Source organism: Mucilaginibacter sabulilitoris, assembly GCF_034262375.1.
Lineage (GTDB): Bacteria > Bacteroidota > Bacteroidia > Sphingobacteriales > Sphingobacteriaceae > Mucilaginibacter > Mucilaginibacter sabulilitoris.
On sequence record NZ_CP139558.1, the window covers coordinates 1,211,102 to 1,268,772 of the forward strand.

Annotated in this window: 49 protein-coding genes (2 of these 49 running past the window's edge); 23 read left to right on the top strand and 26 right to left on the bottom strand. The window is 42.0% G+C overall.

The genetic code is table 11. The annotated features are described in order from the left end of the window. The 4 genes from SNE25_RS05280 to SNE25_RS05295 form a co-directional block, all read left to right on the top strand. Positions 1 to 598: the 3' portion of a metallophosphoesterase family protein gene (locus SNE25_RS05280; protein WP_321564045.1), read on the top strand. It extends 296 nt beyond the left edge of the window; 598 of the gene's 894 nt are visible here — the last part of the coding sequence; its start codon lies beyond the left edge, outside the window; its stop codon occupies positions 596 to 598. A 127-nt stretch (positions 599 to 725) separates the two neighbouring features. After that, positions 726 to 2,348, top strand: coding sequence for an NADP-dependent glyceraldehyde-3-phosphate dehydrogenase (locus SNE25_RS05285; protein WP_321564046.1), 1,623 nt, complete (start codon positions 726 to 728; stop codon positions 2,346 to 2,348). Positions 2,349 to 2,550: 202 nt separating this feature from the next. Next, the gene (locus SNE25_RS05290; RefSeq protein ID WP_321564047.1) at positions 2,551 to 3,096 is read left to right on the top strand and encodes a peroxiredoxin; all 546 of its coding nucleotides are present in this window, start codon (positions 2,551 to 2,553) and stop codon (positions 3,094 to 3,096) included. A 156-nt stretch (positions 3,097 to 3,252) separates the two neighbouring features. Then, positions 3,253 to 3,837, top strand: a complete 585-nt coding sequence (locus SNE25_RS05295) for a carboxymuconolactone decarboxylase family protein (RefSeq protein ID WP_321564048.1) — start codon at positions 3,253 to 3,255, stop codon at positions 3,835 to 3,837. A gap of 262 nt (positions 3,838 to 4,099) precedes the next feature. On the opposite strand, the gene SNE25_RS05300 is transcribed toward SNE25_RS05295, so the two are convergent. From SNE25_RS05300 to SNE25_RS05315, 4 genes are all read right to left on the bottom strand, one after another. Next, entirely contained in the window at positions 4,100 to 5,647 is a 1,548-nt protein-coding gene (locus SNE25_RS05300) for a DHA2 family efflux MFS transporter permease subunit (RefSeq protein ID WP_321564049.1), read from the bottom strand. A gap of 75 nt (positions 5,648 to 5,722) precedes the next feature. Then, on the bottom strand, positions 5,723 to 6,775 hold the full coding sequence (locus SNE25_RS05305; RefSeq protein WP_321564050.1) for an HlyD family secretion protein: 1,053 nt from the start codon (positions 6,773 to 6,775) through the stop codon (positions 5,723 to 5,725). A gap of 22 nt (positions 6,776 to 6,797) precedes the next feature. Beyond that, a complete protein-coding gene (locus tag SNE25_RS05310) occupies positions 6,798 to 8,165 on the bottom strand; it encodes a TolC family protein (RefSeq protein WP_321564051.1) in 1,368 nt (455 codons plus the stop codon). After that, positions 8,149 to 8,796, bottom strand: a complete 648-nt coding sequence (locus tag SNE25_RS05315) for a TetR/AcrR family transcriptional regulator (RefSeq protein WP_321564052.1) — start codon at positions 8,794 to 8,796, stop codon at positions 8,149 to 8,151. The genes SNE25_RS05310 and SNE25_RS05315 overlap by 17 nt, the downstream gene beginning before the upstream one ends. Positions 8,797 to 9,036: 240 nt before the next feature. Between SNE25_RS05315 and SNE25_RS05320 the strand changes: the two genes are divergently transcribed. From SNE25_RS05320 to SNE25_RS05335, 4 genes are all read left to right on the top strand, one after another. Beyond that, positions 9,037 to 11,502: a PIG-L family deacetylase gene (locus SNE25_RS05320; protein ID WP_321564053.1), complete on the top strand. Its 2,466-nt coding sequence runs from the start codon at positions 9,037 to 9,039 to the stop codon at positions 11,500 to 11,502. Beyond that, positions 11,499 to 11,879: a DUF1398 family protein gene (locus SNE25_RS05325; RefSeq protein WP_321564054.1), complete on the top strand. Its 381-nt coding sequence runs from the start codon at positions 11,499 to 11,501 to the stop codon at positions 11,877 to 11,879. The genes SNE25_RS05320 and SNE25_RS05325 overlap by 4 nt, the downstream gene beginning before the upstream one ends. An 80-nt stretch (positions 11,880 to 11,959) precedes the next feature. Beyond that, on the top strand, positions 11,960 to 12,151 hold the full coding sequence (locus SNE25_RS05330) for a hypothetical protein (protein WP_321564055.1): 192 nt from the start codon (positions 11,960 to 11,962) through the stop codon (positions 12,149 to 12,151). 108 nt (positions 12,152 to 12,259) lie between these two features. Then, complete coding sequence (locus SNE25_RS05335) at positions 12,260 to 13,975, top strand: sodium:solute symporter (protein ID WP_321564056.1); 1,716 nt, start codon at positions 12,260 to 12,262, stop codon at positions 13,973 to 13,975. Between the two features lie 15 nt (positions 13,976 to 13,990). Here SNE25_RS05335 and SNE25_RS05340 read toward each other — a convergent pair whose 3' ends face one another. After that, entirely contained in the window at positions 13,991 to 14,839 is an 849-nt protein-coding gene (locus tag SNE25_RS05340; RefSeq protein ID WP_321564057.1) for a DUF2911 domain-containing protein, read from the bottom strand. A 248-nt stretch (positions 14,840 to 15,087) separates the two neighbouring features. On the opposite strand from SNE25_RS05340, the gene SNE25_RS05345 reads away from it, so the two are divergent. Further along, positions 15,088 to 16,275: a class I SAM-dependent rRNA methyltransferase gene (locus tag SNE25_RS05345; RefSeq protein WP_321564058.1), complete on the top strand. Its 1,188-nt coding sequence runs from the start codon at positions 15,088 to 15,090 to the stop codon at positions 16,273 to 16,275. 127 nt (positions 16,276 to 16,402) lie between these two features. On the opposite strand, the gene SNE25_RS05350 is transcribed toward SNE25_RS05345, so the two are convergent. The 7 genes from SNE25_RS05350 to SNE25_RS05380 all read right to left on the bottom strand — a co-directional run bounded on the left by SNE25_RS05350 (position 16,403) and on the right by SNE25_RS05380 (position 23,702). After that, positions 16,403 to 17,161, bottom strand: a complete 759-nt coding sequence (locus tag SNE25_RS05350; RefSeq protein WP_321564059.1) for a TerC family protein — start codon at positions 17,159 to 17,161, stop codon at positions 16,403 to 16,405. A 90-nt stretch (positions 17,162 to 17,251) separates the two neighbouring features. Continuing rightward, on the bottom strand, positions 17,252 to 18,661 hold the full coding sequence (locus SNE25_RS05355; protein WP_321564060.1) for a DUF4097 family beta strand repeat-containing protein: 1,410 nt from the start codon (positions 18,659 to 18,661) through the stop codon (positions 17,252 to 17,254). Then, on the bottom strand, positions 18,642 to 19,208 hold the full coding sequence (locus tag SNE25_RS05360; RefSeq protein ID WP_321564061.1) for a hypothetical protein: 567 nt from the start codon (positions 19,206 to 19,208) through the stop codon (positions 18,642 to 18,644). The genes SNE25_RS05355 and SNE25_RS05360 overlap by 20 nt, the downstream gene beginning before the upstream one ends. Then, positions 19,205 to 19,765: an RNA polymerase sigma factor gene (locus SNE25_RS05365; RefSeq protein WP_321564062.1), complete on the bottom strand. Its 561-nt coding sequence runs from the start codon at positions 19,763 to 19,765 to the stop codon at positions 19,205 to 19,207. Before SNE25_RS05365 ends, SNE25_RS05360 begins: the two co-directional genes overlap by 4 nt. A 161-nt stretch (positions 19,766 to 19,926) precedes the next feature. Then, positions 19,927 to 20,454 carry an ATP-binding protein gene (locus SNE25_RS05370; RefSeq protein ID WP_321564063.1) on the bottom strand — a complete coding sequence of 176 codons (528 nt, stop codon included), beginning with the start codon at positions 20,452 to 20,454 and terminating at the stop codon, positions 19,927 to 19,929. A gap of 69 nt (positions 20,455 to 20,523) precedes the next feature. Next, on the bottom strand, positions 20,524 to 21,822 hold the full coding sequence (locus SNE25_RS05375) for a M20/M25/M40 family metallo-hydrolase (RefSeq protein WP_321564064.1): 1,299 nt from the start codon (positions 21,820 to 21,822) through the stop codon (positions 20,524 to 20,526). 5 nt (positions 21,823 to 21,827) lie between these two features. Next, entirely contained in the window at positions 21,828 to 23,702 is a 1,875-nt protein-coding gene (locus tag SNE25_RS05380) for a M61 family metallopeptidase (protein WP_321564065.1), read from the bottom strand. A 139-nt stretch (positions 23,703 to 23,841) separates the two neighbouring features. Between SNE25_RS05380 and SNE25_RS05385 the strand changes: the two genes are divergently transcribed. Next, complete coding sequence (locus SNE25_RS05385) at positions 23,842 to 24,123, top strand: hypothetical protein (protein ID WP_321564066.1); 282 nt, start codon at positions 23,842 to 23,844, stop codon at positions 24,121 to 24,123. 87 nt (positions 24,124 to 24,210) lie between these two features. Here the strand turns inward: SNE25_RS05385 and SNE25_RS05390 are convergent, their stop codons facing one another. Beyond that, a complete protein-coding gene (locus SNE25_RS05390) occupies positions 24,211 to 25,743 on the bottom strand; it encodes a serine hydrolase (RefSeq protein ID WP_321564067.1) in 1,533 nt (510 codons plus the stop codon). 103 nt (positions 25,744 to 25,846) lie between these two features. Here SNE25_RS05390 and SNE25_RS05395 point away from each other — a divergent pair, with 103 nt between their 5' ends. Beyond that, a complete protein-coding gene (locus tag SNE25_RS05395; protein WP_321564068.1) occupies positions 25,847 to 28,033 on the top strand; it encodes a S9 family peptidase in 2,187 nt (728 codons plus the stop codon). Positions 28,034 to 28,188: 155 nt separating this feature from the next. Here the strand turns inward: SNE25_RS05395 and SNE25_RS05400 are convergent, their stop codons facing one another. Together SNE25_RS05400 and mutY are read right to left on the bottom strand one after the other, a co-directional pair. Next, positions 28,189 to 28,608, bottom strand: a complete 420-nt coding sequence (locus tag SNE25_RS05400; RefSeq protein ID WP_321564069.1) for a single-stranded DNA-binding protein — start codon at positions 28,606 to 28,608, stop codon at positions 28,189 to 28,191. Positions 28,609 to 28,632: 24 nt separating this feature from the next. Further along, the gene (mutY, locus tag SNE25_RS05405) at positions 28,633 to 29,682 is read right to left on the bottom strand and encodes an A/G-specific adenine glycosylase (protein ID WP_321564070.1); all 1,050 of its coding nucleotides are present in this window, start codon (positions 29,680 to 29,682) and stop codon (positions 28,633 to 28,635) included. Between the two features lie 262 nt (positions 29,683 to 29,944). Between mutY and SNE25_RS05410 the strand changes: the two genes are divergently transcribed. From SNE25_RS05410 to radA, 4 genes are all read left to right on the top strand, one after another. Beyond that, positions 29,945 to 30,268: an HU family DNA-binding protein gene (locus tag SNE25_RS05410; RefSeq protein WP_456085500.1), complete on the top strand. Its 324-nt coding sequence runs from the start codon at positions 29,945 to 29,947 to the stop codon at positions 30,266 to 30,268. Between the two features lie 9 nt (positions 30,269 to 30,277). Continuing rightward, a complete protein-coding gene (locus SNE25_RS05415) occupies positions 30,278 to 31,126 on the top strand; it encodes a tetratricopeptide repeat protein (protein ID WP_321564071.1) in 849 nt (282 codons plus the stop codon). A 235-nt stretch (positions 31,127 to 31,361) separates the two neighbouring features. After that, complete coding sequence (locus tag SNE25_RS05420; RefSeq protein WP_321564072.1) at positions 31,362 to 32,912, top strand: Rne/Rng family ribonuclease; 1,551 nt, start codon at positions 31,362 to 31,364, stop codon at positions 32,910 to 32,912. A 183-nt stretch (positions 32,913 to 33,095) separates the two neighbouring features. Next, positions 33,096 to 34,541, top strand: a complete 1,446-nt coding sequence (gene radA / locus SNE25_RS05425; RefSeq protein ID WP_321564073.1) for a DNA repair protein RadA — start codon at positions 33,096 to 33,098, stop codon at positions 34,539 to 34,541. Between the two features lie 78 nt (positions 34,542 to 34,619). On the opposite strand, the gene SNE25_RS05430 is transcribed toward radA, so the two are convergent. Beyond that, complete coding sequence (locus SNE25_RS05430) at positions 34,620 to 36,002, bottom strand: NHL domain-containing protein (RefSeq protein ID WP_321564074.1); 1,383 nt, start codon at positions 36,000 to 36,002, stop codon at positions 34,620 to 34,622. Positions 36,003 to 36,259: 257 nt separating this feature from the next. On the opposite strand from SNE25_RS05430, the gene SNE25_RS05435 reads away from it, so the two are divergent. After that, positions 36,260 to 36,724, top strand: coding sequence for a DUF4920 domain-containing protein (locus SNE25_RS05435; protein ID WP_321564075.1), 465 nt, complete (start codon positions 36,260 to 36,262; stop codon positions 36,722 to 36,724). A gap of 29 nt (positions 36,725 to 36,753) precedes the next feature. Here SNE25_RS05435 and SNE25_RS05440 read toward each other — a convergent pair whose 3' ends face one another. From SNE25_RS05440 to carB, 3 genes are all read right to left on the bottom strand, one after another. Beyond that, positions 36,754 to 37,236, bottom strand: coding sequence for a hypothetical protein (locus SNE25_RS05440; protein ID WP_321564076.1), 483 nt, complete (start codon positions 37,234 to 37,236; stop codon positions 36,754 to 36,756). A 127-nt stretch (positions 37,237 to 37,363) separates the two neighbouring features. Next, positions 37,364 to 38,053, bottom strand: coding sequence for a hypothetical protein (locus SNE25_RS05445; RefSeq protein ID WP_321564077.1), 690 nt, complete (start codon positions 38,051 to 38,053; stop codon positions 37,364 to 37,366). A gap of 103 nt (positions 38,054 to 38,156) precedes the next feature. Then, complete coding sequence (gene carB / locus SNE25_RS05450; protein ID WP_321564078.1) at positions 38,157 to 40,973, bottom strand: carbamoyl-phosphate synthase large subunit; 2,817 nt, start codon at positions 40,971 to 40,973, stop codon at positions 38,157 to 38,159. 413 nt (positions 40,974 to 41,386) lie between these two features. On the opposite strand from carB, the gene SNE25_RS05455 reads away from it, so the two are divergent. Beyond that, on the top strand, positions 41,387 to 41,914 hold the full coding sequence (locus SNE25_RS05455; protein ID WP_321564079.1) for a hypothetical protein: 528 nt from the start codon (positions 41,387 to 41,389) through the stop codon (positions 41,912 to 41,914). Positions 41,915 to 41,924: 10 nt separating this feature from the next. Here SNE25_RS05455 and panD read toward each other — a convergent pair whose 3' ends face one another. Together panD and panC are read right to left on the bottom strand one after the other, a co-directional pair. Further along, the gene (panD, locus tag SNE25_RS05460; RefSeq protein WP_321564080.1) at positions 41,925 to 42,275 is read right to left on the bottom strand and encodes an aspartate 1-decarboxylase; all 351 of its coding nucleotides are present in this window, start codon (positions 42,273 to 42,275) and stop codon (positions 41,925 to 41,927) included. Positions 42,276 to 42,387: 112 nt separating this feature from the next. Beyond that, positions 42,388 to 43,224, bottom strand: a complete 837-nt coding sequence (panC, locus tag SNE25_RS05465) for a pantoate--beta-alanine ligase (protein WP_321564081.1) — start codon at positions 43,222 to 43,224, stop codon at positions 42,388 to 42,390. A gap of 244 nt (positions 43,225 to 43,468) precedes the next feature. Between panC and SNE25_RS05470 the strand changes: the two genes are divergently transcribed. The 3 genes from SNE25_RS05470 (at position 43,469) to glmS (ending at position 47,732) form a co-directional block, all read left to right on the top strand. Beyond that, entirely contained in the window at positions 43,469 to 44,293 is an 825-nt protein-coding gene (locus SNE25_RS05470; RefSeq protein ID WP_321564082.1) for a glycogen/starch synthase, read from the top strand. Between the two features lie 15 nt (positions 44,294 to 44,308). Continuing rightward, positions 44,309 to 45,706, top strand: coding sequence for a DUF4270 family protein (locus SNE25_RS05475; protein WP_321564083.1), 1,398 nt, complete (start codon positions 44,309 to 44,311; stop codon positions 45,704 to 45,706). Between the two features lie 190 nt (positions 45,707 to 45,896). Beyond that, entirely contained in the window at positions 45,897 to 47,732 is a 1,836-nt protein-coding gene (glmS, locus tag SNE25_RS05480; protein ID WP_321564084.1) for a glutamine--fructose-6-phosphate transaminase (isomerizing), read from the top strand. A 132-nt stretch (positions 47,733 to 47,864) separates the two neighbouring features. Here glmS and SNE25_RS05485 read toward each other — a convergent pair whose 3' ends face one another. Beyond that, entirely contained in the window at positions 47,865 to 49,358 is a 1,494-nt protein-coding gene (locus SNE25_RS05485; RefSeq protein ID WP_321564085.1) for a catalase, read from the bottom strand. An 85-nt stretch (positions 49,359 to 49,443) separates the two neighbouring features. Between SNE25_RS05485 and SNE25_RS05490 the strand changes: the two genes are divergently transcribed. The 3 genes from SNE25_RS05490 (at position 49,444) to SNE25_RS05500 (ending at position 54,097) form a co-directional block, all read left to right on the top strand. Further along, positions 49,444 to 50,379, top strand: coding sequence for a hydrogen peroxide-inducible genes activator (locus tag SNE25_RS05490; RefSeq protein ID WP_321564086.1), 936 nt, complete (start codon positions 49,444 to 49,446; stop codon positions 50,377 to 50,379). A 126-nt stretch (positions 50,380 to 50,505) separates the two neighbouring features. After that, positions 50,506 to 52,935 (top strand): TonB-dependent receptor, encoded by a 2,430-nt coding sequence (locus SNE25_RS05495; protein WP_321564087.1) that lies wholly within the window; start codon positions 50,506 to 50,508, stop codon positions 52,933 to 52,935. 1 nt (position 52,936) lies between these two features. Next, positions 52,937 to 54,097, top strand: a complete 1,161-nt coding sequence (locus SNE25_RS05500; protein ID WP_321564088.1) for a PepSY-associated TM helix domain-containing protein — start codon at positions 52,937 to 52,939, stop codon at positions 54,095 to 54,097. Between the two features lie 213 nt (positions 54,098 to 54,310). On the opposite strand, the gene SNE25_RS05505 is transcribed toward SNE25_RS05500, so the two are convergent. The 4 genes from SNE25_RS05505 to SNE25_RS05520 form a co-directional block, all read right to left on the bottom strand. Beyond that, positions 54,311 to 55,339: a ferredoxin--NADP reductase gene (locus SNE25_RS05505; RefSeq protein WP_321564089.1), complete on the bottom strand. Its 1,029-nt coding sequence runs from the start codon at positions 55,337 to 55,339 to the stop codon at positions 54,311 to 54,313. 161 nt (positions 55,340 to 55,500) lie between these two features. Continuing rightward, on the bottom strand, positions 55,501 to 56,499 hold the full coding sequence (locus tag SNE25_RS05510) for a zinc-binding dehydrogenase (protein ID WP_321564090.1): 999 nt from the start codon (positions 56,497 to 56,499) through the stop codon (positions 55,501 to 55,503). 182 nt (positions 56,500 to 56,681) lie between these two features. Next, a complete protein-coding gene (locus SNE25_RS05515) occupies positions 56,682 to 57,293 on the bottom strand; it encodes a superoxide dismutase (RefSeq protein WP_321564091.1) in 612 nt (203 codons plus the stop codon). Positions 57,294 to 57,532: 239 nt separating this feature from the next. Further along, positions 57,533 to 57,671, bottom strand: the 3' end of a protein-coding gene (locus SNE25_RS05520; RefSeq protein WP_321564092.1) for a nucleoside deaminase. It continues 335 nt past the right edge of the window; the window shows 139 of its 474 coding nt (coding positions 336-474); its start codon lies off the right edge, out of view — the gene reads right to left on this strand; the stop codon is at positions 57,533 to 57,535.

A 57,671-nucleotide genomic window follows, 5' to 3' on the forward strand; every position in this document is an offset into this window, starting at 1 on the left:
TCATGAATTAATGCTCAATGCAAAAAAGGGAGCTGCAAAATTCCAGGACAGGTTTCCAATGCATAGTTCAACAGGCTATATTGAAAAGATAGATTCTGTAGCCGTGGTTTTGCTAAATTCTAATTTCGGTAAAATGACGGCATTGGAAATAGAAAAACAGGATAACTGGTATAGGCACACCATTAATGAATTAGATCATGATGCTGCTATAAAATTTGTGATTGTTGGTTGCCACCATTCGCCTTTTACCAATAGCAGGGTAGTTGCACCATCAGTAAAAGTACAGCAGCAGTTTGTTCCCCTCTTTGTTAATTCAAAAAAGGGCATTCTTTTCCTCTCTGGCCACTCGCACAATTTTGAGCACTTTAATTTACAAGGCAAAAATTTTCTTGTAATAGGCGGCGGTGGCGGTCCGCATCAGCCCATACGCTCAGGTAAAGGTGTAATTCATGATATTGACAGTAATTATAAACCCATGTTTCATTACCTTGAGGTAAAAAGATGTCATGATTCACTGCAGGTTGTTTCGCGGCAATTGAAACTTGATTTCTCCGGGTTTACTGATGGAGCACCCTTTTACGTCCATCGCTTTCAATAAAAATAGCAGGATCATAATTGAGGCTCTATTAAATTGAAAAATTGATAATAATGGGTATCTGAATAAAAATCTTGCTTATAAAAGCGGGCTTTTTTTACCTTTATAGAAATCAAACACCAATTTTTATATGAGTTTTCAAGACCAGATCAGTTCGATATTTGTGGAGGAAAGCCAGATACCGGCCGAATTCCAAATAGAAGAAGTGCACCAGCGGGAATACCTTTGCAACGGCGAAATGAAACAGTGGATTGGGCCGGTAAGCGAAGTTTATTCACCTGTTTGTTTTCCTACAACCGACGGATTTGTACGTAAGTTAATAGGTACATATCCCATTTGTACCGAAGTAGAGGCTAACGATGCCCTTGAGGCTGCCATAGCTGCTTATGATAATGGCCGCGGCGAATGGCCCACCATGAGCGTTGACGGCCGCATCAAATGTATGGAGCGCTTTATTTACAAAATGATTGAGCAACGCACGCTGGTGGTAAAGCTGCTGATGTGGGAGATTGGAAAATCATACGGCGATTCGGCCAAGGAGTTTGACCGCACCATTGAATACATCAACGCTACTATTGATGCTTTGAAGGCGCTTGACCGTAAGTCGTCGCGGTTTGAGATGGCCGAGGGCTTAATTGCCCAGATCCGCCGCTCGCCGCTGGGGGTGGTATTGTGTATGGGGCCGTTTAACTATCCGCTTAATGAAACCTTTACTACCCTTATACCCGCCCTCATTATGGGCAATACCATTTTATTTAAACCACCTAAGCATGGTACGCTATTGCATTATCCGCTGTTAAGGGCTTTCCAGGAGTCGTTTCCTAAAGGCGTGGTTAATACGGTGTACGGCCGTGGAGCTGTGGTTACCCCGGGTTTAATGCAAACAGGCAAAATTAATGTGCTTGCCTTTATTGGCTCAAGTAAGGTGGCCAATGATCTGAAGAAACGTCATCCTAAAATAAACCGTTTACGGGCGGTACTTAGTCTTGATGCCAAAAACGCGGCTATTGTAACAAAAAATGCCGACCTGCATTTGGCTGTTAGTGAGTGTGTTTTAGGCGCACTATCATTTAACGGACAACGTTGTACAGCTATTAAAGTGATTTTTGTACATAAGGATGTTGCTGATGAGTTTTTGAAATTGCTAAGTGAGGAAGTATCGAAACTTAAATTTGGTTTGCCATGGGATAGAGATGTAAAACTTACCCCACTACCAGAGGCAAATAAAACCGACTATTTAACGGACATTGTTAATGACGCGATTGCCAACGGTGCAAAAGTTATCAACGAAAATGGAGGCGAAACACTTGCCTCGTTCTTTTACCCGGCTATTGTTTATCCTGTAAATGAAAAAATGAAGCTTTACCGTGAGGAGCAGTTTGGCCCGGTGATACCGGTAATCCCTTTTGAATCGATAGAAGAGCCGATTGATTATCAGATAGATTCACCGCACGGTATGCAGGTGAGTATATTCAGTAATGATGCCAGTGAAATATCGTCGTTGATAGATCCGTTTGTAAATCTGGTAAGCAGGGTAAATATCAATAGCCAGTGCCAGCGCGGGCCCGATGTATTTCCGTTTACGGGCCGTAAGGATAGCGCTGAAGGTACACTTTCTGTATATGATGCGTTAAGGGCTTTCTCTATCCGCTCATTAGTGGCTACAAAGATGAACGATACCAATAAGCATATCATCAATGAGATTGTAAATGGAAATGATTCTAATTTCCTGAGTACTAAGTTTATACTTTAAACGGGATTTATCATTTGCAAGAGGCGACGTATCATTATATGTCGCCTCTTTTTGCGCTGTATTTTTTGTGATTATTGGTAAATAGTTAAAGATGATATGATTAACATTCTATATAAAAAAAATCTATATCGTATAGATTTATAGTATTAGAAGGCGTGATTAAAAAACTTATATTTGCATAAATAATAAAAAAAGAGCTATTATGTTAACGATAGGACAAAAATTCCCTCAATTTTCTAAAACTGCTGTAACAAATCTTGAAAAAGGTAAAGAGTTTGAAACATTAACTTCTGAGTACCTGGTAAATGACGATAATGTTTGGACAGTAATGTTCTGGTGGCCAAAGGATTTCACTTTTGTTTGCCCAACTGAAATTGCTGAGTTCAACAAAAGCTATGGCGAGTTCCGTGACCGCGAAACCCGTTTAATTGGTGCTTCTACCGATTCGGAATTTGTACACTTGGCTTGGAGAAATAACCACGATGACCTGCGCGATCTTAAATTCCCTATGCTTGCCGATACTTCAAAATCATTGGCGGAAGATCTGGGTATATTAGAGCCAACTGAAAAAATTGCTTACCGTGCTACTTTTATCATTGATCCTACCGGCATTATCCGTTGGGTATCAGTTAACGACCTGAGTGTTGGCCGTAACGTTAAAGAAGTTTTACGTGTACTTGATGGTTTACAAACTGATGAGCTTTGCCCATGCAACTGGGAGAAAGGTCAGGAAACCCTTACCGTTTAATACCCCTGTTAGTCCCATATTCCCCGTACATTTTGATTTTGTGCGGGGATTTTTTATACACTTTTATAAGCTGAAAGCTTAGGGCATAAAGCCGAACGCTATTTTAATCACACTTTGCCTTAAGCCTTAGGCTTTCGGCTTTAAGCACAAAAATACATGAACGAAAGTACCGAAGTAATCCAGGAAATACTGCAAAGTATTGGATTAGATAAGGAATACAGAACCGAAGCCCTCGCCTTGCTTGAAAAAGGCGAATCGCGCTACCTGCGCGACCTGAAACTGAATTTTACCAGCACATTTACCTCTGCCCATTTAACAGCTAAAGAATGTGCTTTATTGGGTTTAAGCACAGCTGTAAACAACAACAATAACCCCCTTACTGTATTTTTTACAAAGTATGCAGAAGAGCAGGGCGCAGATGCTGGTGAGATAGCCGAGGCTGTGGGATGTGCTTCTTTATTGGCATCCAACAATGTTTTCTATAGGTTCAGGCATTTTACCCAAAAGGAAAAATATACGCAGATACCCGCCCGCATCCGTATGCAACTGATGATGAAACCGGTTACTGGAAAAGAATTTTTTGAATTAATGAGCCTGGCTATTTCTGCAGTAAATGGTTGCGAAATGTGTGTTAACGCGCACGAAGACTCACTGATAAAATTGGGAACTACAGAGGAACGTATTTTTGATGCAGTACGTATTGCATCACTGATAACTTCTACCGGGAAGATCGTTTTTTAATCTATCTGACGAAAATTCTGTAAAAAAAAGACATGAAGTTCACAATTTTCATGTCTTTTTCACAAATTGTAGTTTATTGCCGAATTAATTTGTGTTTCTTAATTAAAAACTTCTAAATTTATACCTAAGATTAAACGGCTCCGGCTCTGCAATAATTTTTATTGTAAGCATCAAAGCCCCGGGGTCAGTACTTAAATTTTAATTGTTAATTTTTTTTGGGGAAAGCCGTTCCAGGTAATAGTGGAACGGCTTTTATCATTTATTAGTGAGCGTCTACAGGCATTTTAACCGCCTTTTTAAAAGGCTGCAGGTACAGTAACGGAATAGAAAATAACATTACCAAACCAGATATCCAGTAGGCGTCGTCGTAGGTTAGCAGAAGCACTTGTTTGGTAACAGCGCCTTCTATAGCTCCGTAAGCCATGCGGGTGGCATCTATTAAAGAGTGACCTTTAGCCATAAACCCGTGCATATAGGTATTAAATCGATCAACAAAAGCGGGGTTTGTAGCCGTAACGTTAGTTAAGAGGTTGTTACGGTGTACGCCTTGTCTAATGTGGATAATGGTAGTAAGAGTGGCTATGCCAAATGAACCGCCCAGTTGGCGCATCATGTTGTTCAGACCTGTTCCTTGTCCAACTTCCGGGCCTTTCAGGTCGGCTATGGCCAGTGTAGTTAAAGGCACAAATAAAAGCGCCATACCAACACCACGTATTACAAGGGGCAGGAAGAAATCGCCTGTACCTACTGCCAGGGTCGAATTGCTGAGCATGGTAGTAAATACAAAGAACAGGAACATACCCGCGGTGGCCATAAACTGGGCCGGAATACCCTTGTTTAACATTTTACCTATAAAAGGCATCATCACAATGGTACAAAGCCCGCCCGGAAACAGGATCTCGCCCGTTTGCTGGGCTGTAAACCCGAGCAGGTTCTGGCAAAATACCGGGAATACAAACACTGATCCGTACAGCCCGAACCCGAGTATAAATGAGGTGAACATACCTACCGCAAAACTGCGGTGCCGCATAATGGCAAAGTTAACTACCGGGTAGTCGATGCTCATTTCGCGCCATAGAAATAATACAAATCCTAATATAGCTGTTATAGTGAGCACTGTAATGTAGGTAGTTGCAAACCAGTCTTCCGTTTCGCCTTTTTCAAGTATAGTTTGTAAACTTCCAACCGAAATAGCGAGCAGCAGTATGCCCCACCAGTCAACGGGTTTTCCTTTTTCATCCTTGGGGGTTTCGCGTACAAAGGTGTAGGCAAAAAACGCCGCCAGGGCACCTACCGGAATATTTACATAAAATATCCATCTCCAGGAAGAGTGGTCGGTAATATATCCACCGATGGTAGGCCCAACTGTAGGTCCAACTACCGCACCTAAACCAAATAATGCGGTTGCCGTACCTATCTGCTCACGCGGCCATGTCTCTATCAAGATAGCCTGCGAGGTAGATATTAAGCCACCGCCTGCTATACCTTGTATTATCCTGAACAATACCAGCTCACCAAGGCCGGTAGCGTTACCGCACAAAAATGAGGCGATGGTAAATACTATGATGGATGTTATAAAGTAATTTTTACGCCCGAAACGACTTCCCAACCAACCAGACATAGGAAGCACAATTACGTTGGCCACAGCGTAGCCCGTCACCACCCAGGCCACATCTTCCAGTGTAGCGCCAAGATTACCCTGTATATTGGGCAGGGATACGTTCACAATGGTAGTATCAATAAGCTCCAGTAACGAGGCTATGATAACCGTGATAGTGATGATCCATTTTTTAAAGCCTGTTTCAGCCATAATATATTAAATTCTAAAATTCTAAATCCTAAACTCTAAATCCGAAATCGAAAATCCGAATTCACAAATCAGGGATTATCCTTTAATTACAGAAACATTTACGCTCATTCCCGGGCGTAATTTATCCATCACTTCTTTGCTGGCGGTTATTTTTATTTTAACCGGCACACGCTGTACAACCTTTACAAAGTTTCCGGTTGCATTATCTGGTGGCAGTAAGGAAAACTTAGCACCCGTAGCTGGCGAAAAGTTATAAACAACGCCTTCAAGTTTCAGATCAGGATAAGCATCAACTTGAATTTCCACTTTCTGACCGCTTTTCATATCATTCAGCTGTGTTTCTTTAAAGTTAGCGGTTATATACAAACTGTTATCGTTAATGATAGAAAACAGTGTTTGTCCCGCCTGCACCAACTGACCCAACTGGATGCTTTTTTTAGAAACCAAACCACCTGCAGGCGCTTTAATAGTTGTATACGTTAACTGTAATTTAGCAAAATCAATATCAACCTGCCTTTGTGATACGCCGGTATTGGTAACCTTTAACTGGCTGCGGGTTGTACCTATTTGTTCAACAGCGGCTTTGTACTGGTCCTGTGATGCTTTCAGGTTAGCTTTAGCTACATCCAGATCAGATTTAGCCTGGTCAAATTGTTGTTGAGTTACCGAGCCATCTTTTACCAGGTTGGCATAACGTTCATAATCTTTCTGTACTTTATCTAAACGTGCAGCATTTGAAGCTACCTGTGCTCTGGCGCTTGCAGAATTTGCCTGGTTAGCAAAAATTTGTGACTGATTAACGTTGATACCGGCACTTGCACCTACTTGTGCCGCCTGTGCCTGCTCCAATTTAACCTTATAATCGCGGTCGTCAATTTTTACCAGAGGCTGGTTTGCATTTACGTGTGTGTTTTCTTCAAAGTAAATAGAGTCTACATAACCGCCAACGCGGGTAACAACCGGGCTTATATCGCCGTCTATCTGCGCGTCATCAGTATCAATATGTTTACTGAAATATATATACTCTTTAATCCCGAAAATAATACCGCCAATCAGCAGTATACCCAATATGATTGGAATTACTTTATTCGGTTTCTTTTTATCCTGTGTTTCTTGTTCCTTTGCCATTTTATTGATTGGTTTAGTATTATTATTTGTTAATTTTTCCAGTTGATTTTAATAGGGTATAGTAAGCAAGTCCTGCATCGGCTTTAGCCAGTTCCAGGTTTATCTGTGCCTGGTAAAGCAGTGTTTCGGCATCGGCACGGTCTGTCGCTGATGCTATATTGCTTTTGTATTTAGATTCTAATATTTTGTTGTTTTCGCCAGCTTGCTCAATTGACGTTTGTAAAAGCTTAATCTTTTCAAGCGACATGGTATAACTTTGGTAGTTTTGGTTTACCTCGTCCCTTATGCGGTCAACAGAAATGCTTTTATTAATAACAGTTTGTTCTCGCTGTATTTTAGCTTCGGTGACCTTGTTTTTGTTAGTCCATAGTGAGCTAAAATTCCATGACAGGGTTAAGCCAACCGATAGGGGAGTGATAAACTGTCCGCTTTTAGGTATCGGGTTTGAGCTTACATCAACATAATATCCGGCGGCAGATGCGCCAAGAGTTGGTAATGAATTAGCTTTAATGGTTTTAACATTTGTTTCGGCCACTTTGGTGCGTAAATCAAACTGCTGTAACTCTGGTCTGCTGGCCATTGCTGTATCAAGATAATTGCTCAATGGGGCAACCATTCTGTCGGCTTCGGTTATTTGCGCGATGTTTAATTGTGTACCTTCTGGCAGGCCTAACAAAACGTTAAGGTTGTAATTGATGATACGGCGATTGGTTTCCAGATCGATGCCGTTGAGCTCAATATTTGATCTTTGCAGCTGGAAACGCAATACATCATTTTTAGTCACCAAACCCTGTTCAAAAAACCGTTGAGCCTGTTTTATTTGGGCATCAGTGGTACTAAGATTTTGAGCAACTACCTTTTTGCTTTGCAGTACTTTATAAAGACCGTAATATGCACTTATAATGTCATAAGTGATCTGGTCTTTATCATTGGTAACATCCAAACGGGCAACCTGGGTAAGCAGGTCGGTTGATTCGCGAGCATATTTTAATTTATTGCCTGCAAAAATAGTTTGGTTTAAACTAAGTATACCCAGGTACGCATCGGCTCTTGCAGGTAAGTTAAAGCTTTCTTCTCCTAAGGCTAACCTGTTAGCCGGAATTTCAGCATGGTTATAACCATAGCTTACTTTGCCGGTTGGCAGTGCTTCGTCTTTGGCCTGCTTGTATTCAGAAATGGCCTGTTCAACTTTGGCCTGCGAAAGCTTTAAGGTCTTGCTGTTATCAAGGCCCAGTTTTATAGCTTCATCCAGGGTAATGGTTCTGTCTTGTGCATTTGCGTTTTCGGCAAATAGTACACCTGCTATTACAAACGTAACCGCGTAGAGGCAGAAGTGGTGCACTGCTTTAAACAGTGTAAGGTGATGGGGTTTTTTATTTTGAGTTGTCATTTGCTTTAACTAAATATCCTTTTAAGAGACTTTTTAAATATTTCTTTATGCGGGGCTTGAATTGTTCTTCCAGTATTTTTTCGTCCTGTATGTCATATCCCAGCATGGTTTCTGACATGAAAGGGGTGTTAAGGATGAAGTTTTTAGTGCCATAAAGTGTGGCCACTATTAACTGCAAATCTGCATCAGCATCAAACTCACCATTATCTATGCCTTCCTGCATTATCTTAAACAGTTCTGAAACATTTTTCATCAGAATGGTACGTATCTTTTCTGATAGTTCGGTACGACGGTTCATGCTCATTTCCTGGTATAATAGTTTCTGGAAACAATTATTAATTACCACCCTGTCGCCATATACTTCAATATACGATTCGATTTTTTCCCACGAGGTCCTGTTTTCATCATTACCCAGGGTTTGTAATATGTTTTGGAAAGAAGTGATTTTTCTGTCGATAACGGCAAGAAATAAACCTTCTTTTGAACCGAAATAGTAATTGAGCATGGCCATATTCACCCCGGCTTCGCCCGAAATCATGCGGGTTGAAGCGCCATCAAAACCCATCTCTGCGAAGATGCGCTCGGCAACATCCAGGATGTGGTCTTTTTTATCTATTTTATCTTTGTCCATTTTTTTAACGGCACAAAATTAATCAAACGATTGATTAAAAAGATAAGGTTGATGCTCAAAAGTTAATCAATTGATTAATGATTACTATTGAATGACAGAATTGTTTTTATTGTGACAATTTTTTTTGAGTTCTTTAAATAAATGTTTAAACTGTTATATTTTTCATAATATAATGTTGGTTCAGTGTTATATTATTGATACAAAAAATATAAATCTCCATCTTTCAATATATTTGTTGCTATGAAGCGGATAAACCTCATTACCATCTTTTTATATCTTTCCACATTTGCAATAGCACAAACCTCGCCACCCGCCGATCTGGGTACTATAGAACAGAATTTTAAAAAGCTCAACACATTGGGCAGCGTGTTGTATATTGCCGCCCACCCCGACGACGAAAACACCCGTTTGCTGGCTTATCTGGCTCAGGAAAAGCATTACCGTACTGGTTATTTATCTTGTACACGCGGCGATGGAGGACAAAATTTAATTGGTAATGAGCAAAGCGAACTTTTAGGGTTGATACGTACACAGGAGTTACTGGCTGCCCGTAGGGTTGATGGCGCTGAACAGTTTTTTACCCGGGCCAACGATTTTGGTTTTTCAAAAGGGCCCGAAGAAACGCTTAAAATATGGGATAAACAGAAAGTATTGGGCGACATGGTTTGGGTTATCCGCAAGTTCAGGCCCGATGTAATGATCTGCCGTTTCCCAACAACCGGTGAAGGCGGCCACGGTCATCACACCTCATCGGCTATTTTGGCGCAGGAAGCTTTTACAGCTGCCGCAGATCCTAACCGTTATCCCGAACAGCTAAAATATGTAAAGCCATGGCAGGCCAAACGCTTATTATGGAATACGTTTAGTTTCGGCAGCGTGAATACTACCGCAGCTGATCAGTTTAAAATTAATGTAGGTACGTACAATCCGGTGTTGGGTAAAGGCTATGGAGAAATAGCCGCTGAAAGCCGGAGCAATCATAAAACACAAGGTTTCGGATCTGCTAAACAAAGGGGCGAATCTTACGAATATTTTAAAACCATTTTGGGCGATGCTCCGCAGAATGACCTGATGGACGGGGTAGAAACCTCCTGGAAACGAGTTAAAGACGGTGAATCTATTGGCGCCGCTATCGGCATTATCCACAGAGATTTTAACCCGGAGTATCCGGAAAAATCGGTGCCTGCGATGGTGCAATTACTTAACCGCGTTGAAAAAGTTTCAGATATATACTGGCGCAAGCAAAAAACAAAGGAACTGAGCGATCTGATAGCGGCCTGTTCCGGATTATGGTTTGAGGCCTATACTGCCGAGCCTACTTACGCGCTGGGCGATAAGATCCAAATCCGTTCGCAGGTGGTTAACCGATATAGCAATCGAGTAAAAATTAATAGTATATCCTGTCAAAGCAATACTTCCAGTCTAAATAGCCAGGTTATACCTGCCAATCAGCTGCAAACATTTGAACAAACATGCTCTGCTGATAAAATTACACAACCCTATTGGTTGCAAACACCACATGAAATTGGTGCGTATAATATTCCCGATGACACACTTGTCGGCAACCCCGAGAACCCAGACCTTCCCAAAGTTGAGTTTGAATTTATTATTGAAGGCAAGCCCGTGCGTTTTGAACGCCGCCTGGTATATAAATATGTTGACCCTGTTAGAGGGGAGGTTTACCAGCCATTAGAAATAACGCCACCGGTTACCGCTAATATTGAAAACCAGGATTATATTTTTAACGCAGCACAACCGCAGGTAGTTCAGGTAAAACTAAAAAGCTTTACTACTGCCAGTGGAAATATCAGTATCAAACCCATTGCGGGCTGGAAGATAAGCCCCGAAAAAATTGATTTTGCTGATAAAAATAAAAACGATGAATGGACAGTTGCCTTTACCGTAACACCTGCTGATAATAAACCCCAGACAAACAATTTGGAGGTTGTTACCACCGCTAACGGAAAACCTTTTACTATGGGGCTACACCGTATACGATATGATCATATTCCGGCAATTACACTGTTCCCGGCCTCCCTGGCCAAATTGGTAAATCTCGACGTGAAAATAGCTGGTAAAAAACTTGGATACATTGCAGGTGCCGGCGACCTTATGCCTGAAGCCTTGCGCCAGGTTGGATATGATGTACATTTACTATCTGAAAGTGAGGTTATGAACAATGATCTTTCCATATATGACGCAATTATTACCGGCGTGCGTGCCTATAACGTAAATGAGCGACTGGCTTATGAGCAAAGCCGTTTAATGGATTACGTAAAAAATGGCGGCAATCTGTTAGTACAGTATAATAATAATGCAGGCCTTGTTGTAAGGCAGATTGGGCCTTATCCCTTCAGAGTGGTTAACCGCCGTGTTACTGATGAAAATGCGGAGGTAACTATACTTGATAAGCAAAACCCGGTATTAAATTATCCTAATAAAATCACGCAGGATGATTTTAAAGGCTGGATACAGGAACGCGGTTTATACTTTGTAACCGATATCGATCCGCAGTATAAGGCTGTTTTTAGGATGAATGACAAAGGAGAGGAGCCTAACGATGGTTCGCTGATTGTTGGCGATTATGGCAAAGGGCGCTTTGTTTATACTTCGCTTGCTTTCTTCAGAGAGTTGCCTGCGGGTGTCCCGGGAGCATATCGTTTATTCGTAAATTTATTGAGCAAGCCTAAAAATCAATCATTATGAATGTAGAAGAGAAACTGAAGGAGGCTTATGCCACAGCCAGGAACTATCCTGAACTCGCCGCAAAATTGATTGATGCCGGGATACTGTCATACACTGTTGAGGTAGCCGCTGGGTTGATGTTTTATCGCTTAGCCAATGGCGAAACCATATTTCATGGCAATAACGCTGAGGCCCACAGCATAGCCACCACCTTTAATCATGACGAGGTTGTGAAAACTATTCGGGATAATCAGCAAGGTAAAACAACCTATCCTGAATTTATGGAAGGTATTGCAAATGCAGGAGTGAGGTTTTATGAAGCCACATTGCAGGGCGACCGTAAAAGGGTTACTTATATGGGTACAGGTGGTTTTTATGAGGAAGAAATACCTTTGTAACATTTGCAAATGACCGTTAAATAAAATGTTGATAAAAAACAATTAATCACCTATTTTTGTCGGGTTATAAAAACAGTAATATGAAACATCACGAAGAAGAAGAAAAAAGCTTGGATTTTATATTTTACCTGGTAGGATTGGTATCTGGCCTTTTTGTAGGTGCAATAATTGACGTAGGATTTATCTGGATACCAATTGGTGGTGTTTTAGGCTTATTAACCGCCGCTTTCTTTGTGACTGTTTTGGTTAAAGGCCGCGGTGAAAAGGCGTGATCCTGATCTGCCATCTTTTATAAAAAATTGGAACCAGTTTTACGGCATTGTTGTCGCGTGGCTGTTTTTTTTAATTTTAGTATTTTGGCTCATTACAAAATCTTTTGAATGAGTTTAACCGATTGGATAGTTTTAGGCACTACGCTATTGGTCATAGTGCTTTACGGCGTATGGAAAAGCGGCAGTAATAAAAATATCGATCAGTTTTTAATGGGCAATCGCTCATTGCCGTGGTATCATGTAGGGCTTTCGGTTATGGCTACCCAGGCCAGCGCCATTACCTTTTTATCTGCACCCGGGCAGGCTTATTCAGATGGGATGCGGTTTGTTCAGTTTTATTTCGGTCTGCCGCTGGCCATGATCGTGCTTTGCATAACCTTTGTACCCATATTTCATCGCCTAAAAGTATATACTGCGTATGAGTTTTTGGAGCAGCGTTTTGATCTGAAAACACGGGCGCTCACCGCATTCCTTTTCCTGGTGCAGCGCGGGCTTTCAACCGGGATAACTATTTACGCACCATCTATCATTTTATCAACCATACTGAATATCAACACGGCCTATACCACCCTGTTTATTGGGGGGCTGGTTATATTTTATACAGTTTACGGAGGCAGTAAAGCAGTGTCGTATACACAGCTGCTGCAAATGAGCATTATTTTTTCGGGAATGTTTCTGGCGGGTATACTGGTGGTAAGTTTACTGCCGGAGGGAGTGGGATTTACACATGCTATAAAAATGGCCGGTAAGCTGGGCCGTATGAACGTGATCGACTGGAAGTTTGACCCGGATAATCGCTATAATATATGGAGCGGTATAATTGGCGGTTTCTTTTTGCAACTGTCTTATTTTGGTACCGATCAGAGCCAGGTGGGTAGGTATTTAACAGGTAGTTCGGTAGGGCAAAGCAGGTTGGGTTTAATCATGAATGGCCTTATAAAAATACCCATGCAATTCCTCATCCTGTTAATAGGTGTTTTGGTTTTTGCCTTTTACCAGTTCAATAAACCCCCTATATTTTTTAATAAATACGAGGTTAACAAGATAAAGCAAAGTAGTTACGCCACACAGTATAATTACCTCGATCAGCAATATTCACAGGCTTTTGAGCAAAAGAAAGTTAAAACCAATGATCTTATCAAGGCAATTGACAGCAAAGATAAAACACAAATAGACCGTGCCCAAGATGCCTTAAAAGTAGCCGACATCCAATCCCGCATTATCAGGCAAAATGCTATCGATCTGATGAAAAAAAACAGCAACGGGGCCGATGGCAATGATACTAATTATGTATTCCTCACTTTTGTTACGCAATACTTGCCAAGAGGGCTTATTGGTCTGCTGGTTGCCATTATTTTTCTGGCATCTATGGGGTCAACGGCCAGCGCGTTAAATTCACTTGCCTCAACCAGTGTGGTTGATATTTATAAACGTATCATTAATCCAAACGCAACAGAGAAGAATTATCTCGACGCATCCCGGCTGGCCACTATATTCTGGGGTGTGGTTTGTATTGGTATGGCGCTTTATGCAAGTCGCATAGGTAATTTACTTGAGGCAGTTAACCAGTTAGGATCGTATTTGTACGGCACTATTTTAGGGGTATTCATTGTGGCATTTTATGTTAAAAAGGTGAGGGGGAATGCTGTTTTTATAGCAGCCATAATAACCGAGATAGCAGTTTGTGTTTTGGGATATTTTGATGTAATAGCTTACTTGTGGCTCAACGCCATAGGATGTATCCTGTTAATCATAATAGCATATATACTTAATGGATTAATGCCACAAAAAAGCCTGCATCAAGCGGATGCAGGCTTGAAATAAAATTGATTTTGAAGCTTAATTTTTTGCCTGATCCAGTGCCTCCTGGTTCAGTCTGATATATTCTTCGTCATTACTGTCTTTAGCAAGCTTAATACCGGCCTCAGCTGCTGCAATAGCACCGGCTTTATTACCCTTTCTTAGCAATAAACGGGATTCCCATAATTTAAACCACGAACTTTTAGGCTCTTCTTTCTCGGCCTCTGCTACCCAACCTAAGGCTTTGTCAACATCTTTATTGTTTTCGTAATAATATTGTATGGCGTTAAAATAATAAGGCTTACGGTCGCCCTTCATCAGCTCATCAATGTTCGCTGTGATTTTCTCGTCATCATCAGTTTCCATGTGTATTATCGCCGCTGTGTGGTCCCATACCAAATACAGATCTGTTGATTTGGTAGTGGTATTTACAAACTGCATGGTAAAGGTTTCCCTTTTTTCATTCACCCGCCTTGATTTTACAGTGAACCGTAAAAGGTCATTAGCTTGTTTGTAACTGTAAGCGCCCCATTGTTTAACCGTTTTGTTGAGTATAATAGTCCACTCATTTCTTTCGGGAATACTAAAAAGCGAATATGTACCAGCCGGTACACTATGGCCATCAATAACTATTTTTTCGGTAAATGTTATGGTAGTAGCCGCATTGGCGCCGGTTCTCCAAACTTCACCATAAGGTATAATGCCGCCAAAAATTTTACGGTCCTTAACATTAGGTCTTGAATAGGTGATGGTCACTTTACCCAGTCCAAAATCCTGGATAATGGTTTGTGTTGAGCTGGCCTCAGGTATGCGGGGTACTTGCGCATAGCTTTTGAAGCTAATGCATGCCAATAGCATGATAGCAAGGAATAAGTAAGTTTTTCTCATTTTATGTTTTCGATACTAAGATACCAAATGTTTTTAATCGGGAAATATTGTATTGGAGCAATAATATTTATAAAAGTTTAATGAGATTGGAGAATAGTGAGCGGGAAGCAGTTTAAAAATACTGTTTCAATTTAATATTTTAATCTACGCTATTCACTCCTTAACGATCTCCAAATTATTTTACCTCTTTATTACTAACCATTCACCACGCGCCACTCACTATTCTCCATTTTAGTACCTTTGCAGTTATGATTGATGTTATATTAAATAAGGGTAAAGAAAAAGCTGTTCTGCAAAAACATCCCTGGGTATTTTCAGGTGCTATTGAAAAGGTAAAGGGTAAGGCGGTTAACGGCGATGTGGTGCGCCTGCTCAATTCAAAGGGCGATTTTATGGCTTATGGTTTTTATAACAACCAATCGAGAGTTGCTCTGCGGCTTTTGGAATGGAATGAAGATGTGGAAATAAACGACGATTGGTTCCGCACCAAACTGGCCGTAGCTGTAAAAAGCCGGGCGCATGTATTAGCTAACGGAACCAATACCTGCAGGCTGGTTTTTAGCGAGGCTGATTATTTGCCGGGGCTGATAGTTGATAAATATGCCAATCACCTGGCCGTGCAGGTTCTTACTTCGGGTATGGAAAAGATGATGCCGGTGATTGTTGATGAGCTGCAAAAACTGTTAAATCCTGAAAGTATATCAGATAAAAGTGATGCCGCGTCAAGGGCGCACGAAGGCTTACCTGAGGCCGAAAGTAAAGTGCTTGCGGGTAATGCGCCCCCCGAAATTGTGGAGGTATTGGAAAATAATGTTGTTTACGGCATCAATATCACCGAAGGTCAAAAATCGGGCTTTTACTGTGATCAACGCGATAACCGGCATATACTGGCAACTTATGCCTCCAATAAAAAAGTATTGGATTGCTTTTGCTATACCGGAGGTTTTACGCTAAACAGCTTAAAAAATGGCGCTGTGTCGGTAACCAGTGTGGATAGCTCTGCATTGGCTATTGAAACATTAAAAGAAAATATACAACTAAATAAACTGGATGCTGCCAGACATACCGCCATAAAATCTGATGTAAATACACAGTTGCGTAAATTCAGGGATGATGGTGAAATGTTTGATGTTATAGTGCTCGACCCTCCAAAATATGCGCCATCACGCTCGGCATTAACAAGGGCTTCGCGTGCCTATAAAGATCTGAACCGCCTGGGCATGCTGCTGCTGAATGAAGGTGGTTTGCTGGCTACTTATTCCTGCTCAGGAGCTATGGATATGGAAACTTTTAAGCAAGTAATTGCATGGGCAGCACTTGATGCAGGTAAGCAGGTACAGTTTATTTACCAGTTTCATCAACCCGAAGACCATCCGGTAAGAGCCTCATTCCCGGAAGGCGAATATTTGAAGGGGCTGCTTTGCAGGGTGTTTTAAAGATAAAATTTTGTCATGCTGAACAGAGTGAAGCATCTATTTTACGACATGCATATTTCGAGAACAGATCCTTCGCTGTCGCTCAGGATGACAAATTAGTATTTTATTGAGATTTCTGTGTTCAGTCTTATCTCTTTACTTTTTTCACGGCTTTTGCCTTCATTTTTAGGTTCAGCATTTCAACCAATACGGAAAAGGCCATAGCGAAATAAATGTATCCTTTGGGAATGTGCTGTTCAAACGCCTCTGCCAATAATGAAACACCTATAAGTAACAGGAATGATAAGGCCAGCATTTTCACGGTAGGGTGGTTGTTAACAAACTTAGCTACACCATTTGATGCCCACATCATAATACCTACCGCAATTACCACAGCAATGATCATGATCTCTACATGACTGGCCATACCTACAGCGGTAATCACAGAATCGAGCGAAAACACGATATCAAGCAGCATAATTTGTACAATGGTACCCCAAAAAGAATGTTTTTTTATGCTTTCAGTATTTTCTTCGTCGCCTTCAATTTTATGATGTATCTCGGCTGTACTTTTATAGATCAGGAATAATCCGCCCACTATAAGGATGAGGTCGCGGCCGGATATGGCTAATTTTTCAACCCAGTCTGCATCTGTGATGCTAAACAAATGCCCAAGGTTGAACAGGGGGGCAGTGAGCGTCATTACCCAGCTAATAGATAGCAGCAGCAACACGCGGGTAATCATGGCCATACCCAAGCCAAGCCTGCGCCCTTGGGCTTGCTGGCTTGCCGGTAATTTATCGGCAAGGATAGATATAAAGATGACATTATCAATACCCAAAACAATCTCCAGTAAGGTTAAGGTAATTAAGGATATCCACGATTCGGCCTGGGCAAATATTTCCATAGGTTGGCATTTATATCGCCCTAAAAATAATAAAACCTCTGCCTTAAATGGCAGAGGTTGGAAAATTAATGTTTAGAATGAAGAAAGCTCTTAATTAAAACTTACGCTGCCATAGCTGGAATTAATGGTTATTGTTTTATCGGTTCCACCTTTACCCAGATGGCCTTTATACGTTTTGGTTGGGTTAAATCCTCTTTCGCCGTCGGCCGGGGTTTTGCTGGTAATGTTGATGTCATGTCCGCCGTAGTTGAAACTGCCATAACGCACGGTTACATCAAAATCGGCATTTTGATCATTACTGATACCCAGCTTTACGCTTGAATAGGATGCGTTCACCTCTAAATTTTTAACGTTTTTGTCTATATTGTCAATATTCAGGCCACCACTGAACTTTACATTAATGCTTCCTGAGGTAGTAATTTTACCAATTTTAGCAGAGCCATAACTTATATTGGCGTTTAACTTGTTACACTCGCCCAGGTTTAAACTACCATAAGCAACATCCAAATCGCTACCATTAAGCGCGCCAATATTTGCACTGCCGTACCTTACGTTAATTTGATTGCCAGGGTTACTTAATGATTTTGTTTCGAGGCTGCCGTAGCTGGTATTAATGTTAAGTTTGCCTTCCAGGTCGGGCAAAGTTGTGCTGCCATATTTGTTATTTACATTTAATGGGTTTTTAGCAGGCATATACACCATGTAGTTCACCTCAATTTTGCGTACATTATTATGTTTGCCGCCAAACAGCGACCATGATTTATCTTCATTATTATTGTCGATATTGGTTTTAAAATAAACGCCCGAACCATCCTTACTATCCCTGATGGTTACATTGTCAAGCAGCTTCTGTGCCCTGTCGTCATCGTTTGACGCCACTTTAATTTGTACATCAACCTTTACCTCGTTTTTGGTCCAGGTGTTCACGGTTATTTTCCCAAAGCGGTTATCCAGATTTATTACGTCATTGCCATCAATAGGATAGCTTTTGCTATAATTTTTAACTTTTTCAACGCCATCCTGCACGTTATCGTCTGTATTTGTATTGTAGCTGAAATTGGTATCAAAATCCTTAAACCCAAAGGCAACCTGTGACATTGCGTTACTATCAAATTTATAAGCGAAATCGAGGCTGTCATTCAATTTGTAGTTGAATTTTTTAAGATGGGGTCTATCCATTTTAAACGCTATTTTTTTATCCAGGTGCTTAAGCTGCTTATCCAAATGTTTCAGCTTAACGTCCATCTGATATTTGAAGTTGGGCATTTTGATTTTTGCCATCTTCAATTGCATGTCCTTCATTTTTAGTTGCGTATCCTTCATCTCAAACTTAAAGTCAGCATCATTTAATGGTGGAATGGTTTTTAAAGGCGGTAAGGGTTGCACTGGCGGAACCGGAGGGGTTGGCTTCGCTATCGGAGGTTCCTGGGCAAAAGCCGGGCTCATTGCTAATAACATCAGCAGAGCCAGCAGTGACGGTTTAAATATTTTTGGTTTCATTTTGTTGACCTTTTTTCATTTGATTAAATTGCTCTATTACATTTAATTGCTGATTGAGCACCTCGGTTTGTATTTGCAAGTTCCGGATCATTGCACGTAAAACACGCTCCTGGTTAGGGCTGGTGGCCAAATCATTGTTGAGCTTTTTATAAGTAGAATCCATTTTAGCTATTTCTGCGCTAAACTCTTTGTATAGTTGCGGGTCGGCCTTGGCAACTGATTTTAATTCGGTAAGCTTTGTTTCAACCAGCGAAGCATAATGCAGTTGCTGTTTAGCATATTCGGGGTTAATTGCTGCCAGGTCAATTCCTTTTGCGCCTTTTTGGCTTTGAAGGTATATACCGAAACCTATCCCCATTACTATGATTACCGATGCCGCGACCCGAAGCACGAAAGCAAGAGAAAAAGTTTTTGTTTCCGGCTTTTTTGGCAACTCCTCCTGCAGGTTTAAGCTTTGCTCAATCCTGCTCCACAAATCGGCCGATGGTTCAACTTCATCAAATTCTTCCCTGTTGTTTTTAATGAAATCTTCAAATCGCTTGCTCATGATGCTGGTCCTTTCCTTTTTAAAATCTCCATTAATTTCCTTTTAGCTCTCAAAAACTGTGTTCTCGAGGTATTTTCTGATATGTTCAATATTTGACTTATCTCTTCATGGTCATAACCCTCAAGCAGGTAAAGCGACAGTACCACCCTGTAACCATCGGGCAATTCTTTAATGCCTTCTTTTACAACAGCTACCTGGTACTGCACATCATCTTCATCTTCGCTCTCTTCTTCAGGTATATTCTCTAAATGATCGCCCTCCAGTTCTATAAGCTCCAGCCTGCGTTTGCGCAACAGGTTTATAGAGCGGTTAACCACTATTTGTTTAAGCCATAAACCAAAAGTGGTTTCCTGCCTGAAATCTTTAAGCTTGTTAAAGGCATCCAAAAAAGCCTCCTGCAAAACATCTTCAGCCTCGCCAATATTGCCCACGATCCTAAAGGCGACGTTTAACATCGCTTTAGAATATAACCGGTACAATTCGTAACAGGCTTTCCTGCTTCCCTGTTTGCACTCAACTACCAGGTTGTAATGCTTATCAATATATATGGCTTCCAAATTCTGAACAGCTTTCAGATTAAATGACGCATCAGTTTTTGCAACGTTGCATCAACATGAAAAATAATTTGTTGGAACTTAGATTTTTTTGTCCGAACATACCAAACCGGTCTTAATTTATTGATTTTTAATTGAATGACGGGCTAAATCTACGGATGTACTTAATCGGCCGCCAAAAAATTATTAATAGCTTTTACGGCGTTATCATGTCTTTCTTCGCCGGCTCCCGATATAACTACATACCGTGCATTCAATGCATTAAGTTCTTTGTGCCACACGGCCATAAAGTGTTCGCGCAGATTGGGGAAATTGCGCAAGGGGTCATCCTGCCAGGGAAGGTCGATGTTTAACAGCAGGTAAAAATCATAGGGGTGGCGGGGCAATTCATCAAGTACCTCCTGGGGTGCTTTGCCAAATACGTGCTCGCTCCATATTTTAACGGTGATGAAGGTAGTATCGCAGATCAGGATACGGTTGGCTTTGGGCAGTAATTCCGCTTCAAGTGCAAGCTGACCGTGAAACATGTTAATTTCATCCTGAAAAGTACATTCACCGGTTAATTGCTCGCAATAACTCCTCGAGAATTCCGGTACCGCAATAGTATGATAATGCCCGGCAAGATAATCAGACATGGTTGATTTTCCTGTTGACTCCGGGCCTACTATTGCAATTTTAAGTACGTTTTTCATGAGAGACTAAAAGCAGCAGAGACGCCTGTAAAGCGTCTCTGCAATAATTTAACAAGCACAAATATCCGTTTATTTTTCGAGTTTGGCTACACGCGTTGGGGTATCCTTACCTGAAACTATGGTGCGTGAGCTCAAAGCGATAGCCCTGATGGTGGAGGTAATATTACTTACGTCAAGTGAGCTAAATTCATCCTTTACGGTATGATACAGTTTGTCAATGTCAATTTGGTCGGTTGAGATAGTATGCGCAGGTACGCCTTTCTCCGCCAGCGATGCATTATCGCTGCGGTAAAACAAATCCTGGTCGGGATAGGGGTCTGGATGAAATCTAAATACCGTTCCCTGCAAATTATTTTGTAGTATGGTGCCAAAGTTTGAGCGTTCAAACCCCGTTATGAAAGCCGAATTTTCGCCGAATTTGGAGGCTTTACCTATCATCTCGATATTAAACATGGCCACAACCTTGTCCGGATCAACTTTGGTGGCAAAATATTGTGAGCCATATTCGCCAATCTCTTCGGCTGTGAAGGCTACAAATATGAGCGTTCGTGCATTGTTATTAAGTTTTTTGTAGTACTTAGCCAGGCTAATTACGGCAGTAGTGCCTGAAGCATCATCATCGGCTCCGTTGGCGATACTATCACCTTCCATTGGTTTGATAATACCCAAATGGTCATAGTGGCCCGAGAAAACAACATACTCGTCGGGTTTGGTTTTACCGGGGATCATACCTGCTACGTTAAACAGGGGGAGCTCCTCAGTTTTGCCCTCATAGTTTACTTCAAATGACTTTACGCTATCAAACTTGCCTAAAACAAATACGATGGCTTGTGTATTATTGTCCGTTTTAAAGCTGGCGCTGCCGGCCATTACATGGTTGCGTACACGAGTAAACACAGCCTGAAAACGTGGATCGACGAGCATCAACATCTTTTTACCACTCTTGGTCGCAGCTAAGTACTCCTGGATAAAGTTTTTTTCGGGACCTATCTGTACCACTTGTACATCACTATTATTACTCCAGTTAAACGAGGCGCCAGCCGCTGCCACAACGCTATCGGCTGATATTGTTTTGCCGTTAATTGTGGCCGATATTTTCAACGGCGTTGAGCGTATCATGTTGAAATTCTGACGAAAACCGGTATTGCCGGTTAAAGGCTTTAAGCCCGCTTTAGTGTATTCGCCCTCAATGAAGGTAGCCGCTTTTTCAATGCCGGGGGTAAACGTGGCCCGCCCCTGCATATCGTCGGCACTCAGTGTTTTTATAATGCGTGTTACATCATCCTGGCTTATCATTTTGTTTACATCCTGTCCAAAGCTGTATGTTGATGCAGCTAACAGGGCGATTGTTGCTAAAGTTCTTTTCATGGCTGTTATTTAACTTTTGACTGTAACCAGTTATTACGGAAGGCCTCTTGCTCCTTGCTAAGTTGTTTGCCAGCTTTTTCGTAAGTAACTACTTCAAAATATGGGCTCTCTTCCAGTGTAATGGTTGTTTCGTGGGCACCGGTGCGGTTTTTATAGTTCACGGTTATCTTATCGCCGGGTTTTTTACCGGCAATTACAGTTGAAAACGATTTTGGGTCGCTGATGGTTTGCCCATCGGCTTTTAAAATAATATCACCTACATCGAGCCCTGCTTTGTAAACTGGAGTGCCAATGATAGTACTCGATAAAATAGGTAAACCTTCGGCGCCCGCTGCACGAGCCTGTCCTGCACGGCCACGACCAGGATTTGATGCCAATGAACCCGCCCAGGCTTTGCCTGGGTTTATTTTACGTAATATTAAACCGGCTTTACTTAATAATTCTTCGTAATTATTTTTATCGGTACCGTAAATGTAGCGTTTAAAGAAATCGGCGGCAAATTTGGGGTTATTGGTAACCTTGGCCAAATCGTTTTGCAGATCAGGAATGGTATAAGGTTTCATTACCTTGCCGCGGGCCAGCCAAATCTGGCGCATGTAATCATCAAGGGTTAAATTAAATTCGCTGCGCAGGCGAAGATCGAGGGCCAGGGCAATAGCGCCACCGTAGTAATAATAGGTTGTAAAATCATTTACGTTATTATTAGGGTCGATAGATACGCCTGCATCTGCAAATACCGAATAGCGGCTCATTTGTGTAGCCGGATATCTAGCGGCTCCCGGTGTGTTCAGGATCTGATTAATAAGTCCACTCAGGGTTTGAGTATAATCATCAAGGGTATTGAATCCTGAACGTGTAAGGAGCATTTCGCCATAATATTGTGTAAAACCTTCGGCAAACCAAAGTTCGCTGCTCATATTGGCGTGCTCAAAATTAAAAGGCTCCAATGATTTGGGGCGAATGCGTTTTACATTCCAACTGTGAAAATATTCGTGCGAGAATACGCCTAACAAATCATTTTCATTACCGGCTACTTTGTCAAGTTCATCAACAATACACGTAGAGTTACGGTGTTCCATGCCATCGCCCGAGGTTGTTGGATAAACGTCGGTTAAAAAAGTATATTCGCCATAATCATAAGCAGGAAATTCGCCATAAACCGCTTTTTCTTCCAGTACCAGTTTTTGCACCATTTTGCCAAAGTTATCAACCGTGGCCTGGTCATCATCTGAGTGAATGGTTACGTTGATCTTTTCTTTTTTACCATCGGCATTTGTTACATCCCAGCTGGTTATTTTATAATTAGCCAGCTCAGTTGGGCTGTCCATCATATACTGTAGGTTAGGGGCGCTGTAAACATTCACGCCTTCGTGTTTCAGTTGTGTAGCAACTTTCCATCCATATTTGTCAAGATCATTAAATTCAAACTTAACAGGTCGTTTATCCTGGCCAACTGCCCACATAAAAGTAGCGGGCATATTGAGGTGGGCATGGCTGGGGTCAATGCTGGCATAGGTACCGTCGGTCCAGTTACCAAACAGGGTATAGCTAATTTTAACATTAGCCGGATGATTTGCTACTTCATACAGATCACCTTCCAGTTGTGTGAGCTGCAGTGCATTGCCCTCAACATCGGTTGCTTTAACATTGTAAATGTTTTTGCCAAACTCATGTGTAGCGTAGCGCCCGGCAGACGAGCGGCTCATACGCAGTCGTAAGGGGCCATCAGGGACCTGCGGAATGGTCATCACAATTTCTGCCTCATGATGGGCGGCATTTGGGAACGATATAGCATAGTAAATGGCCTTTTGTGTCTCCTGCTGAGCAATGGCGGCAGAAGCAAAAAGGGCAACAACAGCACTTAGAAATATTTTTTTCATGTAAACCTTATTAACAGCGCTGAAATTACAATTAATCGTGGAAAAGTGTTATATCAAAATTGCTGACCCATTCCTTAATGTACATGCCGGAATCTGCTTATGAACAATTATGCGTATATTTAAATAAATTACTTAGCCCATGATCCTTTTTTCAAGAAGAAACTTGCATTACACCGATTACAAATGGAGCACTTATCACCAGAATGATCCACGTGTAAATGGTAAGCTTGATGCTACTCCTTTTACCAGGGACGAAGGCAACGAGGTGGTTTACATCGTTAATAAGCTGATGATACTTTGGGATTACCGCTTTACCAATACCGGCAATAAAATGGAAAAGCTGATACATGATCAGCTACCTCCTGAAATTGTTATGCAGCAAGAGGTTCAGGAATGGATTAAAGCTAATCTTAAGTTTTAAATAGTATTGAGTTTTTAGTCATGAGTTCTATAGGTGTTATTTTAAATTGGGCTGTTGTTTTCAAACTCAAAACCCATCACTCAAAACTCAATCCTTCTTAAACTCATAAGCACCACGTTCAATAAAATCAGCAACTTTAACTTTTACGCTTGTTACCCGGCCATTTTGAACGGTGAATGGAAAAACAGCTTTGCCAAGCGCAAGATCAGAGAAGGTAACGTAGAAACGATTGCCGCCTAATGGCTGCAATTTGGCAAACATAATTGGGTGATGTTCAAAACGCATCTCCAGATCATTGTTTTCTCCCTGTGTAACAGTCATACTGCCATAAAAGCTATTGCTATATTTACCGGTATATGCACTTATAGGCAACGCGGGTTTTAGATTGAGCAATAAGGTATCACGCAGTTTTCTGTCGGTTTGCTGTTCGGCAGACGCCTGGGTTTTATAATTTTTTAAGTACGCGTCGCTGTAATTGCGATAGCCGCGACCAAAATACGCGTCAAGTATTTCCCAGCGTAAAGCTTCATAAATCCTGTTCTGATCGGTATTGGTTAATATCACTATACCCAGGTTATCCTGTGGCGACAATGTTACCGACGACAGATAGCCATTTACGCCCCCATCATGCATAATAAGCCGGTGGTTAAAATAATCTTGTATAAACCACCCCAGGCCGTACAGCTCAAAATTGTTTTCGCCGTTAAGATGAAATTGACTGCCAACAATATCCTGCGGTTCGCGGGTTGCCATTATGGCCGTTTGAGGTATAACCTGTCTGTTACCAACTTTGCCATTATTCAACAAGGCCAGTACCCATTTGCTCATATCACTTGCCGATGAACTAATGGCGCCCGCCGGCGCGAGTCCATCAATCTGGCAGTAAGGTATCGGAGTTAACCTGCCGTCGTTGGTGAAAGTATGGGGTACAGTGCGGTTTAATGATTTAGGCAGATCCTTGCTTAAGGCCAGGGTATTGGTCATGCCCAGCGGGGCAAAAATGGCTTCTTTTATATATACTTCCCATGGTTTGCCCGCAACCCGTGGAATGAGCTCTCCGGCCGTTAAAAATGCAGCATTAGTGTAACCCCATTTGGTACGGAAAGGATAAGTCGCCTTAAGCTCTCCTAATTTTTTAATTACATCTGCACGGGTAAGGTTGGTGTTATAAAAAGTAAAATCGCCCTGAAAAGTCTGAAAACCCAGACGATGGCATAACAGGTCGCGTACGGTGGCCTCCTGGCCTGCAAATTTATTATCAAGTTTAAATTCCGGAATATATTTGGTTACTTTTTCATCAAGTGACAGCTTGTTATTGGCCTGCAGCATGGCAAGTGCCGTAGCAGTAAACGCTTTGGTGTTACTGCCTATCATAAACAATGTATTTACATCTACCGGATTGGGCAGCCCCAGCTCTTTAATGCCATAACCTTTTATAAGCACTATCTTGTTATCTTTTACTATACAAACGGCGATGCCGGGTACACGCCAGTTGGTAAGTGCCCGGCTTATATACAAATCAAGACTATCTTTTATGAATTTAGTACGGTCGGCGTGTTGGGCCCGGGAAGTAGTTATAAATGAAATACAAACAATAAAAAGTAGAAGTATTTTTTTCATTACACAGATATTACACTCTTTGATTGTGCTAATTTAATGCAAAATTTACAGCGGCTTTACTTAATTATAAAATAACGCGGCTTTTTAATTTAACATATTGTACATGAGATTTTTTCGTTCCGGATCATTATTCCTTACTGCCACATTGCTCATTTTGGGTATAGGTGTGGCTAAAGCACAGCGATTGCCAACGCATTGGACAGCGGATGGTTACCAATATTATAAAATTACAGATGACGGTATCAGGATATTGGATACCCGCGATACCAGTAAAAAAGCGATATGGATAAGCAAAGAAGCACTTACTCCACAAGGAAAGGCACCCATAGACATTAAAAGGTTTTCGGTATCAGCCAACGGACAAAAGGTGCTTATCAATACCAACACCAAAAAAGTATGGCGTTATGATACCCGTGGCGATTATTGGGTGTATGATACCTACAGCAAAAAGCTTTGGCAGTTGGGTAAAAGCCTGCCGGCATCATCGCTCATGTTTGCCAAATTTTCGCCTGATGGAGGTAAAGTTGCCTATGTAAGCGGGCACAACATTTATGTTGAAGACTTGGCAGATGGATCGGTTAAGCAGTTGACAACCGATGGTAATTCCAAGCTGATCAATGGAACGTTTGACTGGGCTTATGAAGAGGAGTTTGGCTGTCGCGATGGCTTCCGGTGGTCGCCCGATGGTAAGTCGATCGCCTATTGGCAAATTGATGCCAGTAAGATAAAGAGTTACCTGATGCTGAATACTACCGATTCTATTTATCCTTATGTGGTACCTGTAGAATATCCTGTTGCAGGCGAAAATCCAAGTTCATGTAAGGTAGGAGTTGTTGATATTAACACTGGCAAAACTAACTGGATAAACACTCCGGGCGATGAGGTGCAGCATTATATACCACGCATGGAGTGGACATCAAACTCTAACGAGATTATTCTGGAGCAGTTAAACCGGGCGCAAACCGAGAGCAAGGTATTTATTGGCAACGTTTCAAATGGTACTACCCGAATGATCCGCGATGAAAAAAGCAATGCCTGGATTGATGGAAAGGAACGCTGGAACGGAGGTGATCCAACCGGCTGGGAATGGATAAACAAGGGTAAAGATTTTTTATGGGTGAGCGAAAAAGATGGCTGGAAACATATTTACCGTATAAGCCGCGATGGTAAAGAAACCCTGGTAACCAAAGGGGAATATGATGTGATCAGCGTAAATTTAATTGATGAAGCATCCGGCTATATTTATTTTATGGCTTCGCCTGATAATGCTACTCAAAAATACCTGTACCGCATTAAAATTAGTGGCGGCACAAAGCCCGAACGTGTTTCGCCATTGGATGAGCCAGGAACCCACAGCTATGATATTTCACCAAATGGGAAGGTGGCATTGCATAATTTTTCTAACAGCTATACTCCTCCGGTAAGCGAGGTTGTAAGTTTACCAAACCATAAGCACATTGGCGGCAAAATAGTTGCGGTAAATAAGGATGCTCAAAACAAAACCGAATTTTTTAAGGTGAAAACAGTTGACGGCATTGAAATGGATGGCTGGATGAAAAAGCCCACTAATTTTGATCCGCATAAAAAATACCCGGTTGTATTTATAGTTTATGGCGAGCCGGCAGGGCAAACGGTCACTGATGCATGGGGAGCGGGCATTAACAGGCTGTATGCGGGCAGTATGGCCAACGATGGGTATATTTATATGTCGGTAGAGGGGCGTGGCGCACCGGCGCCGAAAGGCACGGCCTGGCGTAAGGCAATTTACAAAAATATAGGCATTGTTAACATTCGCGATCAGGCGATGGCGGCTAAAGAAATACTGAAATGGCCATTTGTTGATTCAACCCGCATAGCTGTTCATGGTTGGAGCGGGGGCGGGTCATCAACACTTAACCTCATGTTCCAGTACCCTGATATTTATAAAACCGGGATAGCAGTGGCGGCAGTAGGCGACCAGCTAACGTATGATAATATTTATCAGGAGCGTTACATGGGCGTGCCGGTTGATGCAGATGGGCGTGCTGCGTTCATCAAAGGTTCGCCGGTTACTTATGCTAAAAACCTGCGGGGTAACCTGTTATACATTCACGGTACCGGTGATGATAATGTGCATTATAAAAATGCCGAAGAGCTGATCAACGAATTGGTAAAGTATAATCGCCAGTTTGAGTTGATGTCGTATCCTAACCGTACGCATAGTATCTCTGAAGGTGAGGGTACAAATTTGCACCTGAAAACATTATTTACCCGTTACCTGAAAGAGCATTGCCCGCCGGGTGGCAGATAAGCTTGTATTTTATAATTTAAAAAGCCTGTATTGACGTCAGCAATACAGGCTTTTATTGAATAGTATCACGTACTCATTAGTAGATAATACAAAAAGCCTCCGGCAAATACAATACCGGCAGGCTTTTTTATGATCTTGGTTTAGTAAGGCTCTTATCAATAGGCTGTATCCTGATTAGTTGTATTATCTAAATAATTAAGCTGATCTTCGGGTTTGGCAATTTGCCGTGTATCATGCTCAAAATCGCTTTTGCGGCCAAGCATGGTAAAGTTTTCGGCCACTACCTCGGTAGTATATTTTTTAATACCCTCTTTATCTTCAAATGAACGGGTACGCAATTTCCCTTCAATATAAACCAGTTTGCCTTTTTGTAAAAATTTGGCCGCCATATCTGCCAATCCCCGCCACATCACAATGTTATGCCATTCGGTTTGTTCAATTTTACGGCCATCTTTATTATAGGTTTCAGAGGTAGCTAATGGAAAACTGGTAACTGATACTCCCCCTTCTAAATTTCTCACTTCGGGATCCTTGCCCAAATGGCCTACAAGTATTACTTTATTTATTCCAGACATGCCATAAATTAACGAAAAATTATTTTACAAATTAAAAATATTTTTTATTAATATAAAAATAGCCTTTGGAAGTGCCAGACTGTGGAGGTTTTCAACTGTTGTGTAAAACCAGTTTACTTCTAATTTAATCGGTTTTGTTTCTGTTTTTATCAATCGGATATACAGGCGCTGATGGGTAAGGATATGTTTTTGTACCGGTGCCGCCTGGCTGGTTATTTTAATTTCAGGACCAAAAATTTCATGTGCCGCAGACAAATTGAGCAGTTCGTTTAATGGTAATAGTGAGGAGGTTTCAATCAACGGGAGGTCGTACATATTGGCCCAGATATCTTTGTCGCCTCGTTTATTCATTAACAGGGTGTCGCCATCGGTCACTAAAAAATAATTTAAAAAGCGTTCGCGCACCTTCACTGTTTTTAATTTAACAGGCAGCGCCGTGGTTGCATTAGTTGTAAATGCCACACAACTGGTATGCACTGGGCAAATACCACAGGCCGGATTTTTGGGTTTGCATAACATGGCTCCAAATTCCATCATGACCTGGTTATGCAACGCTGGGTTTTTCTTATTAAGCAAATTGTTTGCAAGTTCCTGGAAGTTTCTTTTACCTGCGGGGGAATTAATAGGTTCATAAATGCCAAAGAAGCGGGCAAGCACCCTGTATACATTGCCATCAACAACAGCTTTGGCCTCATTAGCCGAAAAAGATGCTATGGCCGCGGCTGTATATTCGCCTATACCTTTGAGTTTAATGAGATCATCATATTTTTCGGGAAACTTACCATGATATTGCTCTTCAACCAATCGGGCTGTTTTCAACATGTTACGCCCGCGTGAGTAGTAACCCAGGCCCTGCCATAGTTTAAGAACCTCATCCTCATTAGCGGCCGCGAAACTACTCACATCGGGATATTTCTCAACAAACCGGTAAAAGTAAGGCAGGCCCTGTTCCACGCGGGTTTGTTGTAAAATAATTTCAGATAGCCATATAATGTAAGCGTCGGTAGTATTGCGCCAGGGCAGGTCGCGTTTATTCTGAAGGTACCATTGTACCAGTTCGTCGGTAAAATTCATTGTGTAAATTTACGAAGGGTTAGACGTTTTTATTGCACAACATTTATCTGCTAAATTTGGGCTGTTTGAAAGGGGGAAATGCAGGTGTTTTATCTGTAAAATTTAAGGGTTGCACATTTTAACTTTTACTTTTCATTTTTAGCATTTTAGCCTATACTTTGTAACGATAATGTACGTTTTACGTACTGAATAAAAAAAAACATACAAATATTTCGCTCTTAAAATATAAAGCGATACTTTTGCAACCCCAAAACAGTTAAGTATTTATATATTAAATAAAAGTAAATCAGATATGACTAAGGCAGAAATTATAACTGAAATCTCATCTAAGACAGGTATAGAGAAAGTAGACGTGCAAGAAACAGTTGAGGCATTTTTTAAAGTAGTTAAAAGCTCAATGGTTGGCGGCGAGAACGTTTATGTAAGAGGATTCGGAAGTTTTGTTGTAAAGAAAAGAGCAAAAAAGACAGCACGTAACATTTCAAAGAATACTGCCATCATTATTCCCGAGCATTTTGTACCAAGCTTTAAGCCAGCTAAAACTTTTGTTGAAAAAGTAAAAACTGGTAACAAAGCAAGCAAATAATTTATAGGCATGAATATAAAGCAAATAGTCGTTAGTGTAGTAGTTGTTACTATTATAGGCTGTTTGTACTTGTTGCCTGTTAAGGGTTTAATAAAAGCCAAAGAAGGATCAAAGGCCGATAAAGCAAACGTAATGCCGGCAAAGCGCAATGCTGCTGCCGTAACGGTTGATATGGTATCTGCAACTGCTAAAGCTGCAATTGGGGCAGCATTAACAGCCAAGATAAATGACCTTGAAGGGCAATTAAAAAACGCATCAGGTGCTGACGAGCAAAAATTGCAAAAGCAATTGGCCAGTCAGTGGGATGATGTTAACCAACCTGCTCCCGCAGCATTTTATTATCAGGCCATGGCCCGTAAAGAAAATAAGCTGGAGGATTGGTTAAATGCTGGTAACCGTTTTAATGATGCTTACAAACTTACACAAGACACTTTAACCCAGCCTGCGTTTGTTGCAAACGCGGCTGAGGCTTTTCAAAGTGCCCTGAAACTACAACCCGAAAGCCTGGAGGGGAAAACTGGGTTAGGCATAGCTTATGTAAATGGCGCCGCCGGACCCATGCAAGGTATTGCTTTATTGCTTGAAGTAGTTAAAAAAGATCCGAAAAACTGGAACGCAAACCTTAACCTGGGTATGTTTGCCATGAAATCGGGTCAGTACGAAAAAGCTGTAGGCAGGTTTAAAACATTACTTGAACAGAAGCAGGAACTGGAGCCAACATTTTATCTGGCCGAAAGCTATAAGCAACTGGGCATGAAAAAGGAAGCTATAAACGCTTACCAAAAATGTAAAGAAATGATGCCCGATCCTGTATTTGGGCAGCGCATTGATGAATACATCAAAGAGTTAAAGAATTAATCACACATTAAAAATTATTATTATGCCGAGCGGTAAAAAACGTAAAAGACACAAAATGGCTACCCACAAACGCAAAAAGCGTTTAAGAAAAAACAGACATAAAAAGAAATAAGCTGCTTTATAAAAGCAGCTTACCTGCTTTTTTATAAAGCGGGTAACTTTAGTAGTAGTAGTAGTGTTTTTTTACCCACTTATTAACACGCGGTTTTTACCGTTTTAAGAAATGGAGTAGCAGTTGATAAAAGAATTAATTATCGATTCATCCCCAAACGGGGCTACCATTGCATTATTACAGGACAAACAACTCGTAGAACTTCATAAAGAGCAGGTCAGCAACAATTATACTGTTGGTGATATTTACCTCGGGCGTATAAAGAAGATTATGCCCAGTTTAAATGCAGCCTTTGTAGACGTTGGCTACGAGAAGGATGCCTTTTTGCATTATCTTGACCTTGGCCCGCAGGTACAAAGCCTGCTTAAGTTAACCAAGCAAGTACGTAGCGGGGGATACCAATCGAAGCTTTTGGACGGCTTTAAGCTCGAAGGCGATATCAATAAGGGAGGAAAGATCTCTGAGATATTGTCAAAAAACCAGCTTATTCCGGTACAAATAGCTAAGGAACCTATATCAACCAAAGGACCACGCTTAAGCTCTGATCTTTCAATTGCCGGCCGGTATGTGGTATTAGTACCATTTTCGGAGGCTATCTCTATTTCTAAAAAAATAAAGAGCAATACAGAGCGGAATCGTTTACGGAAGGTTGTTGAAAGCATTAAGCCAAAGCATTTTGGCGTTATTATTCGTACTGTATCCGAAGGTAAGGGTGTTGAAGAGTTGCAGAAAGATCTGCTTGATCTGATATCTAAATGGGAAGCATTTATAACCAAACTACCATCTGTTGAACCATCAAAGAAGGTTTTGGGCGAAATTGGGCGTACATCCACTATCCTGAGGGATATACTGAACCCCGATTTTCAGCATATTTATGTAAATGATAACAGTATGTTCGAAGAAATTCGGTCATACATCCATGAAATATCGCCTGATATGGAAAGTATAGTCCGTATGCACAAGCATAAGGAACCTATATTTGAACATTTTGGCGTTGACAAGCAAATTAAAGGCGCTTTTGGCAAAACAGTTAATCTTGCCGGTGGTGCTTACCTGGTAATTGAACATACCGAAGCATTGCACGTTATTGACGTTAACAGCGGCAATCGTACAGCAAGTAAGGAAAACCAGGAAGAGAATGCCTACCAGGTAAATAAAGAAGCGGCGAAGGAAATTGCCCGTCAGTTGCGCCTGCGCGATATGGGCGGTATCGTAGTGATCGATTTTATCGATATGCACAAGCCGCAGAATCGGAAAGAACTGTTTGATTTTCTGCGTACCGAAATGCAGTACGATAGGGCAAAACATACCATTTTACCTCCAAGTAAATTTGGTTTGGTGCAAATTACACGGCAGCGTGTAAGGCCCGAAATGAACATTGTTACCAGTGAAGTATGCCCAACCTGTAATGGTACAGGTACCATCAGGCCAACTATTTTGCTGATGGATGATATTGAGAATAACTTCAATTATATTTTGGATGAGCAAAATGAAAAAGGGATAACCCTCAGTGTACACCCTTACATTGAAGCCTACATCAAAAAAGGTATCTACAACCGCCAGATGAAGTGGTTTGTAAAATACGGACAGTGGATAAAGGTTAAAAGCAATCCTGCTTACCAGATCACCGAGTTTCGTTTCTTCACATCCAAAGACGAAGAAATAAAACTGTAAAGGAATTTAATTTGCAGCCATGCAGATTGCAAATGAGCAGATGTTTTAATGAGCATCTGCTCATTTTGTTTTAAAGCGGTAAGTATTATACATACATAATTGCTAATTTAATTAGTATTTAATCAATTCTTTTCCAATTAAATCTGCATATTTGCACATCTGAAATCTGCACATCTGATAACAATGGCTAAATCCAAAATCGCGTATTTTTGTCAAAGCTGTGGCTTTGAATCGGCTAAATGGCTGGGTAAATGCCCTTCATGTCAGCAATGGAATACTTTTGTAGAAGAAATTATTGACAAAGGGAACAACGCAGCAGTACCAACCTGGAAGGTGACATCGAATACGCAGCAGCGTGCTAATAAACCCGTACAGGTGGCTGATATTACTTTCAGCGAAGAGCACCGAATGTTAACTCCTGATAAGGAATTTAACCGTGTATTAGGAGGCGGCATCGTAGCAGGTTCACTGGTGCTTATTGGCGGTGAGCCGGGTATCGGCAAGTCAACCCTAATGTTGCAATTGGCGCTCAATATGCCTAAAATTAAAGTATTGTATGTATCGGGAGAGGAGAGCGAACGCCAGATTAAAATGCGGGCAGAGCGATTGGTGCCCGAGGCAGTTAACAGCCGATCACAAACCTTAAATAGCAGTTCAGAAATTGGCAGCTCCTGCTATATTCTTTGTGAAACATCAACCCAAAACATATTTAAGCAGATAGAGGCCCTGGAGCCTGATCTGATAGTGATCGATTCGATACAAACGCTGCATTCATCACATATTGAATCAACACCGGGTAGCGTATCGCAGGTGCGCGAATGTACTGCCGAAATGCTGCGTTTTGCCAAAGAAACCTCTACTCCTGTATTCTTGATTGGTCATATTACCAAGGATGGGATGATTGCCGGCCCCAAAATCCTGGAGCATATGGTTGATACCGTTTTACAGTTTGAAGGCGACAGGCACCATGTTTACCGTATATTACGCACGGTAAAAAATCGGTTTGGCTCGGCATCTGAACTGGGTATTTACGAAATGCTGGGCGAGGGACTGCGGGAAGTATCCAACCCATCAGAAATATTATTATCGCAGCGCGATGAGCCATTGAGTGGTATTACCATTTCAACTACTTTAGAAGGGATGCGCCCTATGCTTATTGAAACACAGGCATTGGTGAGTACATCGGCCTATGGCACTCCACAACGTACCGCTACCGGCTTTGATACTAAACGGATGAGTATGCTGCTGGCTGTTTTAGAAAAACGCTGCGGTTTCAGGCTGGGGGCAAAGGATGTGTTTTTAAATATAACCGGAGGCATTAGGGTGGAGGACCCGGCCATCGATCTGGGGTTGGCTGCAGCCATTATCTCATCGCATGAGGATATGCCTGTTCCTTTTAAAACTTGTTTCGCGGGCGAGATAGGCTTATCGGGCGAGATCAGGGCGGTAAACCGCGTAGAGCAACGCATTGCCGAAGCACAAAAGCTCGGTTTTAACCAAATTTTTATATCCAAATACAACCTTCCATCAGGAGGGCAGGACAAGAAACGGATGGATCTTTCGCGCTATGATATCGATATAAAGATAGTAAGCAGTATTGAAGAGGTTTTCGGCTTGCTGTTTGGATAGCTTATCCACAAAATAAAAGACCCCTGCCTGCAACATGGAATGCAAGCAAGGGCTTTTACATTATTCACAGGTTAAATCTTATATGCCTGATGGCGGTGTTACTTTGCGTATACGATTGTTATTGCTGTCTGCCACCCATATATTGCCGCTGGCATCAACAACTATGCCCTGCGGAGAGTTAAACAGCGCGCTGGCTCCCTGCCCATCGGCAAAACCCGGCGAAGTAACATTGCCAGCTAACGAAAGTAAAACCTTATTGGTGTTTATTTCCAATACACGGCCGCTTTGGTCGCTTATAAACAAGTTCCCTTTAGCATCAATAGTAACGGCAGCCGGATTTCCAACTAACGCGGTTTGTTTAGGCCCGCCCACAACTGTGGTAACTACTCCTGCTGTGGTTATTTTACGTATGGCATTATTCAGTAGATCGGATATATATATATTCCCCTGGGCATCAAGAGCAACGCCACTTGGACGGTTAAACTGAGCGCTGGTAGCGGTGGCGTTATCAGTATAGCCGGCTGTTGTACTGCCGGCTACAGTTGTTACCGCACCCGCCGCTGTAACTTTACGGATAAGGTTGTTCCCGCGGTCGGCTACATATATATTACCCTGGGCATCTATAGCCAGGCCGCATGGACTGTTAAAGGTGGCATTGGCACCAGTTCCGTTAGTGTAACCTGCATCACCACTTCCAGCAAGTGTACTTACCACGCCAGCTGCTGATATTTTACGGATCATGTTGTTACCCAAATCGGCAATATAGAGATTGCCGGTAGCATCGGCTACGATGCTTTGAGGTGCGTAGAATTTGGCGCTGGCTATAGGGCCGTCTAAATACCCGATACTGCCGGTACCTGTTAACGTGGTAACAACGCCAGCCGGCGTAATTTTCCTTATAGCGCTGTTGAAGGAGTCGGCAACGTATAAGTTCCCGCTGGCATCAAGGGTTAATCCCTGCGGGCTGTTAAAGGAGGCGCCGGTACCTGTGCCATCAATAAAGCCTGTGGAGGCGCTACCCGCAAGCGTACTTACCATACCAACAGCCGCCGACAGATCGGCACTGGTAGTAAATTGTATGGTATTGCCGTAGCCAGTACCCGTAACGTTGGTGGCATAGGCCCTTAAATAGTAAGTGGTTTTTGGACTCAGTCCCGTAATTTTGCTGGTAAATCCCAGTTGGTTAACCGTATCGGTAGTTTTAGAGTCGGCTATACTGGGAGTTTGATTGGTTGTGCTCCAGCATACACCATAACCTGTTATTCCCTCGGTAAGGGTTTCTGTAATAAGGCCGCCGCTGTAGGCGGTTGTACCGGCAGCATTAATGGTAACATCGGTTGTTGTTAAAACCGGAATGGTTCCCGGAGTAACTGTGCCGCCTTTATTACATCCGGTAACAATAAAAATTACTGCCAATAAGAATACGAAATGTGAAACTGCTTTAGTTAAGGTTTTGTTCATGTGAGTTAGTAGTTTTAAGTGTACTTGTAAGCACTTCAATAACTACATACGGTATTGTATATTATTTCGCTACAAGCCATTTTAACAATACTTAACACGTTTTAACACTCCTTAACAAATAAGCGAATATGCGCTTAATTTATACTTAAAAAATAGTTCTTTAAGTTAAAAATGGCCTTTGATTTGAGTATGACAACCGTTTAAATAACGATCAACTTTTTGCCGTGGTGGTTGTTATGTTTTAATAAGCTACACTTATGAAAATATTCGCTTCAATAGTTTTGCTGATAATTTCAACATCAGCCCTGGCACAAAAAAAAGAGCCATTGCCGCATGGCGTAGTTTTCGGGCAAAAACCAAATACAAGGGCCATGATGGGTGCTGATAAGTTAGAAGCCTTTATGGGAAAAAAAACAAGGATCAGTACAACCATAGCAGGTAAGGTAGTTAAAGTAACCCGCGAAAAAGGAGGATGGTTTGAGTTAGACGCCGGAGCCGGCAAAGTGATAGCCGCTCATTTTAAAGATTATAATATAACCATACCTGCCGACATGGCCGGGCGTACCGTAATTATAGAAGGGGTGGCCGCAAAACAATTTATAGCCGACGATCTGCAGCATATGGCCGGTGATACGGTTATTGGCAAAAAGCAACACAAGGTTAAAACCGATGCCAAAAGAAAGGTCACATTTGAAGTAAAGGGATTAATGGTTGATAAATAAAGCGTCAACCACCAAACGAAGCTTAGGATTTATCTATACAGTTTATTGAATGAAAAGCTATAAATCAGCCTTATGCCAACTATAGGAGAATCTTTATTGTAATTATTGTTCAGATAATCTCCGTGGATATTAATATCAAAAGTTTGTCGGTGATCTATTAATAGCATGAACCCTATACCTGCCACTGCGCCTGCACCGCCATAATCTGCATTATGATAAGCAAAACCGCCAAGTGAACCATATATAACAGGGCTAAAATAATACCTGCCCGCAAGGCCAGCATAAAATATATAGGGTTCTTCTATACCAACTGAAGGCGTAAGACTTACAGATTTATATAGTTTAATTTCCCCCTGAAACACACCTCCTGGTCCGGCGCCGTTTTCATTGGAATGGTTAATACCTAAACCAAGCCCTATAGCGTTTTTGGCCTGGGCATTTGCAAATTTTACACTGCACATAAAGCAGCCGATAACTAATATAAGTTTTAAAGTTTTTTGCAGGATGTTCATAGGTTTTGCAATTTACCAAATACCGGTAAAAATTAATGCAAAACATTTTGAGATAAAACTAACTATTGTTAAAAAGAAACGGTCATCCATGTAGTATGGATGACCGTTTATATTATTGTAGGTTTTATTAAAATCTGGTATCGCGGGTTAACAAGGATGGCTCCACGTAAAGTTCAGCAGCAAACTGTTCTTTTACTTTTTGCGCTATTTCGGTCCTGTTTATGGTAGCAGCATCGCGTTTACATCTAATATGGTGTTCTTTGGCAACTTTTTCGGCGAGGTCGCCAAGTGTTTTTACTTTGAGTTCTTTACCAAATTTGCCGGCAAGCAGTAAGCCTGTGGCTGCTACCATTAACCCTACAAACGCCATTACCGGCTCAAAAAAGAAACCAGCCAATGAGGCAGCCAAAACAAACACAAATGCACCTACTACGCCTTGTTTTGGCTGCAGGAGGTTAAGCTGAAAACCTATTTCCTTTTCAATTTCGGCAATAACCTCAATGCGGTTGTCGCGGGGAAAAATAGCTGATAGTTTGGTTTGGGGTTTTATTAACTCTTTTGGCGGAGAAATAGTAGCGTTAATGGCGTTACGTATTTTATAAAACGCCTGTTGAGTGGTACAGCTATCATTATTGGTTTGCTTTACCTTTTCAACAACAATGTCACAAAGTTTGCCGAAGGTTTTAACATTTTTACAGGATGTATCGTCTAAACGGATGTTAAATGATTTTTCAATTTTTACAAGAACATCACCTATCTCTACAGGATCAACCTTATTGAGGTTGAAAGCCCGCCCACTATTCGAATTAACTTTCAATCTATACTAACTTAGTTCAACAATAATTTACCTGTAGCTGAGGTTACAGGTAAATGTCATTCAGACATTAAACTGCGGGTGCGCTTTAATGTTTTAATAATTTTTATTTGCTCAGGTACATTGATTTCTCTTTGTACAGATGTCTAAAATATGGGTCCTGAAGGTTAGGTATAAAGCGTATTGCTTCACCTGTCGACTTCATTTCAGGGCCAAGTTCCTTGTTTACTTCCGGGAATTTATCAAAGGAGAACACAGGCTCCTTAATGGCATAACCCCATAGCTTACGTTCAATGGTAAAGTCTTTCAGCTTGTTTGCTTCGAGCATTACCTTGGTAGCTATATTAATGTAAGGTACATCATAGGCTTTTGCAATAAAAGGAACCGTACGCGATGCACGCGGATTGGCCTCAATTACATATACCTGGTCGTTTTTAACAGCAAACTGGATGTTAAGCAAGCCGCGCACGTTTAATGCTTTGGCTATTTTAACGGTGTATTCTTCCATTTGGCTTATCACATTGTCTGACAGGTCAAACGGTGGCAGTACTGAGAACGAATCGCCGGAGTGGATACCTGCGGGTTCAATATGCTCCATCATGCCAATAATATGTACATCATCGCCGTCGCTGATCGAGTCGGTCTCGGTTTCAGCAGCACGGTCAAGGAAGTGGTCAATCAATACGCGGTTGCCCGGAAGGTTGCGTAACAAGCTTACCACGGCTTTCTCCAGATCCTCGTCATTAATCACAATGCTCATGCCCTGGCCACCTAATACATAACTTGGGCGTACCAATACCGGATAACCTACGTGATGGGCTACTTCAAGCGCTTCTTCGGCGCTTTCGGCAACGCCGTATTTAGGGTAAGGGATATCAAGGTCTTTCAACAGGTCTGAGAAACGGCCGCGGTCTTCGGCAATATCCATATCGTCAAATGAAGTGCCGATGATCCTGATGCCATGCTCATGCATTTTTTCGGCCATCTTCAGGGCGGTTTGTCCGCCAAGCTGAACAATTACACCGTAAGGTTTTTCCAGCTCAATAATCTCGCGAACATGCTCCCAGTATACCGGCTCAAAATACAGCTTGTCGGCCATGTTAAAGTCGGTTGATACCGTTTCTGGGTTGCAGTTTACCATAATGGCTTCGTAGCCCGCCTCTTTGGCGGCTAATAAACCATGTACGCAGCTGTAATCAAACTCAATGCCCTGGCCAATACGGTTAGGGCCCGATCCTAATACAATTATTTTCTTTTTATCAGACGAGATAGATTCGTTCTCGCCCTCGTAAGTAGAGTAGTAGTAAGGTGTTTTTGCCGGGAACTCCGCAGCACAGGTATCAACCATTTTGTAAACACGGTTAATGCCCAGGGCTTTGCGGCGCTGGTAAACATCCTCTTCGGTAACGTTGCCCAGTATATAGGCTATCTGGGTATCTGAGAAACCTTTTTGCTTAAGGTTGTAGAAGAAATCTTCAGGAATGTTAGTTAGTGAATAGCGGCGCAGTTCGTTCTCAAGGTTTACCACATCCATGATCTGGTTCAGAAACCAACGGTCAATTTTGGTAACTTTTCTTACCGATTCAATAGGAACTCCCAGGCTTAGCGCGTCATACACGTGGAAAAGCCTATCCCAGCTTGGATGCTCCAGGCTGTGCATAATATCTTCCAGGTTACGGCTCTGACGGCCGTCGGCCCCTAAACCGGCGCGGCCTATCTCTAAACTCTGACAGGCTTTTTGCAGCGCTTCAATAAAGCTGCGGCCAATGCCCATTACTTCGCCTACCGATTTCATCTGAAGGCCCAGCTCACGGTTGGCGCCTTTAAACTTATCAAAATTCCAGCGGGGTATTTTAACGATCACGTAGTCCAAAGTAGGCTCAAAATACGCCGAAGTGGTTTTGGTGATCTGATTTTCAATTTCATCAAGATTATAACCTATTGCAAGCTTGGCGGCAATTTTAGCGATAGGGTAACCTGTTGCTTTTGATGCCAGTGCCGATGAGCGTGATACACGCGGATTGATTTCAATAGCGATAATGCTTTCATCGGCCGGGTTTACCGAAAACTGTACGTTACAGCCGCCGGCAAAGTTACCGATGGCGCGCATCATACGGATGGCCTGATTACGCATATCCTGATAGCAACGGTCGCTCAGGGTCATGGCCGGGGCAACGGTGATCGAGTCGCCGGTATGGATACCCATTGGGTCAAAGTTTTCGATAGAACAGATGATAATCACGTTGTCGTTATTATCACGCAACAGCTCCAGTTCATATTCCTTCCAGCCTAATACAGCCTGCTCCACCAAAACCTCATGGGTTGGCGATGCCTGCAGACCTCGGCTTAAAGCAGCATCAAATTCTTCTTTTTTATGTACAAAGCCTGCACCTTTACCACCTAGGGTATAGCTTGGGCGAATAACCAGCGGGAAGCCGATTTCCTGAGCGCCTTCTTTACCTTCTAAAAAAGAGTTGGCAATTTTTGATTTAGCTACACCTACACCAATATCAACCATTAACTGGCGAAAAGCTTCACGGTTTTCGGTTTTTTCGATGGCATCTAAATCAACGCCAACAATCCTGACACCGTATTTCTCCCAGATGCCACGCTCTGCTACACTAATGCAAAGGTTAAGCGCTGTCTGGCCACCCATAGTAGGCAGTACGGCATCAATCTGTTGTTCCTGTAATATTTTCTCAATACTTTCAGGTTCAAGGGGCAGCAGGTAAACGTGATCAGCAATAACCTTATCCGTCATGATGGTGGCGGGGTTACTGTTGATGATGGAAACGCTGATACCTTCTTCTTTAAGGGAAAGGGCGGCTTGTGAGCCGGCATAATCAAATTCGCAGGCCTGGCCAATAATGATGGGGCCGGAGCCAATTATGAGAACGGATTTGATGGAATTATCTTTGGGCATAGGGCTTTTTTTAAGTCAAAAGTTCTAAGTCAAAAGTTAAAGGCTTTTTAAGGGCCCGTAAACGATTTTTCCTATGCACTGAAGGCGAGAAATCCCGACCTCAGTGTCGGGGTGCAAAGATATGGTTTTGTTAAACTTTTTTGGCTATTTTTTTATAAAATTTTAGAAACCTTTTTTGGTTGGTTATTATACCGCCTTATGAAGGCTAAAATGGTATTTTAATTGCAAAAAATGTAATTTTAAATATTATCAAAACAAAAGGTCAAAACCCCCATGATCCACTTGTTTTTTATATGATTTCAAAAATAAATCAATCATAAGCTGAATTATATTGAGCTTATTTCCTTAAATTACACTAATAAATCTGTTAAACCTGTATTTGCAGATAAAGGATAACCACCTGAATTAATACGATGAAGAAGCTTCCTTTTATTCTGATTTCAATTGCCTTGTTTTTAGGTAGTTGTGCTATGATGCAAACCATTGTGAAGTCAACCTTTCCCTACACGGCAACCGTGTCTATCCCGGCATCGGCAAAAGTAGGGGAGCCTGCAACAGCTTTGAGCACAGCAAATAGCTTTGATCAAGACTTTACTAAAGACGGCAACAACGCAGGCAAGATAAGTGAGGTTCGTATGATATCGGCCAGGTTGGAATCAAAAGATCCATCTAATTATAATATTGGTAATATAGTTTCTTTAAGGGTATATATGGCAAAGGCCGACGGAAGTGATGAAGTACTGGTAGCCGTGCGTAAGGATATTACACCAACAGTTGGAAACAGCATTGTGCTTGATATTGATAACTCACATTTTTTGGATGATTTGGTTCGGCAGGAAAGCGTGCGCATCAGGATGGTTTACCTGCTGCGTAAAGCAAATGATGTTGATGTTAGCTTAAAAGTAACACTGGGTATAGGCGCTTATCCACGTAACCGATAATATTGGCTGTTTATTTGATCAGCTTATTATCTGCGTCAGGGAACACCAATATAGGTTCATAAGAACGTGCTTCTTCAGCTTCCATATAGGCGTATGACATAATGATCACGATATCGCCTACCTGGGCCAAGCGGGCCGTTGCACCATTAAGGCAAACGGTACCGGTGCCTCGTTCGCCTTTTATTACATAGGTTTCAAAGCGGGCGCCGTTATTATTGTTTACAATCTGCACCTTCTCGTTGGGGATGATATTGGCCTCCTCAATCAGGTCCTCGTCAATTGTAATACTGCCCACGTAATTCAGTTCGGCCTGTGTTATCTTAACCCTATGAATTTTGGACTTCAATACTTCAATAATCATGGCGCAAAGTTAGGAATATTTAATAGTAGGTGAAAGGATAAAGGTTAAGGGTAAAAGGTTTGTTTTTAATTTTTACTTTTCGTCCCGGGCCTGGTCTTTTACATTTCGCCTTTTACCCCCGCTCCATCAACATATTATCTATCAGTCTTGTTTTGCCGGCGCGGGCGGCAACCAGTGCAACTATGTTTTGAGTAGTGGCAGTGGCTGTATGCAGGGTTTCGCCGTCAACAATTTCAAAGTATTCCGGTTCAATACCTGGCTGGTTGTTTAACATTTGTTCGGCCTGTTGTTTTATCACCGGTATATTGCCTGCATCAAAATTGTTTTTAACCCAATTTAATGTTTTGGAAAGTATTAGTGCGTTTTTACGGTCTTCGGGAGTTAAATGGATATTCCGGGAGCTCATGGCCAGGCCGTCGCTTTCCCGCTGAATAGGACACATCACCAGCTTAACGGGTAAATTCAGCAGTTGAACCATTTTGCTGATCACCAGAAATTGCTGATAATCCTTTTGGCCAAAAAAGGCAACATCAGGCTTAATTATATTAAACAATTTGTATACTACCTGAGTAACCCCCTGGTAATGTCCGGGTCTGAACTCGCCTTCAAGCAAATGTTCCAGATCGCCTATATCTAAATGCCATTTTTCATTATCATCATATATTTCATTAACCGGCGGATTAAACAAAATATCGCAGCCAACCTGCTCCAGCATGCTGATGTCGGCAGCTATAGGGCGGGGGTATTTTTCAAGGTCTTTGGGGTCGTTAAACTGGGTGGGATTAACAAAAATGCTGCATATAACCTCGGTGCTGCTTTGCTGCGCCTGTTTAATTAATGATATATGCCCCGGATGCAGAGCGCCCATGGTGGCTACTAAGCCAACCACTTTGCCGTCTTTATTGGCAAAATACCCGGCTATTTCTTTTTTAGTAGTAAATATTTTCATTGAAAATAATTTGCCTTTTAATAAGCGCTGAGGCTATTGCAAGGATCTTTAATTTGATTTTTTTATGGGCGGCAATCTATAAAGTTTTCTGTGTAACAGCGTTTACAAATTTGGGCAAAGGTGTACATTTGCTTAAAAAATACCAAAAGTTACTTGCACAATTCGTTGACAGTTCATATAATAATGCTTATATTTGCAGACTCAAATTTTTTGACTTCTTTACATATTTAATACTGATTAAGTGATGGGTAAATCTAAGCTTTTGTTTATAACTCATGAAATGTCTCCCTTTCTCGAACTCACAAAAATTGCTGAAATAACACGCCAACTTCCGCAGGCTATGCAGGAGAAAGGTTACGAGATCCGTATCCTTATGCCGCGTTTTGGTAATATTAATGAGCGCAGGAACAGACTTCATGAAGTGATCCGCTTATCGGGTATGAACATCATTATTAACGATAATGATAACCCGTTGATCATTAAAGTAGCATCTATCCCGGCGGCGCGTATGCAGGTGTATTTTTTAGATAATGAAGAATATTTTCAGCGTAAACATGTTTTTGGCGATAAAGACGGTAAATTTTATGCCGATAATGATGAACGGATGATTTTCTTTTGCAAAGGTGCATTAGAAACTGTAAAAAAATTAGGATGGGCTCCTGATATTATTCACTGCCACGGCTGGATGAGTTCATTGGTGCCTGCTTATTTAAAAACTACCTATAAAGACGATCCGACATTTAAAAACTCAAAGATCATTTACTCTATTTATGAGAACGATTTCAAGGAGAAAATGAACGGGGAGTTCACACGTAAGGCTATCATGAGTAATATGACCGAGCAGCATGTTGAAGCCTATAAAGAAGGCACTAATTCAGCACTGTATGCCGGCGCTATTCAATATTCTGACGGAATAGTTTTGGGCAGCGAGAATGTAGCTGCAGATGTGTTAAATAATGTTAAAAACAGCAATAAATCGGTTTTAGAATTCGATTCTACCGCAGATTTCGAAAATTATTACAATTTTTACGACGAAATTACCAACGACGAATTGGTGCATGTTGCATAATCTTTAATATTATATATGAAATTTTTAAGATTAGACTTATTGACACTGTTAATAAGTCTTTTTATTTTTAATAGTTGTAAACGGCAGGATGGGATTGGTTTAGGTATTGATCCCTCGAACGAGATTAACGGAAGCTTAATTGTTGATTCAAACGTTGTAATTAATACCGTAGCAGAAGACTCTGTAGTAACATCTGCGCTTGCAAAAACACCTCTTGGTAATTTTAACGACCCTGATTTTGGAACAACCATATCAAACGTTGCCCTGGGGATTTCTTTACCAAATGATGCTGCTTATACGGTGCCCGCAGGTACTGTAACTATTGACTCGGCCGTATTGGTTTTACGTTATGCCGATGGTTTTTATGGCGATTCTGTCGCCACTCGTTATGTTGCCAATGTTTACCAGCTGCAGGAAAAAGCAAATGCCCAAACCTATTATAATACCAAGCGCTGGCAAGCTAACCTGGGGAACATATTGGGTACGAAAACATTTACTGCCCGTACACATGATAGTGTAACCATAGTTAATATTCGCGATGCCAAAGTTGATACCGTTCAAAAAGTAGGACCGCAGCTGCGTATACCGTTCAGCAAAAAGTTTATTTATGATAACCTGTTTAACGCAACGGGCTCGCAATTAGCATCAACCCTGCTTTTCCAAAACGCGGTGAAGGGTTTATATGTTTCGTTAGACAAGGCTCAACCATCTGATGCGGGTGGTATTATTCAGCTTGCGCTTGACTCGTCACGTATTGATGTGTTTTATAAAGCTGTAAACGGGGCCACTATTGATACTGCTTCTGTTACATTGCCTTTTGTATCGCATAGCGCCTCTATATCGCATACTTACACGACAACCATTCAGGCATCTTTAAATGATAAAACCAATTCACAAAATGTTTTTTATTTACAAGGGCTTGCAGGCTTAAGAGCCAAAGTAAGCTTCCCTGATCTGAGTAAATTTAATCCCGATTCTATTGTGTTAAACCGGGCCGAATTGGTTATTTCGCCGCAGCCGGGTTCAGGTATACCTTACGCGCCAACACCGAAGTTAACAATGTACCAGTTGGATATTGCCCACCAGCGTACCTATTTACAGGATGCCACTGAAACCGACCCGCGTTCGCAGGTTGGCGTATTTGGCGGGGGGTACAGTAAAACCCGTAAAGAATATCACTTTTTAGTAACTGCTTATATTCAGGATCTGATACGTAAAAAAACGAAAGATTATGGTACATATATAGCGCCCGTTGACACTACTGATGTGACCACCGGAAGTTCGGGTACCACGCTTCTTTCGAGCATTGCCCCAAGTGCGCAGGTAGCAGCCCGTACCATAGCAGTTGGAAGCGACAAAAATTCGCCTTACCACATTAAGTTAAATATTATTTACACAAGGGTACGTAAGTAAAAAGAACCTTTAATTAAATAAAAAGAATCCCCGATAAGGGGATTTTTTATTTAAGCGAATTATACTTCTTAAAATTTATTTTTAAGTAGGTAAAAACTCTGCCTTTTTCGCAAAAAATCAAAATAATTAGCTATGATTTGTGTTATATAGCTAATTATTTTTGCTCCATTTACATCATATTAAATTTATTATGTGCGGAATTGTAGGTTATATAGGTTACCGGGATGCTTATCCAATAGTTATAAAAGGGCTTCATCGTTTAGAATATCGTGGCTATGACAGTGCCGGAATAGCGCTGTTAGATCAGGAGCTCAGAGTGTATAAAAAAGCAGGCAAGGTTGATGATCTTGAAAAGTTTGTTAAAGGTGTTGATGTTAAGGGAACCATAGGTATGGGGCATACCCGCTGGGCAACACATGGCGAACCAAGCGACAGAAACTCTCACCCGCATTCATCGGGGAACCGTAAACTTACCATTATACACAATGGTATTATCGAAAATTATGGGGTAATTAAGGAGACATTGCTGGCCAAGGGGCATGTTTTTAAAAGCGATACCGATACCGAGGTTTTAATTCATCTGATTGAAGATATACAGCAGCAGGGCGGACTTGATCTGCGTGATGCGGTAAGGGTGGCGCTCAATAAGGTCATAGGCGCTTATGCTATTGTAATTATGAGCGAGGACGAGCCCGATCAGTTAATAGCTGCCAGGAAGGGCAGCCCGATGGTTATAGGCGTAGGTAAGGGCGAATATTTTATAGCATCAGATGCTACACCCATTGTAGAGTACACTAAAAATGTGATCTATTTAAATGATAACGAGATTGCCTATATACACCGCGATAACCTGCTGATTAAAAATATCGACAACTCGGTTCAAACCCCATATATACATGAACTCGACCTGAAGCTGGAGATGCTTGAAAAAGGTGGTTATGATCACTTTATGCTCAAAGAAATATATGAGCAACCACGATCTATCCGCGATTGTCTGCGTGGCCGTATTTATCCGAGGGAAGGCAAGGTTCAATTAGGCGGTATAAAAGAATATACCGAAAAGCTAAAAAATGTCGATCGCATCATTATCATTGCCTGCGGAACCTCATGGCATGCAGGTTTGGTTGGCGAATATCTGATAGAAGAGTATGCCCGTGTGCCGGTTGAGGTGGAGTACGCTTCTGAGTTTAGGTACCGCAATCCTATTATCACCGAAAAGGACCTGGTAATAGCAATATCCCAATCGGGTGAAACTGCCGACACCATGGCCGCTATCGAGCTGGCAAAGGAAAAGGGCGCTACTATTTTTGGCGTTTGCAATGTGGTAGGCGCATCCATCCCACGTACTACACACGCAGGGGTTTATACTCATGCCGGCCCTGAAATTGGTGTAGCTTCAACAAAGGCCTTTACCGCGCAGGTTAGCGTATTAACGCTCATTGCTTTTTATATTGCACAGCAGCGTGGTAAAATAACACAAAGCAAGCTGGTTGAGTATTTAACCGGATTAAACGAAATTCCGCAGCTGGTTGAAGAGGCTTTAAAATCAAACGAGCATGTTAAAGCTATAGCTGCAAAATTTAAAGATTCTACTAATTGCCTGTTCCTGGGTAGGGGAAGTTCCTTTCCTGTAGCGCTTGAGGGGGCTTTAAAGCTTAAGGAGATATCATACATACACGCCGAAGGTTACCCTGCTGCCGAGATGAAACACGGCCCCATTGCCTTAATTGATGATGAAATGCCTGTGGTGTTCATAGCAACGCAGCACTCCTCGTATGAAAAGGTGATCAGCAATATTCAGGAAGTAAAGGCACGTAAGGGGCATGTAATTGCCATTGTTACCGAGGGTGATACCGAAGTGCGTAACATGGCCGACTATGTAATTGAGATACCACAAACCAATGAGGCTTTTGTGCCTTTGGTTGCAACGATACCGCTCCAGTTGCTGGCTTACCACATAGCCGTTATGCGTGGCTGTAATGTTGACCAGCCGCGTAACCTGGCCAAATCAGTTACGGTGGAATAGGGATGAGGTTTTGAATTGTGAGTTTTGAGCAATGAGTTTTCACAAAAAAAGGTCCGGACTTTATAGCCCTGACCTTTTCGATTTATATGCGTTGTAAAGAACTCACTACTCTCCACTCACCATTCACTAAGCTCAAGCGGGCATTTGTTTCATGGTTTCATTCAGGTCGAGCTCAAGGCCTTTCGCTATAGCCATACCCAGGTTAATATCAGCCCTGAACCAATGGCATAGCTGGCGGTTTACTATCTGGTCTTTTTTAGGCCCGTCAATGCCGCTCATAGAGTTTACTATGTTGTTAATCAGGTCCTGCTTGGCTTGTGCATCCATTAATCGGTATAAGTTACCTGGCTGGGTATAATGATCGTTTTCGCCTTCAGCGTTACGGTCGTACCAGTCGGCAACCGAGTTACCTAAATCCCAGGCCGGTTCTTTATAGCTCTGGTCGGCTTCAATATTATCAAAGCTGTTTGGGTAATAATTAGGACCCGAACCATGATTGCCATCAACACGCATCTGGCCATCCCTTTCGTAATTGCTTACCATATAAGGGCATTTGTTTACCGGAATCTGCTCATAATTACCACCTAAACGATAACGGTGCGCGTCAGGATATGAAAGTATCCGGCCTTGCAGCATTTTATCGGGCGAGTAACCAATGCCATCAATAACATGAGCAGGCGCAAAAGCAGCTTGCTCCACATGCGCAAAATAATTGTCGGGATTTTGGTTTAATTCCATTACTCCTACATCAATTAGCGGATAATCGGCATGGGGCCATACTTTAGTAAGGTCAAATGGATTGATATGATATGTTTTGGCATCGGCTTCGGGCATTACCTGTATTTTCATGGCCCATTTAGGGAAATCGCCGTTATCAATGTGGGTCAGCAGGTCATGTTGTGCAAAATCAGGCGCTTTACCACGCATTTCTCCTGCTTCGGCGTCGGTGAAGTTTTTAATTCCCTGTTGGGTCTTAAAATGAAATTTTACCCAAAACCTTTCATTATTCGCATTAATAAAAGAGAAGGTATGGCTTCCGAAACCGTCCATGTGACGATAGCCGTACGGTGTACCCCTGTCACTCATTACGATCATAACCTGGTGAAGGCTTTCGGGGTTTAGTGACCAAAAATCCCACATCATAGTGGCGCTTTTGCAATTGGTGTATGGATCGCGCTTTTGGGTATGTATAAAGTCGCTGAATTTTTTAGGATCTTTTATAAAGAAAACAGGTGTGTTATTGCCCACTAAATCCCAGTTGCCGTCTTCGGTGTAAAACTTTATGGCAAAACCCCTTGGATCACGTTCCGTATCAGCCGATCCTTTTTCGCCGCCTACAGTTGAGAAACGGATAAATAGTTTGGTCTCTTTATCAATAGTACTAAATATTTTAGCCCTGGTATATTTTGAAATGTCATGTGTAATGGTAAGCTTGCCGTAAGCGCCCGATCCTTTTGCATGCACAACACGCTCTGGTATACGCTCACGGTTAAAATGGGCCATTTTTTCATGGAGTATAAAGTCCTGTAACAAGATAGGCCCCCGTGGCCCTACGGTTTGCGAATTTTCATGCTCCACATAGGGGATGCCGGAAGCAGTGGTTAGTTTCTTCTTATTAGTTTCCATAGTAATTAATTTCTTACTCAAACTTCACAATAATATTTTAATAGAAAAAATCAATAATTGTTATATTTGAATAGAATTTATCTATATGACAATTACGCAGCTTGAATATATTGTAGCCGTTGATACTTACAGGAGTTTTGTACTTGCGGCTGAAAAATGCTTTGTTACGCAACCAACCCTAAGCATGCAGGTACAGAAGCTTGAAGATACACTGGGGGTAAAAATATTTGACCGCAGCAAGCAGCCGGTAACACCCACCGAAATTGGAATTGAGATAATAACACAGGCTCGCATTATGCTGTCGGAAAGTGAAAAAATAAAGGAGATTATTACCGACAGGCAAAAAGAACTATCGGGCGAGTTAAGGGTAGGTATCATACCCACTGTGGCGCCTTATATTTTGCCTAAGATTATACGGGGTTTTATTGAAAGATATCCGCAGGTAAAACTGATAGTTTGGGAGCAAACTACCGAAGAAATAGTACAGCAATTAAAGTTGGGTATGATCGATTGCGGCATATTATCAACTCCGCTGCATGAAAGCTCGCTGACTGAGATTCCTGTTTTTTATGAAAACTTTGTGGCTTATGTATCTAAAAACAGCAAACTCTCCAAAAAGAAGAATATTGTACCGGATGATATTGATATGGAAGAGATCTGGATACTGAATGAAGGGCATTGTATGCGCGAGCAGGTTTTAAACATTTGCCAGCGGCGTAAATCAACTAAAGGTTTTCAGCATTTTGAATATAATACCGGTAGTGTTGAAACGCTAAAGCGCATGGTTGACCAAAACAGTGGAGCCACTGTTTTACCAGAACTCGCCCTGGCCGACCTGAGCGACAAACAGCTTGACAAGGTGCGTTACTTTAAATCGCCAGAGCCAGCCCGAGAGGTAAGCATTGTAATACAGCGTAATTTTTTAAAACGACGTCTGATAGAGGCCCTAAAAAATGAGATACTTGAATTTGTACCCAAACGAATGAAAAGTAAGAAGAAAAAAGAGGTGATAGATATTTAGTGGTCTTTAAATTGTTTTAGCAAGTCATTTTTAATTTTGCTTCCTTGTTTATAATTATTCCAAATAATTTGGATTGTAAGAGTTTTGTCTTATTTTTGGCCATTATTTATAATTAGTCTAAATAAAATGATTAAAACTCAATACTCTCCTAACAAGGTATTTACCTTTCTCTCCCTCTTAATTTTAATCCTCTTTAGTTCAAATTTCGCTACGGCGCAGCAAACACGCGGCATTGTTAAAGGTCACGTTAAAATTTATAATGATGGCCCGGCCGAAAACGTTTCGGTTTCACTAAAGGGTACCAAGTATGGAACAATTACTGACGAAAATGGCGATTTTACCTTAAGGGTGCCACAGGGTAAATACACTCTTGTTATCAGTCACGTGAGTCAAAAGGCGCAGGAAGCACAGGTTGAAGTATTGGCAGGCCATCCGGCTGTAGTCAATTTTACATTGGCCGAAAGCGCGAATCAGTTAAATGAAGTAGCTATATCGGGTAAAAGGCAAAAATATAAAGTTGATGCCCCTTCAAATAGCTTGCGATTGGATGAGCCGTTATTACAGATTCCGCAAAATATTCAGGTAGTTACGTCACAGGTGTTGGCCGATCAGCAGGTGATTAGTATGAGTGATGGCTTGATACGTAACGTGAGTGGTGCAGTGAGATTAGAGCATTGGGGCGATATGTATACTAACATTACCATGCGCGGTTCGCAGATACAGGCATTCAGGAACGGCTTTAACGTAGTAAGTTCATACTGGGGCCCGCTTACCGAAGACATGAGCTTTGTTGATCATATTGAATTTGTAAAAGGTCCCGCAGGCTTCATGCTGTCAAACGGTGATCCAAGTGGGTTATACAACGTGGTTACCAAAAAGCCTACGGGCCAAACAAAAGGCGAAGTTAGCTTTACCACCGGCAGTTTCAATTTGAACCGCGCGACACTTGATCTTGATGGAAAGCTGAGCAAGGATGGAAAACTGTTGTACCGCTTAAACTTATCTGCACAAAACAAAAATTCATTCCGTCCTAATGAGTTTAATGATCGTTATGTAATTGCACCGGTGATTTCTTACCAGATTGATGATAAAACCAAGCTTACAGCTGAGTATGTTTATCAGAAGGCGCACATGTCTGACGTTGGTTCATACTACGTATTCAGTCCTAAAGGCTATGGCGTACTTCCACGTAACTTTACCCAGTTACCTGCTGGCCTGCCTCCAACTAATATTAATGATCATAGCTTTAGCTTAAACCTGCAGCACCAGTTAGCCGATAACTGGAAATTGACTGCGCAGGCGGCTCGTTACTACTCGACGCAATTGGGTACCTCTATGTGGGCCGACACTGTATTTGCCGATGGCAGGTATGTACGTAACGCTGGTATCTGGGAGGCAGAAAGCTCTATGTCATTAGCCCAGGTATTTATAAATGGTAAAGTAACTACCGGTAGCGTAGTTCATAAAATTTTAGGTGGGGTTGATATAGCAGACAAAAAATATGTTGCCGATTATGCTCAAACTAAATCGCTTGATACCAAAGAAACACCTTTTGATCCTTATGCAGATGGCATCCCTACGTTAAACAACCCTGCAAATGGTTACCCTACGTTTGATCGCTCCCTGAATTTAGAGGCACGCGCAGCTGCAGGATTTGGTTTAATCAACTCGCGCTATTCGAGCTTATATGTGCAGGACGAACTTGGCTTTTTTGATAACAGGGTTAGGGTAACCTTAGCAGGCCGTTATACATCTATACAAATGTCAGACTTTAACACGCCGGAAGAAGCTAAGCATTTCACCCCACGTTTTGGCCTGAGCGTATCTATAGACGATCAAACTTCGGTTTATGGTTTACGCGACCAGACATTTTTACCGCAGGCAGGCAGGGTTAGTGTTGGTAAATTACAGCCGTTAACTGGTACCAACACGGAGTTTGGTATTAAAAAAGATTGGGCAAATGGCCAATGGAACACTACTCTTTCGGTATATCGCATTTTAAGAAATAACGAGCTAACTGCCGACCCCAATGCTGCTCCTGGCTCAAATTTAAGTATCATATTTGGTCAAAAAAAATCTCAGGGTTTGGAGTTTGACTTGCGTGGTGAAATATTGCCTGGTTTAGCCCTCACTGCAAACTATGCGTACACCGATTCAAAAGTGAGCAAAGTAAATCCAGATCTTGCCGCATCTCCGGATAATATTATTAAAGTAGGCGATATCGTTCCCGGTTATGCCAAACATGTTGCTAATACATGGTTAAGCTATAAATTAGGTAGCGGTGTACTAAAAGGTAGTGGTGTTTCCCTGGGTGGAACTTATCTGGCCGGTCGTCAGACAGATACCTGGAGCGTTGGCCTGGAAAAATTACCCAACTACTTTAAGATGGATGCCGGTTTATTTTGGGAAGGTGCTAAAATGCGCATCACCGGTAACGTATTTAACGTGCTCGACAAATATACTTACAGCGGGTCCTATTACTCTTTCCTGAATGCTTATTACTGGCAGGCAGATGCACCGCGTAATTACCGTTTGAGTATTGCATACAAATTTTAATATGACCTTTAAAAAGATCATACTGTTTTGTCATCGCTGGCTCGGATTTATATCCGGGCTGGTGGTGTTTATAGTGAGTATTACCGGCTGTTTGTTTTGTTTTCAGGACGAGATTCAGGATGCCATGCATGATTACCGAAAGGTGGAGGTTCAGTATAAACCCTATCTTGAACCATCGGTTTTAAAAGCCGAAGCGTTAAAGGGCCGTAAAGGGGCGACAGCCACTTACATGTATTATTACGGTGTTAACCGGCCTGCTGCCGTGCTGGTTAATTTACCCAAGGATGAAATGTTATATGTTTATTTAAACCCGTACACCGGTAAAATAACGCATACAGAAAATCCGCAGAAAAACTTTTTCATTATTGTAGAGTATATACACCTTTACCTGCTGCTGCCGGCCAAAGTTGGCAGTTTGGTGGTGGGTATATCTGTGATCATATTTATGGTGATCATGATAACCGGTCTTATCCTCTGGTGGCCCAAACGCAAAAGCGACCGTAAACGGAGCTTTAACATTAAATGGAATGGGCGCTGGCGCAGGGTAAATTATGATTTGCATAATGTGCTCGGCTTTTATGCCACTTCTATCGCGCTTATATTATCCATAACTGGTTTATCAATGGTGTTTGATTCGGTAAGGGAAGGTATTTATACTACGGCAAATCTGGGTAAAGCATATCCGTCAGAAAAAGAAGTATTGAAATCTGATTCGCTTTTAAAGGGAAAAGTAAAAAGCACTTTTGTGGTTGACAAGGCTTTTGCCATTGCACAATCGCGGTCGCCTAAAGCCGAAATGTTTTTTATAAATGATGATGCTACAGCTGCCGGTACTGTTGGTATAAGCGCATATGCCCAAACGCTGCACTATTATAATAGCGACGAATACATCTTTGAAAAATATACGGGTAAACTGTTAAAACAAACCCCACAAGCGAAGAAAAGCCCCGGCCTGAAAATGAACGAGATGAATTATGACCTGCACGTAGGGCAGATTGGCGGGCTTACTACCAAGGTCATCGCTTTTTTGGCAAGCCTCATTTGTGCTTCACTACCCATAACGGGTTTTATCATCTGGTTGGGCAAGCGAAAAAAATCTAAATCAAAAAAGGTTAAAAGTGTTGTACACAGGAGAGTGGTGCACAAGCATAATTTGGCATAATTGTAAAAATATGTCATTGCGAGGGACGAAGCAAACCCCGTGGGCTTGTCATCCTGAGCTCCGTCGACGGATCGTGCGGAGAGGCCTGCCCACCATGCTTCGACGGAGCTCAGCATGACAGCTCTCTTTATCTCCAAAAGACATGCCACCCTGAGTTTGTTGAAGGATTTATATTCCTACGCACGCAATGACATAGTAATGGATCATTCTTATTTACTCCCCAAACGATATCGACACATCGTCACTTATAGGGTGCCCGGTGCAGGTGAGTATCCAGCCTTCGGCCATATCGGCATCGGTGAGTACATCGTTTTTTACCATCTCAATTTTACCGCTGGTGCATTTAGCGGTACAGGTAGAACACACGCCGTTGCGACAGCTATAAGGTAGCGGAACGTTATTTTGCAGCGCGGCTTGCAGTATGGATTGATTTTCGCCAACAGCAAGGTCATGCACTTCGTTTTTAAATTTGATGCGGATATTGCGCGGGGGAAAATTGATCATGCTGCTGGTTACGGACACCGTTTCGAGCACAAAATTTTCCCGGCGTATCTGCCCGGGGTCGATGCCCATATACACCAGCGCAAACCTGATCATGCGCATATAAGGGAACGGTCCGCAGAGATAAAACTCGGCCTTTTTCAAATCATGTTGTACAAGCTGACGGGTAAGGGTTTCTACCCGGTCGGTATTGAGTCGGTTACCTTTACTGCTGATCAGGTAAATAACGGTAAATCGGCCGGTATGTTTGGCCGTTAGTTCATCCAGTTCGGTCTTAAATAAAACCGATTCGTCATCCTGGCTGCTGTATATTAATGTCAGACGACTTTTACCGGGTCTGCCCAATATATATTTAAGTTGCGAAAATATAGGGGTGATGCCGCTGCCACCGGCAAACAGCAAAATATCCTTTTCCTGCTCAAATTTTGTTATGTTAAACCGGCCTGCTGGGGCGAGTGCGGTTAGCACATCGCCAGGATGTTCCTTAGCCAACATAAAACGGGAAATTTCCCCATTGGTAATACGCTTTACCGTGATAGATAAAAGTTCCTCATCGGGCGAAGAGCTCAGGGAATACGACCTGCGGATCTCCTCATTGCGATGATTGAATATGAGGGTGATGAATTGCCCGGCCTTATAAGGTATAGGTTCGCCTGTGGTGTTGCTCAAATAAAAGGTAGCAGTGTCGGGCGTTTCCCATTTTATCTGTTCAATTTTTAGTTTTAATATATCTTCGTTCATGAAAGCTATTCCTGCTTAGCTGTAAGCCTTTTGCGTAGTACGCCGTTCTTTTTACCGTAGGCGAAATATATAACTAAACCTATTGCCAACCAAATTCTTAATCGCAGTCAGGTATCGCCGGGTAAAAATGTCATCATGGCAAGGCAAACAAGAAAAGGCTGTTACAGGTTCTGCAAAACAATTTTACCAAACTGTGAGGAATCGGCCATTTTATCAATCGCTTTCTGCGCGTCCTTAAAACAAAATACCTCATCAACAATAGGACCTATCTGGTGTTGGTTCACAAAATTAATCATGGCCGTAAAATCATCATGTGTGCCCATGGTAGTACCTAATAATTGCAATTGTTTCCAGAATACCTTACGCCCGTCAAGCGGGGGGATATTGCCGGCTGTTCCGCCAAATATCACTATACGCCCTCCGGGATTGCACAGGTCAGGAAATTTGGCAAAGCCTGTACCCAGGGCACTATCAACAATAATATCAAAACCGTGAACCATCAGTTTCAATTGCTCGGCCCAGTCCTGCGCTTTGTAGTTTACACCCGCTGCGGCGCCCAAATGCTTGGCGCGTTCAATTTTTTCGCCATTGCCTGATGTTACAAAAACATGGCATCCTGCGGCAACGGCCAATTGCAGTGCAAAAGCGCCCGTACCAGCGCCTACGCCCGATATTAAAACTTTGTCGCCTTTTTTTGCCTTAGCTTTGGTAAATAGAGCCCGATAAGCAGTTACGCCAGCCAATGGTATGGCGGCAGCCTGTTCCCAGGTTAAATGAGTTGGTTTGGGGTGCAGATATTCTGCCCGGGTTTTTACATATTCAGCGAAGGTACCGTCATCAGGTAGGCCCAATATTTTAAAATCGGCCCCCTGGTAGTTATCACTTTGGCCATAATTATTGCTGGGGTTTATAACAACCTCTTTGTTAATCCAGTGTTGATCAGTGTCGCTGCCAACCTCTGCAACTACGCCTGCACCGTCAGATCCTAATATGATGGGATATTTTATGCCCGCATACTTTCCAATGGTTATCCAGTAATCACGACGGTTTAAAGCGGCAGCTTTGATCTGTACCAAAACCTCACCCGGGGCAAGCGCAGGTTTTTCAACTTCCTTACATATTAATGGTTTGCCGGCGGCTTCTAAAACGATGGCTTTCATAGTTGAATGGTTTAATATTAAAGGCTGTCATGCTGAGCTTGTCGAAGCATGGTGTAATGACCTCTGCGCACGATCCTTCGACAAGCTCAGGATGACAGGCCACTTCCTTAAATTAAAATTAAATAAAAAAAGCGGCAGAATTGTTTAAACCCTGCCGCTTTTAAAGTTATATGCTTAAAAAATTAAGCAGTTGCTTTTGCGTAAAGCTCGGCAACATGGTTCCAGTTGATCACGTTCCAGATAGCCGCTAAATAATCAGGGCGACGGTTTTGATACTTCAAATAGTAAGCATGTTCCCAAACGTCGATACCTAAAATTGGTGTACCTTTTACCTCGGCGATATCCATTAACGGATTATCCTGGTTAGGAGTTGAAGTAATAGCCAGTTTTTTATCGGCAGTAACAATTAACCAAGCCCAACCCGAACCGAAACGGGTTGCACCAGCTTCAGATACTTTGGTTTTAAAATCGGCAAATGACCCGAAAGTGCTTTTTATAGCATCTGCCAAAGCGCCTGTAGGCTCGCCGCCTCCGTTTGGAGAAAGCAATGTCCAGAATAAAGAGTGGTTGTAATGACCACCGCCATTGTTGCGTACCGCAGGCGGGAATTTTGAAATATTTTTAATAATGTCGTCAAGGTTACCGTCAGCTTCAGGTTTACCTTCAAGGGCCTTATTTAAATTGGTAACGTAAGCCTGATGATGTTTACCATGGTGAATTTCCATAGTTAGTTTATCAATGTGCGGTTCCAGAGCATCGGTAGCGTAAGGTAACGCCGGTAGTGTAAATGCCATAATGGTTATTATTAAAGTTTAAAAGTTTAATGTTGTGACGTAACAAATATAAGAGTTGAAAGGAGTTTTTGTTCTAAAAAAATTGTCAGTATTATGTCTGTAATCTTTTGGGTGGCCTGTCACCCCTTGTCGAAGAGCCGTGCGCAGAGGCTAACCCGCATGCTTCGACGGGCTCAGCATGACACCCCGTTTTGTTATGATAACTTCACACTCGGGCCTGCCAAACTCATCGACAGAAATTACGGCCTCCTTTTACTCTTGAAAAAGTTCTTCACCAATTCTGAGCATTCCACTTCACGGATGCCACCGGTAATTACTGTTTTAGGGTGGGTTATTTTTTGGTTAAGCCTGCCAAAACCCAGTTTGGTATCATAAGCG

What these genes read in the sequence shown, in the direction of transcription:
- glmS (WP_321564084.1), top strand. Translation starts at nt 45,897, where the DNA reads ATGTGCGGAATTGTAGGTTATATAGGTTACCGGGATGCTTATCCAATA.
- SNE25_RS05290 (WP_321564047.1), top strand. Translation starts at nt 2,551, where the DNA reads ATGTTAACGATAGGACAAAAATTCCCTCAATTTTCTAAAACTGCTGTA.
- SNE25_RS05395 (WP_321564068.1), top strand. Translation starts at nt 25,847, where the DNA reads ATGAGATTTTTTCGTTCCGGATCATTATTCCTTACTGCCACATTGCTC.
- SNE25_RS05515 (WP_321564091.1), bottom strand. Translation starts at nt 57,293, where the DNA reads ATGGCATTTACACTACCGGCGTTACCTTACGCTACCGATGCTCTGGAA.
- SNE25_RS05390 (WP_321564067.1), bottom strand. Translation starts at nt 25,743, where the DNA reads ATGAAAAAAATACTTCTACTTTTTATTGTTTGTATTTCATTTATAACT.
- SNE25_RS05485 (WP_321564085.1), bottom strand. Translation starts at nt 49,358, where the DNA reads ATGGAAACTAATAAGAAGAAACTAACCACTGCTTCCGGCATCCCCTAT.
- SNE25_RS05455 (WP_321564079.1), top strand. Translation starts at nt 41,387, where the DNA reads ATGAAGAAGCTTCCTTTTATTCTGATTTCAATTGCCTTGTTTTTAGGT.
- SNE25_RS05335 (WP_321564056.1), top strand. Translation starts at nt 12,260, where the DNA reads ATGAGTTTAACCGATTGGATAGTTTTAGGCACTACGCTATTGGTCATA.
- SNE25_RS05310 (WP_321564051.1), bottom strand. Translation starts at nt 8,165, where the DNA reads ATGACAACTCAAAATAAAAAACCCCATCACCTTACACTGTTTAAAGCA.
- SNE25_RS05360 (WP_321564061.1), bottom strand. Translation starts at nt 19,208, where the DNA reads ATGAGCAAGCGATTTGAAGATTTCATTAAAAACAACAGGGAAGAATTT.
- SNE25_RS05470 (WP_321564082.1), top strand. Translation starts at nt 43,469, where the DNA reads ATGGGTAAATCTAAGCTTTTGTTTATAACTCATGAAATGTCTCCCTTT.
- SNE25_RS05435 (WP_321564075.1), top strand. Translation starts at nt 36,260, where the DNA reads ATGAAAATATTCGCTTCAATAGTTTTGCTGATAATTTCAACATCAGCC.
- SNE25_RS05345 (WP_321564058.1), top strand. Translation starts at nt 15,088, where the DNA reads ATGATTGATGTTATATTAAATAAGGGTAAAGAAAAAGCTGTTCTGCAA.
- SNE25_RS05400 (WP_321564069.1), bottom strand. Translation starts at nt 28,608, where the DNA reads ATGTCTGGAATAAATAAAGTAATACTTGTAGGCCATTTGGGCAAGGAT.
- SNE25_RS05385 (WP_321564066.1), top strand. Translation starts at nt 23,842, where the DNA reads ATGATCCTTTTTTCAAGAAGAAACTTGCATTACACCGATTACAAATGG.
- SNE25_RS05315 (WP_321564052.1), bottom strand. Translation starts at nt 8,796, where the DNA reads ATGGACAAAGATAAAATAGATAAAAAAGACCACATCCTGGATGTTGCC.
- carB (WP_321564078.1), bottom strand. Translation starts at nt 40,973, where the DNA reads ATGCCCAAAGATAATTCCATCAAATCCGTTCTCATAATTGGCTCCGGC.
- SNE25_RS05415 (WP_321564071.1), top strand. Translation starts at nt 30,278, where the DNA reads ATGAATATAAAGCAAATAGTCGTTAGTGTAGTAGTTGTTACTATTATA.
- SNE25_RS05495 (WP_321564087.1), top strand. Translation starts at nt 50,506, where the DNA reads ATGATTAAAACTCAATACTCTCCTAACAAGGTATTTACCTTTCTCTCC.
- SNE25_RS05505 (WP_321564089.1), bottom strand. Translation starts at nt 55,339, where the DNA reads ATGAACGAAGATATATTAAAACTAAAAATTGAACAGATAAAATGGGAA.
- panD (WP_321564080.1), bottom strand. Translation starts at nt 42,275, where the DNA reads ATGATTATTGAAGTATTGAAGTCCAAAATTCATAGGGTTAAGATAACA.
- panC (WP_321564081.1), bottom strand. Translation starts at nt 43,224, where the DNA reads ATGAAAATATTTACTACTAAAAAAGAAATAGCCGGGTATTTTGCCAAT.
- radA (WP_321564073.1), top strand. Translation starts at nt 33,096, where the DNA reads ATGGCTAAATCCAAAATCGCGTATTTTTGTCAAAGCTGTGGCTTTGAA.
- SNE25_RS05320 (WP_321564053.1), top strand. Translation starts at nt 9,037, where the DNA reads ATGAAGCGGATAAACCTCATTACCATCTTTTTATATCTTTCCACATTT.
- SNE25_RS05350 (WP_321564059.1), bottom strand. Translation starts at nt 17,161, where the DNA reads ATGGAAATATTTGCCCAGGCCGAATCGTGGATATCCTTAATTACCTTA.
- SNE25_RS05330 (WP_321564055.1), top strand. Translation starts at nt 11,960, where the DNA reads ATGAAACATCACGAAGAAGAAGAAAAAAGCTTGGATTTTATATTTTAC.
- mutY (WP_321564070.1), bottom strand. Translation starts at nt 29,682, where the DNA reads ATGAATTTTACCGACGAACTGGTACAATGGTACCTTCAGAATAAACGC.
- SNE25_RS05375 (WP_321564064.1), bottom strand. Translation starts at nt 21,822, where the DNA reads ATGAAAAGAACTTTAGCAACAATCGCCCTGTTAGCTGCATCAACATAC.
- SNE25_RS05340 (WP_321564057.1), bottom strand. Translation starts at nt 14,839, where the DNA reads ATGAGAAAAACTTACTTATTCCTTGCTATCATGCTATTGGCATGCATT.
- SNE25_RS05355 (WP_321564060.1), bottom strand. Translation starts at nt 18,661, where the DNA reads ATGAAACCAAAAATATTTAAACCGTCACTGCTGGCTCTGCTGATGTTA.
- SNE25_RS05325 (WP_321564054.1), top strand. Translation starts at nt 11,499, where the DNA reads ATGAATGTAGAAGAGAAACTGAAGGAGGCTTATGCCACAGCCAGGAAC.
- SNE25_RS05285 (WP_321564046.1), top strand. Translation starts at nt 726, where the DNA reads ATGAGTTTTCAAGACCAGATCAGTTCGATATTTGTGGAGGAAAGCCAG.
- SNE25_RS05300 (WP_321564049.1), bottom strand. Translation starts at nt 5,647, where the DNA reads ATGGCTGAAACAGGCTTTAAAAAATGGATCATCACTATCACGGTTATC.
- SNE25_RS05370 (WP_321564063.1), bottom strand. Translation starts at nt 20,454, where the DNA reads ATGAAAAACGTACTTAAAATTGCAATAGTAGGCCCGGAGTCAACAGGA.
- SNE25_RS05440 (WP_321564076.1), bottom strand. Translation starts at nt 37,236, where the DNA reads ATGAACATCCTGCAAAAAACTTTAAAACTTATATTAGTTATCGGCTGC.
- SNE25_RS05490 (WP_321564086.1), top strand. Translation starts at nt 49,444, where the DNA reads ATGACAATTACGCAGCTTGAATATATTGTAGCCGTTGATACTTACAGG.
- SNE25_RS05475 (WP_321564083.1), top strand. Translation starts at nt 44,309, where the DNA reads ATGAAATTTTTAAGATTAGACTTATTGACACTGTTAATAAGTCTTTTT.
- SNE25_RS05295 (WP_321564048.1), top strand. Translation starts at nt 3,253, where the DNA reads ATGAACGAAAGTACCGAAGTAATCCAGGAAATACTGCAAAGTATTGGA.
- SNE25_RS05500 (WP_321564088.1), top strand. Translation starts at nt 52,937, where the DNA reads ATGACCTTTAAAAAGATCATACTGTTTTGTCATCGCTGGCTCGGATTT.
- SNE25_RS05430 (WP_321564074.1), bottom strand. Translation starts at nt 36,002, where the DNA reads ATGAACAAAACCTTAACTAAAGCAGTTTCACATTTCGTATTCTTATTG.
- SNE25_RS05305 (WP_321564050.1), bottom strand. Translation starts at nt 6,775, where the DNA reads ATGGCAAAGGAACAAGAAACACAGGATAAAAAGAAACCGAATAAAGTA.
- SNE25_RS05510 (WP_321564090.1), bottom strand. Translation starts at nt 56,499, where the DNA reads ATGAAAGCCATCGTTTTAGAAGCCGCCGGCAAACCATTAATATGTAAG.
- SNE25_RS05380 (WP_321564065.1), bottom strand. Translation starts at nt 23,702, where the DNA reads ATGAAAAAAATATTTCTAAGTGCTGTTGTTGCCCTTTTTGCTTCTGCC.